Raw genomic sequence first — 56,051 nt, 5'->3', positions numbered from 1 at the left:
ACGGCCAGCATTTCGATGCGTTTCTCGGTGTGGCTGGCTTCAACACCCGCTTCGTGCCGGTCCACTACTACAACCTCCAGGCGCTCAACCTGATGTGGAGCCACCTGAAGAACGGCACGCCGCTGCCGCCGTCGCAGGTGATTCGCACGACACCCCGCGGCGGCACGCCGAGTACTGTGCCGGCGTTGGAGGTGTCGAACCTGCCACCCATCGTGGCGAACCCCGGCAGCAATGCGATCAGCGTGGACCATGGGGTCGTGCTCGTGCCGCATTAACTGGATCGTGCGATTCGGGGTCCGGCGCCGGGTTCAGGTTTCGAGGCGCCGCTCCTTGAAAAGCATCACCGCACAAAAGCTCACCACGCACGCCGGCGCCACATACCACGCTGCGGACAGGGGATCGCCGGTCCGTTTGATCAAACCTGTCACGATGAATTGAGCGGTGGCGCCGAACACGGCGACGTTCAGCGCATGCGAAACGGCCGTGCCGCTGGCGCGTACCCGCGCAGGAAGCGCTCCGGGCACGAGCAGGGTGACCGCGCCAGCACCGAACGCCATCATCATGCCGATGAGCCCGACGCCGCACAGACGCCCGGCGAGCGGGGGAATGCTGACCAGCAGCAGCGCAGACAACGCGGAAGCCAGATATCCGATGACGGCGGGCATGTGCATCACGCGAGCCGCATAACGACCGGCTGCGTATGGCTCGAGCAAGCGGCCCCGAGGACGGCACAGTATCTCTTCCCAACTCGGCTGGGGCGGAGTAGCGTTCCCTTTGTTCTACGCGACCGCCAAAGTTTGCTAACCAGATACCTCGGCTCCGGAGAAACTCATGACAGATATCGCACTTGCACGCAAAGATGCGTGTCTCACAATCGTCCGTGGGGTCTTGTCGGACTTGAATGACGACGTCAACCTGACAAACGCGGCTCTACGTGTTGCGGATCACCTGGTAGATGATATTGAAGGCAAGATCAGCGAGACCGACGCCGTACTGCTGGCTGTCACCGCACTGACCAAAGTCAATCGCGCGATTCGTGAGTGGAACGACGTGGACGGCAATTCGATGGACGCGATGAGAGTCGCAGACTTCATCATCGCGGAACAGATGAACGGGTAAGAGCGCGCAACGCATCTACATCAAGCGGTTTCGTCCGCGGCAAGAATCGAGGCGCCAGCGGACGCAGTGATCCGGCCAATGAGACCACCGCTACAACAAGTGCTGCACTAGAATGGGTTATTGCCGATGTCGTGGAGAGCACCGGGCCAGCACGACGTGCAGGATTCTCGTTGGAGGAATGACATGCCGACTTACCAGTACAGGTGCGAGAAGTGCGGTGAGACGTTCGAACATGCCGAGCATCTTGCTGAACATGCAAGCGCTCATCCGCCTTGTCCGAAGTGCGGAAGCGAGAAAGTTCAGCACATACCCACGCCATTTGTGGCAAAAACTTCCAGAAAGAGCTGAGATCTGTCCGATCAGGCGAAGGCGAAATCCAACCAGGCGCGTGCTCCGCACTGTCCCTGGAAGTCGGCGTTTGTTCGGCTCGGACGCGAGTCTCATTGCGAGCACGAGGCTCTTCGCAAACGACTTCAAATTCCCGGTGCGAAGATTACCCCGCCTTTGAACGGAAGCCGAAAAGTAGGATCGGTGTCCAACTTCGTGGAATCAATTCGCATGTCGGGGCACTTCGTTTTCCACGTGGGCTTCGCTACCAGATCAGCCCCTCAATGCCACCGTTACCGCCTGGGCCAGCGTCGTCGTGCTCCGCCCGAGAAGTCTGGAAAGATCGCGTGAGGTGCTGTTCAGTTCGCCTGCCGATGCCTTCAGGTCGGCATCGACGACGACGTCGGCTATCATCTTCGGCAGACCGAAGCCCAGCAGCGCTGACTCGTAATCGGCGGCGGACAGGTGGTTATACACGATCGTTCGGCCCACCTGCTTCGATACTTCCTCGGCCAGTTCCGCCAGCGAATAGGCGTCGTCTCCCGCCAATTCATAAGTCTGGTTGGCATGACCGGGTTGAGTGAGGACCGTCACGGCCGCATCTGCATAATCGGCGCGAGATGCAGAGGCAAATCGGCCTTGCCCCGCGCTGCCGGTGATTGCCGAATTGGCCAGCGCTCCCGCGAGTCCGCTGGTGTGGTTCTCGAGGTACCAACCATTGCGTAACACCACGAAGTTCACGCCAGCGGTCTTCAAATACGCTTCGGTCCGGTTGTGTTCGTCGGCAAGAATCAGATTGGACGTGCCGGCGCGTAGCAGGCTCGTATAGGCAATCAGCTTGACGCCCGTTTGCCTGGCAGCGTCGATCACGGCCCGATGTTGCCGGAATCTTTCCCCTGGCTGCACCGCCGAGATAAGCAACAGTTTCTCCACGCCCTTGAATGCCTCGATCAGCGTCTCGGGACGATCGTAATCCGCCTCGCGTATCTGGACGCCGAGTGTGCGCAAGTCATCGGCCTTTTCAGGGCTCCGGACTGCCGCGACGGTCTGGCTGGCGGGGATGGATTGCAGAAGACCCTTGATAACCAGTCGGCCAAGATTTCCATTGGCCCCAGTAATGGCGATCATTTTGTATTTCCTCTTTGCTCGAAAGTGACGTTGAACAAATTCGCGATTGCTACTTATTCGATATGAAATGGGAGGCTTGACGTTGCTCGATTCAGGCGGAAATCATCGGCTCCGTACGATCAGTGCGATCGGCAGACCGAGGCAGAACATATGGATGAGCAAGGCGGGCAGGAAGGGCATCGGCGATACCGATGGAGGTGTGATGAACGCGCTGTGCGGCAACACGACGAAGTCCATGAAGCAAAATACGATGATGCCGAGTAGCGGGCCGCGTGCCCCGGATCAGCGCGAGGGAGAAACGGATTTGCGAATTTGCCGGCCGCACCGATTGTAGATCCGGCATGGTGTCTGTCGTTTTCATGATCTGCTTTCCGCATAAAACCAGGTGGGAGGTGAACAACGGAGCGTTGTCCCGTCGTCGAAAGCAGTCTAAAAACCTCGACCCGTCTGAGAAACTCCTGCTTTATCAAAAGATTGTTGACGAATACCCCCCTCAATCGAACCAGAATTACGACGATTTCTGCGATGGATGCCGGGCAAACAGCTCGATGACCCAGTCCGCGAAAACACGCACCCTGTTGCTGATATGCCGATTCGGCGGATAGACGATCGATACAGGCATTGGCGGAAGCTGCCAGAGCGCCAGGCAGCTCTCCAGTTCGCCCGAGGCAATCAGCGGTGCGGTCATGAAGGTTCCGCCACTGATGATGCCCAGTCCGGTTCTGGCAAGGTCGGTGCAGGTCGACACATCGTTGCAGAGGAGGGCTTTCCTGCCCTGAATAGCGACGGTTTCGCCGCCGCGACTGGCTGTGATCGGGAACGGTCTGGCCGTTCTCGCCGAGATCATGTGGATCACCGTATGGTGAAGATCGATCTCGCTCGGGTGCTGCGGCTTGCCGTGCTTCTTCCAGTAATCCGGCGACGCGCAAAGCTCGAAATGGCTGAGAGCAATCCGTCTCGCCACCAGCGATTGATCGGTTACGGTTCCGATGCGGATGGCGCAATCCACGTTGTCCGCGAACAGATCGACGGGCGTGTCGCTGGCACCGATCTCCAGGTCGATATCCGGGTATCTCGCGAGAAAATCGGGCAGGGCAGGCACGACCACCGAATGGGCCAGCGGACGCGGGAGATTGATGCGCAGTCGGCCCTTTGGATTGGATTTGGCGCCGGTCATGGAGTTTTCCAGCTCCTCGAGGTCGGCCAGCAGGCGCACGGCCCGGTCGTAATAGGCCGAACCGTCGGGCGTCACGGTGACGCGCCGGGTCGTGCGATTGAGCAGTTTCGTCGCCAGATCGTCTTCCAGCATCTTAACCAGCCGCGTGACGGTCGCCTTCTGGAGGTTGAGGGTCTCGGAGGCTTTCGTAAACGTTCCCGATTCCACCACGCGCATAAACACGCGCATTGCGTCGAATTTGTCCATTTTTCTTCCAGACGACTGACAGGCACTACGGCGATACGGTTGTTGGGCACGAGGCAGTACTCGATCTGCGCCGGATTATCGCATCGTCGAGATAAGCGAATGCCTGGCTTTTCGTCGCGAGCCTGTCTACGTGCCAGGTGTCCGCAAACGGACCGTCTTGGCGACGTATTCGAGGGCTCGACCGTCGGCCTTTGAAGCAAACAGCCGGCTAGCTCAGATTTCGAGGGCGCGTGCCGAGTGCAGCCACACGATGAGCGACCCCCAAAAAAAGCGCGAACCGCAGGCGCAGGACACTGAGATATGGGCCTCTGTCCGCGACTGCAACGGCTATGCTTGAGACACGGCGACTAACGCGTCTCCGGTCAGCCCCGCGGCTCGTTGGTGGCCGTTCCGCGCTCCAAGCGGAAAGGGGAAATGCATGTCACATCCAGAATCACCTCGACCCGCGCGACGTCCACCGCAATGGCGGCAGTCAAGCGGACGCATCTGGCTCGCCCTCGGCGTCTCTCTTATCGGAACGTCCATTACCGATGCTGCGCTTGCCGCGGGCGTCCTTCCTCGAGGCGGCACATACGCAGCCGGCATGGGCGCGATAACGCGTCAGGGCAATGCGCTGACGGTCATGCAACCAGGCTCGGCGCGCGGTGCGATCGACTGGGACAGCTTCTCGATCGGCCCGAACAACACCGTGACGTTCGACAATGGATCGGGTGCGACCTTGAATCGGGTCACCGGCGGCTCGCCCTCGGCAATCCTCGGCCGGCTCAGCGCAACGGGCAGCCTGTATGTGATCAATCCGCAGGGCATCGTCGTGGGCCCGTCGGGCATTGTGACGACGGGCGGACGGTTCGTCGCCGCGACGCTCGATGTCTGCAACCGCGCTTTCATGGGCGGCGGCACACTAACGCTATCGGGCGGGTCAAATGCGAGCGTGATCAACCTGGGCAAAATCAGTTCGAGCGGCGGCGATGTGTTCCTGATCGCGCGAAACGCCGTCGTCAACACGGGCACCGTCCGGGCGCCTAACGGCACGGCCGAACTGGCCGCAGGCGAGCAGGTGCTGCTCCAGGACTCGACCGGCAGCAGACAGGTTTTCGTGCAGACGGGTAGCGATGGCACGGTCCTCAACCGGGGACGCATCGCAGCCGCGCAGATCAGCCTGCAGGCCGCCGATGGCAACGTGTATGCGCTCGCCGGCGGCGGCGCGCGCATTCGCGCGACGGGCACGGTGAACCGCGACGGACATGTGTGGCTCGTCGCCGATGGCGGCCGGGTCGAGCAACGGGGCATCGTCACGGCCAGCAACGCGGACGGCACCGGCGGGACGGTCGATACCGATGCAGCGCAACTGGCGTTCGGCGCGAAAGCAGCCGTCCATGCGGGCGAGTGGAATCTCTCCACGCCAGCTTTCACGGTCGACGGTTCCGCTGCACGCGCACTGCGCCGCAGCCTGAATTCGGGCACTTCTGTCGATGTCGCCACGACAGGCGCGATGGGTGCGACCGGCGATCTCGTTGTCGCATCGAACCTGCGCTGGCGGGGTTCTGCTTCGCTGACGCTCGCCGCGTACCACGATGTGTCGGTCGCGAGCGGCGCGACGATTGCGAACCATGGTGCGGGCAATCTGAGCTTGCGCGCCGACGCAACCGGCAGCGACAACGGTGGCAGCGTCGCCAATCACGGCGTGCTTGACTGGTCGAAGAGCACGGGCGCAGTCAGCGCTTTTTACGACATGAACGGTACCTACGCTGCCGGTACCCAGCTGGGCAACACGGCGTGGGTGCCCCTTCCATTCAGCGGCCTGGTTACCCAAATCACCGCATATAAGCTCGTGAACTCCCTAGCCGATCTGGCGAACGTCGCCAACGATCTCACCGGCAACTACGCGCTCGGCACGAACATCGATGCGAGCGCGACGAGCAACACCGATTTCGTTCCAATCGGTAACGTCGACTCGCCGTTCACCGGTCAGTTCGACGGACAAGGCAAGACGATCAGCTCGCTCACGCTCGCGCCGTTGGTGGCTTCCCAGTACGCACGAGTGATGGGCCTGTTCGGCATGATCGGTGCCCAGGGCGTGGCGCGCAACCTCGACATTTCGGGCACCGCGAGCGTGCCGACCAACGAAATGGCTGGCATCGACATGGGCTTGCTCGCCGGCGTGAACAACGGCACGGTCCTGCGGGTGAACACTTCCGGCACGGTCGTCAGCGGCGGGCCTTATGCATATCTTTCGCTCGACTCTTCGGTAGCCGGCGGGCTCGTGGGCGCTAACGCCGGCTCGATCCTGCGGTCTTCGAGCAGCGCCGCCGTGACCGCGGGTAATGTGCTCGGCGGTCTGACGGGCGCGAATAGCGGCCTGATCGACCAGTCGTTCGCCACGGGTCCGGTTGTATCGCGCAGCTATATCAACCAGGGCGGCGGCGGGCTTGCCGGCGACAACAGTGGCACGATCAAGCAGTCGTACGCCACCGGCTCGACCCTGCTGCAGGGCTATTGCCGAGGCGCTGCCGATACGCCATGCGGCGGCGCGGCACTCGTTGTCACCAATGAAGGAACGATCACCCAGTCGTTCGCAACGGGCCTCGTGACACAGCCGTTCTACGAACCGATCGGTATTGCGCGGACCAATACAGGCACGATCGCGAACGACGTGTACTGGGATAGCGACACCACGGCCGCCACGATCGGTGTCAGGTACGGCACGCCGATTCCCGCAGCGAACGGGCTGACCACCGCGCAGATGAGCACGCCAGCATCGTTCGTGTCGTATGACTTCGGTCCGACGGGGGTGTGGGCGATGCCTGCCGGCGCGACACATCCGGTGCTGCGCTGGCAACTGGCGCAATGACGGATGTGGAGACAGTCGATGGAACTGTCAGCGAGTTTTCGACGGCACTCGTCGGGTGAGGTCCGGCCGATTCTGGTGGCACCTGGCCCGTCATGCACGCCACGTAACACCGGTTCGGGGTCGAGTGCAAATGCCCTCGAAGCCGGCAGGCGCGTGCAGAAATAGAGAGGCATTTATTTGGCACATTAGCAAATGCCGAAATGCCTTCGTGAGTTCTCCGGCAGGTATTGGATGCAAATCGGCTTCCCGAGCGAGCTACCGGTACCCCAGTCGAATTCTTTCTACGCGTTATGGGCCGCTTGAGACTATGCTTGTTTCACTTCTTTGGCTGCCGATAGCGCCGACGAGGTCTTGCGCACTCTTCAATAATGGCTCGCCCGGCAAGGGCAAACCGAACAGGAGAAAACCAGATGTCACTATCCATCTCGCGACGCGCTTTCATGATGTTCAGTGGTTTGGCCTTGGCGGGCACGTTGACGTTGGCGCAAGCGGCGCCCGTCTCATTCGATGTGCCGTTGACGGGCGCTCAACAGGTTCCGCCCGTGACGACTCCAGGCAGCGGCAACGCAAAGCTCACGTACGACCCCAGCACGCGGGTCGTCACCTGGAACATCACCTTCAGCGGTTTGACGAGTCCGGCCACGATGGCGCATTTCCACGGGCCCGCTCCGACAGGTAAAAACGCCAGCCCGAAGGTCTGGATCTCGCAGAAAGGCGCCATGGAGGTGACAAGCCCGATGACCGGTCAGGCCACGCTATCCCCGGACGAAGCCAAAATGTTCGAAGCCGGCGACATGTACATCAACGTTCACACGAAGAACAATCCGGGCGGCGAGATTCGCGGCCAGGTGATGCCGCCGAAGGGCAGTTGAAGCAACTCCGTTAGCCGCGCAGCCAGATCAGGCTTGCGGCAGGTTCAGAGATAAGCCGCGAGCAGCATCACCACGACAGTGCCGACGCCGAGCGGAAGCAGCGCCAGCAGCGCTGGCGTCTGCCGGGGTGCGTCGATGGACGGGGGCAGAGGTTTATAGCCGGTCAGCATCGGACGCAGCAGGTTGTGTCCCTTCGCTAGCGCGTACAGTGCAATCACCAGCACGTGCAGCGTCACTGCGGCCAGCAGCATGTACCAAACGAGCCCGTGCAGGTCCGAGATTGCGTTGGCGAGCCATACCGGCACCAGCGCGCTCAACGGACCTTCGTCGGCGATGTCATTGTTGACGTATAGCCCGCTCAGCGTCTCGATCAGCAGCAGCGCGAGCAGCAACAGCACCATCCAGCCGCCGGCCGCATTGTGACCTACCTGCACATCCGGCTCGCGATGAAACAGACGCCGCAAATGACGAAGCGCAGCCGCGGGTGATGCCACGAAACTGCGAAAGCGCGCGGTCTCACTGCCAAAGCAGCCCCACAGCAGCCGAAAAATGACCAATGCGAGCAGCGTCTCGCCGACCCGCACGTGCCAGTCGATCCAGTTCAGCTTCAGGGTGACGTAAGCCGCCGTGACCAGCGCGACGACCAGCCAGTGAAATAGTCGTACCGGCGCATCCCAGACGAGCACCGGGCGGGCCACAGGCTGTGTCGGCCGCGTGATGGGTTCGGGGGAATCCATTTGTCGTGGCTACGTCCGCAATCGGCTGGGACGAAATGCGCTTCGTACGCGAGTTGCCCGGAGTACCGACGGAGCCACGCGGGCAAGGGAATTCATCATTTCGAGCCTGACCTGGATTGGCGAGTGGGCAAGCACGCGGCACGGTGATTGCGGGAATCCCCGTAGAGCAGGCGTCAACCGTCTGTGTCTATATTCCGGGCCAATTAAGGAGGGATGGATCATGAGCAAGACAACCATCGCATTAGTCGCGGCCGTCGCCGCGCTCACGCTGTCTGGCGGCGCTGTCGCACAGATGGCCGGAGGCCAGAGCGGTAGCAGCAGCGGCAACGGTAGCGGTACGTCCGGCAGCACCGCTAGCCCGGCGAACCAGATGAACAGTAGGACGGGCGGCTACGGCATGCCGGGCACCGGGAACTCGGACACCGGTATGGCCACCAGACCGCCGAACTCGGGTCTGCCGAGCAGCACGAACAGCAAGTCGACGTCCGACGCACCGAAGAGCAACAACACGCTGGCCACCCCGAGCGTTAGGTCTCCGGCCGCGGGCCAATAAAACAGCCCACGATGACAACCGGCCGCGAATGAGCGCAACGCATGCAGACGTTTCAATCGCGTGGCGCGCACGAGTATTTGCGACCGGTTCCGCAGTTTTGCCGCTCGCGCGGCTGGCGGGATGTTCGGCGACGGCAGACTCAATGGACCGGATCGTCACTCCCGTTCCTTGCGCATTTTCGGTTTTTCGGCCGTCGGGTCACTGCCGCGTTGCGCCGGCTCCCTTGTACATGCGTCCGGCGGCGTGACGAACGTCACGTCGTTGCAGCAGCACGCGTAGACAGGAAATCCGTAGGCGTTCGTACGGACGATGGTCGTTGGCCCGTGCAGCGGGCACACCGCTTTCATGTCGCCCTCCCGAGGATCGACGTCGACACGGTTATATCGTACGCCCGGCTCGTCAGCTTGGCGCGAACGCGAACGAACTGCCTGCGTTTCACGCGTACCGCGCAAGAAACATATCCGCGGCCGCTTCCGCGATCCGCTTTTGCTCCGCGGCGCCGAGCGGCATTTGTCCCATCGCCACTTGCGGCCAGAAAGCAAAACCCTTCACGAGCGCCTGCAACTGCAGTGCCGCGAAGGCAGGATCATCGGTCTTGATGCGGCCGTCCGCGGCGGCCGCCCGGACCCACGCCGCCAGATCTTCCTCGCGCTCCCCCATGCGAGCGACCATATCCCGTGCCCGTTCCGGCGAATGTATGCCAGCCGCGATCGCCACGCGCGCAAGCGACAAAAACGACTCGTCGTGCAGCAGCCGCAGCTTGCGTTCCAACAGTTCGAGCAACTGTGCGCGCAAGGGCTCGCCGGCACGATAAGAGGGAGCATCGCCGTCCTGACAAGCGTCCCACATCTGCTGGAGAATCGCCGCGAAAAGCGCTTCCTTGCTGGGGAAATGGTTATAGACCGTGCGCTTCGAGACGTTCGCGCGGGCGGCGATCCGGTCCATGCTGGTCGCGCCGAAGCCGGCCGCGAGGAATTCCTCTATTGCGGCGCCGACGATCGCGACGCGTTTGCGGTCGGTCAGACGTTGATACGGAGCACTGGTTTCCATACGACAATTTTACACTGGGCAGTTTACTTTTCTGGAGAATTAACTACACTGCCGAGTGTACATTTTCCCCCGAAGGCCAACTTCATGACGTCGCTTCCCGCTCTTGTCCACCGCATGCTCGGCGTAAGCGCCGCGAAACGTAGCCGCGCGAGCTTCCACCAGTCGCCTCAGCACGACGGCGAACGCTTTCGCAACGTCAAGCCGCGTCCGGCGCAAGGCCTGCGCAAAACACTCGGTCTCGCGTGGACGATGCTGTTCAACAAGCCGCGCGGCACCGTGCCGACCGACTCGTTGCCCGTCGAGACGCTGACGCGCGAGCAACTCCACGCGGCGCCCGACCGCAGCCTGTATCGGCTCGGTCATTCGACGATGCTGCTGAAGTTGCGCGACAAGTTCTGGCTGACTGATCCCGTGTTTGCCGAGCGGGCCTCGCCATTCCGCAATCTCGGTCCGAAGCGCTTTCACGCACCGCCTGTCGCGCTCGCCGATTTGCCGCCACTGCACGGCGTGATCCTGTCGCACGATCACTATGACCATCTCGACCGCGAAACCGTCATCGCGCTGGCGCAGCGCACCGAGGTGTTCTTGACGCCGCTGGGCGTCGGCGATCGGCTGATCGAATGGGGCATCGACGCGGCGAAGGTGCGGCAGTTCGACTGGTGGGAGGGTACAGAGGTCGAGGGCATCCAGTTCACCGCGACGCCCGCGCAGCACTTTTCCGGACGCAGCCTGTTCGACGGCAATCGTACGTTGTGGGCGTCGTGGGTGATCGTCGACAACGATCTGCGCGTTTTCTTCAGCGGCGACACCGGCTATTTCGACGGGTTCAGCACGATCGGCGAGCGCCTCGGACCATTCGACGTCACGTTGGTCGAAACCGGCGCGTACGACGCGATGTGGCCGTACGTTCATATGCATCCCGAAGAAACCGTGCAGGCGCATATCGACCTGCGAGGCCGCTGGCTCGTGCCGATTCATAACGGCACGTTCGACCTCGCGATGCACCGCTGGCAGGAACCGTTCGAACGTGTGACGGGGCTGGCGCTTGCGCGCGGTGTCGCGCTGTCGACGCCGCGCATGGGCGAACGGCTCGATCTGAACGCGGTGCATCGCGGTGATCGCTGGTGGCGCAACGTTGCCGAAACAGTGGCTGCGCCGAAAGCCTCGTGGCGCTTGTGCGCGTCGCGCCAAGCCGAGCGAGGGAAACCTTCGTGATGTCGTGAGCGCTCGATCCGCTCCCTGCCTGTACGCCGGATGCATTCGACCGGGCGGTCGCCGCTTTCGCGGCGCAGCCCTGCTGACGCATCGCACGGCTTTCAGTGCTGAGACACGGCCAGCAAGGTATCGATCTTGTCGTCCTGGGCCAATAGCTCGGCCGCCGTGCTCGAATGAATGACCGAGCCGCGCTCGAGCACCACGGCGTCGTGCGTGATGCTCAAGGCCTTGCGGGCGTTCTGCTCGACCAGAATCACAGAGAGGCCTTCGTCGCGGATGATGTCCGAGAGGACGCGCATCAGGTCCTGCACGACGATGGGCGCGAGGCCTTCGAGCGGTTCGTCGAGCAGCAGCACTTTGGGATTGAGCATCAGCGCGCGGCCGATCGCCAGCATCTGCTGCTCGCCGCCCGAGAGCTGGCTGCCCATGTTCGCGCGGCGCTCCTCCAGGCGAGGGAACATCCTGTAGATGCGAGCCAGATCCCAGGGACCGGGCACGGCGATCGCGGTCAGGTTCTCTTCGACGGTCAGCGACTTGAAGATGTTGCGTTCCTGCGGCACCCAGCCAATGCCGGCCAGAGCGCGCTGGTGCGGCTTGCATCCGGTGACGTCCTTGCCATTGAGCCAGAGCCGCCCGCTAAAACGTTTCGTGTGGCCGACGATGGTGTTGATCAGCGTGGTTTTACCGGTGCCGTTGCGGCCCAGCAGCGCCAGCGCCTGGCCTTGACCTAACGCCAGATCGATACCCGTCAGGATCTTCGCCTCGCCGTAACCCGCTACGATTCCTTCCAGCTTCAACAATTCAGACATATTCGCCTCCCGCCAGCTCCTCGCCCAGATACACAGCCTTCACGCGAGGGTCGCGGGCGATTTCGGCGCATGCGCCCTCGGTCAGCAGGCCGCCGCTCACCAGCACCGAAATGCGGTCGGCGAAGCTGAACACCAGGTCCATGTCGTGCTCGATCAGCACAATGGTCACGTCTTCGGGCAAGGCGGCGACCGTGTTGAGAATCTCGCGGCGTTCGCCGTCGGGAACACCGGCCACCGGTTCGTCGAGCAGCAGCACCCGCGGCTTTGCCGCCAGCGCCAGCGCGATTTCAAGCAGGCGCTGTTTGCCGTAGGGCAGCACGTGTGTTTCGCGATGCATGACGTCGATCAGCCTGCACTGTTCGAGCAGCGAAGCGACCTCGTCCATGACTTCGCCGCGATGGCCCAGCGCGCGCCAGAAGCGCGCGCCGAGACCATCACGTTCGGAGATCGCCACGGACAGCGATTCGGCCGGCGTCATCTCCTTGAACAGCTGGTTGATCTGGAACGTGCGGACGAGGCCCGCGCGGGCTCGCTTGTGCACGGACAGCGAGGTGATGTCCTGGCCTTCGAGTTCGATGCGGCCCGAAGTCGGTGTCAACACGCCGGTCAGCTGATTGATCAGTGTGGTCTTGCCGGCGCCGTTGGGGCCGATCAGGGCCTGGCGAGCGCCTTTCTCGACTGTGATCGACACGTCGTTGGTAGCGACGAGGCCGCCGAAGCGCTTGACCAGATTGAATGTCTGCAGTGCGATCGTCATGCGTTGCTCCCGCTGCGACGGAACCACGTCCACGGACGCACGAGCCGCTCGTGACCGACGATCACGATGATCACCAGCAGCAGTCCGATCCAGAACTGCCAGTATTGCGGCGTGATGTCCGCCAGCCGGTCCTGCATGAACCTGAACACGACTGCGCCGATGATGCCGCCATACAGATAACCCGCTCCGCCAATCATCAGCATCAGCAGCACGTCGGCCGAGCGGTGGAAGTCGAGCACGTCGAGCGACGCGAAGCCCGTGGTCTGCGCGAGCAGGGCGCCGGCCACGCCGGCGTAGGCAGCGCTCAGCGTGTATACGGCGGTGCGGCGCAGGTTGACCGGCACGCCCATCGCAGCCGCGCGAAGCGGATTCTGGCGGACCACCTGGAGCGACATGCCGAACGGCGACTTCACCACGGCGCGTGCGAGCACGAACAGCACGAACAGTGTGACGATCGAATAGGTGTAGGCCACCTTGCCGAACAGGTCGAACTCGAAGTGCCCGAAGAGCGGCACCATCGGCACGCCCGTCATGCCGTCGGCCCCGCCGGTGAGCCAGCCCAGCTTGTTGGCCAGTTCATGCAGGATGGAGGCCACGCCAAGCGTCACCATCAGGCGCGTGAGATCCGAGCCGCGCATCACCAGCACGCTGGTGACGAGGCCCGCAAACGCCGCCACGCCGCACGAGATCAGCATGCCCGGCAGCGGATCCAGGTTGAAGTACTTCGCCAGCAACGCAGCCGAATAAGCGCCCAGACCGAAAAAGGCTGCATGGCCCAGCGAGACGATCCCGGCGTAGCCGAGGATCAGGTCCAGCGATACCGCGAACAACGCGAGAATCGCCATCTCATTGAGCAGCAGGTAGTTGTTCAGCGGTAGCAGGCAGGCGCCCAGGGCCGCGATCCAGAAAATGATTTCCGCGGGGCGCCAGCGAGACCACTGTCTGCCCATGCTGCGGACCTTCGGTGCAATCGTCGACGTACCCATTCCGATAGTAGTTGCCGGCTTCATTTGCCCCCCGCCCTGACGAATAGACCTTGTGGCCGCCACATCAGGGTGATGATCATGACGCCGTAAATGATGAACGCCCCGAGATCGGGGATGTAGTACTTGCCCGCCACGTCGGCGATGCCGAGCAGCAGCGAGGCCAACAGCGGACCAGTCAGCGAGGTCGTGCCGCCTACCGCGACCACGACCAGGAAATAGATCATGAACTTGAGCGGGAAGATCGGATCCAGGCCGAGCATGTTCGCGCCCAGCGCGCCCCCGAGTCCGGCGAGGCCGGACCCGAAGGCGAAGGTGGTGAGAAACACGAAGTTGATGTTGATGCCGAGGCCGCTCGCCGCGCGCGGATCATCCACCGATGCACGCAGCCGGCTGCCGAAGCGGGTTTTGGTCAGGATCAGCTGGAGCGCGATGACGAGTACCACGCACACGAGGATCACGAACAACCGGTAGTGACCGATGCCGATGCCGGCGAACACCGTGCGGCCCTGGAGCCATTGCGGCAGGTTCAGGAACTGCTGGGTCGAACCCATGAAGTAGTCGACCGTCGCGATGGCCATGAAAGTCAGGCCGATCGTGAACAGCACCTGATTGAGCTCGGATTGCCCGTAGACCCGCTTGTAGAGCGTACGTTCGAGGATGCCGCCAAGTACGGCGGACACGACGAACGCAAGGGGCAACGCGCAGAGGAAGGGGACGCCCAGACGCGACATGGCGAGCACGGTGGCGTAGCCGCCCACCATGGCGAAGGCACCGTGCGCCAGGTTGACGAAATTCATCAGCCCCAGTGTGATGGCAAGACCGCTCGCCAGCACGAACAGAAGCATGCCGTAGGCAATACCGTCGAAGAGAATGGTCAACATGAATTTTTAACACCGAAACGCCGCGCCCCTGGCAGTGCGAGGGGCGCGGCGGGCAAGCCGGAGTATCGGGACACCGCCTGATCAGCTTTGACGAGATTATTTGATCTTGGCCGGATCCTTGACGGCATCGACTTCGTCGAAAGACACGTTGAACAACTGGCTGTTCACGCGTTCCGTGCGGGTGATGTACACGTTCTGGATCATTTCACGCGTCTGCGCATCGAGCTCGACCGGGCCGCGCGGGCTGTTCCATTTCTGCCCCTTCATGGCCGCCAGCAGCTTGTCGCCGCTGGTGTCGCCCTTGGTGGCTTGCAGCGCCGCGTAGATCAGGTGCATGCCGTCATAGGCGCCGACGCTGTGGAAGTTCGGGCGCATGCCCGGGTTGGCCTTCTCGAAAGCCGCGACGTAGGCGCGGTTCTCGGGATTGTCGAGCGCAGCCGTGTAGTGCATTGATGTCACGGTGCCCAACGCCACGTCACCCATGGCGTTCAGGATGTCGTCGTCCACCACGTCGCCGGTACCGATCAATTTGATGCCCTGTTTGGCGAGGCCCCGCTCGGCGAACTGCTTCATGAACACGGCGCCGGCACCCGACGGCACGAAGATGAACAGCGCGTCAGGCTTGATGTCGGCGACCTTCTGCAGGAACGGCGAAAAGTCCGGGTTGGCGACCGGCACGCGCAGTTGCTCGACGACGTTGCCGCCCTGCGCTTCGAACACCTTCTTGAAGGAGTTCTGCGCGTCGATGCCGGGACCGTAGTCGGCCACCAGCGTAGCCACTTTTTTGATGCCGTTTTTCGGCGCCCAACGGGCGATGCCCAGCGTGTTTTGCGGCAGCGTGAAGCCCGAGCGCACGATGTAAGGCGACTGCTCCGTGACCATCGCGGTGGCCGCGGCCATCACGACCATCGGCACCTTCGCCTGGGTCGCGAGCGGTGCGGCGGCGAGAGCGAGCGGCGTCAACCCGAAGCCGGCCAGTACGGAGACGTGGTCCTTGACGATCAGCTCCTGCGCGAGGCGCTTGGTGGTGTCCGGGACGTTGGTGTCGTCCTTCAGGATGACCTGGATCTTCTTGCCCGCGACCGTGTCGCCGTGTTGGGCCATGTACAGCTTGACCGCCGCATCGATCTGGCGTCCCGTGGAAGCGAACGGGCCGCTCATCGGAACGATGAGCCCGATCTTGACCACATCGTCCGCATGGGCGACCACGCTCGAACCCGCCAGCATGAGTGCGGCCGCGGCTTTCAGCAAAGTGCGCTTTTTGTTTTGCATTCGATTTCCTTGCTAGTAACCCACGTAACAACGATTGAGAATCGGACCGCTCGTTCCTTTCTGTGAGAACACGGTGAGCGGGATCCGGCGTAACGGTTTGCACACCCGAAGCCGGGGTTCGGCTGGTCGGTCAGGGGTAGGGGCGGCCACGGCGTACGCCGCGCTGAGTCCGCCAGTGGCTATTGGCCCTGCTGAATCTTTTCGCGGGGACGGTCGACGGGATGGACGTAGCCGTGACGGGACCGGCGCGCTCGCGCGAGGACCCGTGTTAGAGCAGGTCGGACGGATAAGGCGCTGACGTCGATCATCTTGCATCCGAACATTTTTTGTCCCCTCTACGGAGGTCTCCCGATTGTGGTCCGCTCGCTTCTTTGCCGCAGAAGACGTCACGCGCCGTCTCGCGCGACTTCGATTGCAACGGATGGCGGCATGATGGTTATAGTTCGTCGCCCGCCGTGCGCACCCAGCACGATAAGCACGCGCGCCGCGGGTTGAAAGAGCGGGTTAACCACATACGCATTATTCCGCTTGCATCGCGTATTGCCGGACGAACCTCGCGGGCGGGGCATCGGTGGGGCTTCTGAGGGTCCTTCGCGTCCGTCCCAATAACCAGATTCGATACCCGCGAATGGAAATCGCAACCCTGTTATGGCGTCGCTGATGACGCAGCCGTTGTCATTCACGATCAGGCTGTCGAGCCGAAACAGAAAGTTCGGCGCCTCCTGCTCCCTGACTGCGACGCGAATTTGCCGAGCCGGCAATAGTAAAGAGTTGCACGGCTTCGTCGAGGACATGAGCCGAATCGACCAGCCGCTGCGAGGTGGCCACCGCTTGCTCCACGAGCGCGGCGCTCCATCTGGAGCGCGCCGGGATGTCGATCGATCAGCGCACTAACGGCGATAACCCAGCGACGGCGCTGCGAATGCGCATTGCGATTTGCCCGTCGAGCGGTGTGTACACGAGCATGCTGAGGTCTGGCCGGCCATCGACAGCGAACAGTGAATACTCCATGTCGATGGCCCCGAGTTGGGGATGCAAAAGACGCTTAACGTGCTCGACTTCGCTATGGCTGAATACCTGGTTTTCACGCCACATACGCTCGAAATCCGGGCTCGTGCGGCACAGATCATCCACCATGTCGCCCACTTCGGAAGCGAGCCCGGCGCGTGCAACGTCCGCGCGGAACGTCCCCACGACGAAGCGCGCGACGCTCTCCCAATCGTGCTGTCTGGCCCGGACGGCCGGGTCGCCGAACAGGAAACGGAGGATGTTGCGCTGGCCCGGCGGCAGCGTGCTGTAGTCGGTGAGCACGATAGCTGCGGCACGATTCCACGCCATGACGTCCCAGGTCGCCGTCTTGATGATCGACGGGCTGGCGTCGAGCGAATCGAGCACGCGCTGCAACCGCGGGTCCACTCCATCGGTTGACTGGTAGCGCACCTCCGGCGGTCGCCCGAGGCCCAGCATGAAAAGATGCTCGCGCTCGGTATTCGTCAGCATCAGCGCGGCACAGATGCGCTCGAGCACCGCGGCGGATGGCGCGCCGCCACGCCCCTGCTCGAGCCATGTGTACCACGTCGAGCTGATATTCGCGCGCTGGGCCACTTCTTCCCGGCGCAGTCCGGGCGTACGCCTGCGGCCAGAGAACCCGAAGCTGGCCGGATCGAGCCGCGTGCGGCGGCTGCGCAGAAAGTCCCCGAGAGTCTGGGCAGTGTTCACTGGGATGATTAACCTGTTAGTCGCTTTACCGGGATAAGCTCACTACTTCAATAGCATAGTGAATGATCGCATAGTGCGCGGGTGGCTATCGTGGAGACTTGACCATGCGAATCTTTCTAACGGGCGCAACCGGGTTTATCGGCTCGGCTTTGGTGCCCGAACTTATCGAGGCCGGGCACCAGGTTATTGGCATGACCCGGTCGGACCAGGGCGCGCGGGCGTTGAGCGCAGCGGGCGCTGACGTCCATCGCGGCACGCTCGAAGACACCGACACCCTGCGCGCCGGCGCCGCAACGGCAGATGCGGTTATCCACCTTGCTTTCGATCACGATTTCTCGCACTTCGTGGAGAACTGCGAGAAGGACAAGCGCGCGATCGCAGCACTTGGCTCAGCGCTGGCCGGCTCGGATCGTCCGCTTCTCATCACGTCAGGCACGGGCGTTGGCAGCCGCGATGACGGGCTGCCGGCCACGGAGGATGTGTTCAACACCGATCACCCGAACCCGCGCATCGGATCGGAACTGGCCGGCAATGCGCTGCTGGAGGCCGGCGTCAACGTGTCTGTGATGCGCCTGCCGCAAGTGCACGACCCGTTCAGGCAAGGCCTTATCACGCCGCTTATCCAGATCGTGCGGGAGAAAGGCGTGTGTGCCTATGTGGAGGATGGCAGTAACCGCTGGCCTGCGGGGCATCTGTCGGATGTCGTGCGACTGTACCGGCTTGCGATCGAGAAGGGCGAACGCGGTGCACGCTATCACGCGGTCGGTGAAGAAGGCGTTAGCGCACGCGAGATTGCCGAGGCGCTGGGGCGGGGCCTGAAGGTGCCCGTCGTGTCGATCGCGCGACACGAAGCGCCGGAGTACTTCGGTTGGATGGCGATGTTCGCGGCGCTCGATATGCCGGCATCGAGTGCGCGGACGCAGGCGCGGTTGGGCTGGCAACCGACAGGTCCGACACTTCTCTCCGATCTGAACGAAGCGCGCTTCGTTCAGGCGTCGACGCACACCTGATGATCGCTGTCAGCCGGACGGCCGCAGTTTGGCGTCCGGCCGACGAAAGAATGAGCCTTGAGTTGTGCTACTGGAGTGCAAGCGTAGCTGCGGTAGAACGCCTCGTCGCTGCGCAAACAGATCGACGTCGTCGCGGCCGAAGCGTCCCGGCTTGTATCCGTTACCTCGTCGATTCCTGACCGGCGTTGGTTCGACGGGAGCTTCCGAGTGACTGGGCCGCTAACCGCAGTTCCGTACGAACCTTTCAGGGTCCCAGCCGCGCAGCCATTGTTCTGCGCCTGCGCCAGACCATTCAGCGACAGAAGTACGATCGCAGCCGCCGCCGCTTGTTTCACGGTACCGTTGCTCATTTCATTTCCTCTTCATAAGCAAACAGGGTTTTAAGCAATAAGGTCCCGGTTCTCGCGGCCGGATAATGTTGCTATTCCAACGGATTGCCACGTACCGAAGCCCAAGGAGAGTTCTTTAGTCAATGGATTTGCGCCACCAGGGCCAAGTATCGGGTGGGCGTCATGCCGATATGGGTTCTTCTTTTGAAAGCGATCCTGTCGGAGACAGGCAGCGGTCGCGGCGCCTGAGCGCCTGCCTGATGTGACCTTATAGGTCTGCGTCAGTAATTAGCTTCGTGGACGACTCTGTTATAGGTCTCACCCATGCGAAACACCCCGACAAATACAAGGTGCATTTCGCCACGAATCGATTTTCTTGCTAGGCACGCGCCTCCCGCCCGCGCGCAATCTTTTCGCGCGATTCGAAACAACGCATGGGGGTCGTTAGTGCGCCGCCGCCCCTGTTCTCTTTTCAAACAGAGGGAGCGCGCGCGAAGGCTCTCCTGAGACGTGTCTTGTAGCCGCATCTTCGCCAAACGTTTGCCTCTTCCGACCCGCACCGATCCCGCAGGATGTCCGTTCAAGAACCGGTCGCATGAATCGTAATATCGGAGATCCGCTGTTTTTGCGTCTTTACGGCGTTCCTCGACTCGTACCCGTCGATGTCCGCGAGAATGTCGCCGATGGCAACGCAGCGCCCGTTAGCCATCGGCATAAGCGCGTCGGGAGCATTTGGGTATGTCAATAGAGCCATAGATCAATACGGCACAAGGCTCACAGCGCATCGTTTTAGCGTTTCGCACGCACCTGATAAATCTGAAAAGCGCGCCAATGAAATCCGGCGCGTAAAAAATTGCGCATTTCCTAAAGTTTACGTTAAACCCGCCGATAGACACCGTGTGTAAGCTCGAGTGCAAGTTTAAATCGCGCGCTACACACCAAATAGGACTCGGGGGGCTTCCGCGCATACGCTCGCGCGAGAGAAGCGAGAATCTTGCGACACCGATGGAATAACCACACGCGCGCGGTGACGCACTGCGCCTTCTACGTTCGCGCGGTATCCACATACGCGCGGCTCGGACGCCTCACGCCTTGCGCGAACGCACCGCAGCCGCGCAGTGGCGCGTCTCGCCGCTCCCCATTCTCCTGCCGCTTTCGCTCGTGCGCTCCGCGCGCACGCTAACTGACGTTCTTGTTCCAACACCAAGGAAAATCCATGAAAGTGTCAAAAACCTGTGGCGCCATTATCGCCGCCGCCGCGATTGCAGCACTGGGCGGCTGTGCGACAGAGTCGTCGCATTCACTCCCGGTTGCGCCGGTCGCCAGCGCACAGCGCCCCCCAGTCGGCAAGGCCGTGCAGATCTCGGTCGGGAAGTTCGACAACCGGTCGAGCTATATGCGTGGCATTTTCTCCGACGGCGTCGATCATCTCGGCAGTCAAGCCAAGACCATTCTGGTCACGTCGCTGCAACAGAGCGGCCGTTTCAATGTGCTTGACCGCGACAACCTTGCCGAAATCCGCCAGGAGGCAGGCTTCACCAAAAAGGCGCAGGCGATCAAGGGCGCGAATTTCGTCATCACCGGTGACGTCACCGAATTCGGCCGCAAGGAAGTCGGCGATCACCAACTATTCGGGATTCTTGGCAGCGGCAAGAACCAGATCGCATACGCGAAGGTCAGCATCAACGTCGTCGATACGACGACTTCGGAAGTCGTTGCCTCGGCGCAAGGCGCGGGCGAGTACAGCCTTTCAAATCGCGAAATCATCGGATTCGGCGGCACCGCGAGCTACGACTCGACGCTCAACGGCAAGGTCCTCGACCTCGCGATCCAGGAAGCCGTCAACCATCTAGCCGAACAGGTCGACGCGGGCGCATTGCGCACCTCCCCCTGAGCGCGCGTCGTCAGCGTTCCTCGCTCAAGAACCAACGACCACTACGGAGTTTTCATGAAATACACCGGCATGCTTCGGGGACTTTGCCTGCCCGCCACGGCAGCGATGCTGCTGCTCTCGGGCTGCGCGAACACCACGCCGACGCTCTACCAGTGGACCGGCTACCAACCCGGCGTCTACGATTACCTGAAGGGCGAAAAGGGTCCGCAGGAACAGATCGATGCGCTCGAGAAGGCGCAACAGCAAATCCGTGCGAAGGGCAACACGCCGCCGCCCGGCTTCCATGCGCAACTGGGCATGCTGTACGCGAACGTCGGTAACGACACGCAAGCCATGCAGGAATTCGCCTTCGAGAAGCAGCTTTTCCCGGAGGCGGCGACCTACATGGACTTCCTGATGAAGAAACCGAAACAACAATAAGTGAGCGTACCGATATGTCCAGAATATCTTCTCTCAAGCTCTGGCTGGCGCTGTCCGTGCTCGCGTTGCTCGCTGCTTGCGCGCAGCCCGTGAAGCACCTTGATTACACGGCGTTCAAGCATGCGCTTCCGCGTTCGATCCTCGTGCTGCCGCCTGATAACACGACCACGGATGTGAATGCGTCGAACAGCATGCTCTCGCAGATGACGATGCCCCTCGCCGAAGCGGGCTACTACGTGATCCCGGTCGCCGTGATGGAGGAAACCTTCAAGCAGAATGGCATCACGACGGCGGGTGATATCCAGCAGACGTCGCCGGCGAAGCTGCGCGAGATCTTCGGCGCGGATGCGGTCCTGTACTCGACGATCACGCAATACGGCACGCAGTATCGCGTGCTGGCCAGCGCGACGGTGGTCACGGCGTCGGCGAAACTCGTCGATCTGAAGAGCGGCGAGGTGCTCTGGCACGGCGCCGCCACGGCGAATAGCGAAGAAGGCAGCAACAACGGCGGCGGCGGCCTGATCGGCATGCTCGTGATGGCAGCGGTCAAGCAGATCGCGAATTCGCTCACGGACAAGAGCCACGATATTGCCGGTATCACGAGCTATCGTCTGCTGCACGCGGGTCCGCCGATGGGCCTGCTCTACGGTCCGCGCTCGCCAAAGTACGGCACGGACTAAGCGGCGTTCGCACATGCGACGAGTCTCGCCGAGGCGTTTGCATCGGCGAGCTCGAGCGCCAATTCGCGAATACACGCACACACCGCGCAAACAAAAAGGCTCGTCACCGAGAGGTGACGAGCCTTTTTGTTTGCCGCTTCGAACTGCATCGCGGCTCTGTCCGGCCACAAGTCCCCAGTCGATCGGCCTCGTGAGCGGTGCGTCGTCGCGCATGCGGCGTCGTGTCGTTCAATGCTCCGTGGTGTGGCTCTGGTCTCCATGCCCGGGCCGCTTCAGCGATCGGCGCCAGACCAGCTTGCGTTGTTCGAGGAGCATCTTCCAGTCGAGTTTCATGAGTATGTACACGAGCCCCAGCAAGACCAGTTGCGTGACCACGAAGTAGCCGCTGAGGTAGCCACCTTCGAACTGCACTTCCGGATCGATGCGTGCGGATACCAACCGGCCAAGATGTGCCCAGATCGCGTAGCTCACCGTACGGCCGACGAAGAATGCCGCGCCGATGACTCTGAGCGGAAGCCCCGAAAGTCCGTAGGCAATGAAGAGATAGTTCGAAGGAAAGGGGCTCAGCGCATAGAAGAAAAACGCGCCGACGGTCATCGTCTTGTGCTTCTCGAGCCACACTTTCACCACGTCGATGTTTTGCCGGTCCGATTCGCGCATCAGCCGTCCGCGCACGAGCGATCGCGCAAAGGTGGCCAGAATCAGCCGGCCGAGGGTCGCCGCGCTGGCGGCGACGATGGCAAAGACGAACGGGTTGCCCTCCGGAACATTGAAGCCGATCCATGACATGGCCATCCATGTCGGTGGCGCAAACGCCGGCATGACATTGATCAGCAACACGACGGCGAACAGGATTGCCAGTGTCGTCACGATGGACCTCCCGGCCGTTGGGGCTCAAGCTTTCCATCCGGCTTCGGGGCGTTCTCGCCGCCAGGCTGCATCAAGTGCGCGCGACGCACAACCGTCCATAGGCGGGTTCAATCCGCGCGAGTTGCATCGACTACCAGGCGCGTCTTCGGGATACGACTCGGACACATGGCTGGTCATGCTTGTCACGAGGGGATCGTTGCGGGCCGAATGGTGATGTGAGAACCATATATCTCCGGGTATTGGATAGTCAAATCGTCGGTTCGGTCACGCTGCGGTAGCGAATAGGTTCGGGCCTTCGCGGAGCCGCGTGTTTCGCTACAACGTTGACCCATTCCCCCTTTAATGCGGGCGTATGAGGGAAGAATTCGATTCCGTTCATTCAGGATGAAGAATTCGGTCTTGGTCGCGCCAGAAGAAGTGGGGTGTGAGTGATGCGCGCGGTTCTCTCAGCGACGCTTCCGATCAACCAGCGGGCGAGACCTCGTCGGCCATGGGTGCCGACGACCAACAGGTCAGCATGCCACCGTCGGGCTTCGCGGACAATTGCATGGGGTACGTCATCGTTTGAGACTTTCGTTTTGACAAGCCCGCTTTCGACGTGATTGGGCAGATTGGCGAAGACGCCCGCGGCGGCCGCAAGCGTGTTTTCTCCTTCTTCCTTGAACGAGTCCTCGAGGACATGAATCGGCACAAAGTCAGTCAGCCGAACCGCGCGATCGATGACATAGACTGCTCGAAGGCTCGACTCAGGCGCGGCAAACAGCAGGCCGAACCGCAACGCATCCAGAGAAAACCGGCTTCCATCAAGCGCGAACAGGATCCGGCGCGGAAACGCGTGTATCTCGGCTTCATAGTTTGCAGGCACAACGAGGATCGAGCACGCGGCCCGAGTTGTGACGAATTCCGACACCTTTCCCTCGACCCAGCGCAGCAAGCCATGATGTTGACGCGCCCCCACGACAAGCAAGTCCGCTTGCCATTCGCTTGCGGCATCGATCAAGGCGTTCGCGGTGTCCCCGCCTGTCCTTGAAAGCTCGAGCACCCGAACGTCAACATTGACATTGACCTGCACGAAGATCTCTTTCACGCGTTCGACCGCTGTGCTGGCGTCGCGAAGCAATTCTGCACGCGCGGTCTGGAGTTCGGCGTCTGTACGCGATCCGAGGGGCACGAGGACACGAGGATTCTCCGCCACGCTGACGATACGAACCTCCACGCCCGGTACCGTCATATAGCGTATATAGGCCGCCGCACGGGCTGCCACGGATGACGAATCGACCGCGATCAGTATCCGCTTGATTCCGGAAGGGGCAGTGCTGTTTGCGCTCGCTGAAGTTGTCACGATCTGCTCTCCGCGCAACGCGAAGGTGTCTCGCTGTTGCCTATGGCTGATTTTTTGGGCTTTGCGATCGACGTCATTAACAAATCGAAGTATAGGTTACACGCTTCGATGATCGTTGCAAGAACAAATGGGAATTGACGCAGCGCCAGCCAATCGTCGTGTCATGGATTTCAGCCGAGCACGAGAACCCACTCAATGCATGAATCGGCACTGCGTCAAGGTCATCTGCTCGAACATCCTTCAGTAGACCTGCATAACGTCAAGATGGAATAGGAATGGCATCACCGTTCGTCGTAACTGACGACGACCCTGTCGCTGACCGGATGGCACTGGCACGTCAGCACGAACCCGTCGCGGATCTCGTGCTCTTCGAGCGTGTAGTTCGTGTCCATCTTCACTTCGCCCTCCAGCACCTTGGCGCGACAGGTGCAGCACACGCCGCCCTTGCACGCATAGGGCAGCGCGAGCCCGGCGCGCAGCCCGACGTCGAGCACGCTCACGCCCTGATACGGCAGGCGCAGCCTGCGCCGCTTACCGTCGAGCACGATTTCGAGGTCGGCCGCGGGGGTGTCCGCGGTGATCTCGACGGGCGGCACGCCCGCCTGCGGCAGCGGCGTGCCGAAGCGCTCGACGTGCACCCTCGCGGGCGGCACACCGGCCGCTTTCAGCGCGGCCTCGGCGGCGTCCATCATCGGCGCGGGGCCGCAGATGAACACCTCGTCGATCGCGTCGGGCGGCAGCAACTGCTCGAGGAACGCCGCGCACTTGGGCTCATCGAGCACGCCATTAAAGAGCTCCACGTCCTGCAGGTCGTCCGAGAGCACATGATAGAGCACGAAGCGGCTCATGAAGCGGTTCTTCAGGTCCTCGAGCTCCTCGGCGAACATGATCTGCTCGACGCTGCGGTTGCCGTACACGAGCGTGAAGGTGCTGCGCGGCTCGACTTCGAGCGTCGTCCTGATGATCGCGAGCACCGGCGTGATGCCCGAGCCGCCTGCGAACGCGAGGTACTGCTTGCCCTGGGCGGCGTTCAGGTGCGTGAAGAAGCGGCCGTCCGGTGTCATCACCTCGATCGTGTGGCCGGGCTGCAGCGTGTCGAACGCGAAGTTCGAGAAGCGCCCGCCGCGCACGCGCTTGATGCCGATGCGCAGCTCGCCGTCGCGATCGTAGTCGGTCACGCCCACGCAGATCGAATACGAGCGGCGCGTCTCCTCACCGTCGATATGCGTCCTGAGCGTGACGAACTGGCCCTGCGTGAAGCGGTACTGCTCGCGCAGCGCGGGCGGCACCTCGAAGGCAACCGTGACCGCATCGGCCGTTTCGGGGCGCACTTCGCGGATGCGCAGCGGATGGAATTGCGGGGTGGCCATATCAGTACGGTTTGAAGTAGTCGAAGGGTTCGCGGCAGTCGAGGCAGCGGTACAGGGCCTTGCAGGCCGTCGAGCCGAACTGCGCGAGCCGCTCGGTATGCGCCGAGCCGCAGCGCGGGCAGGCCGGTGCGGGCAGCGCGCGCGGAACGAAGCGCAGCGCCTGCTCGGGTGGCGCGGGGGGCGCGCCGGCGGCCGCGCCGCAGTCGCCTGTCGGCGGGGCGATGCCGTAGGCGCGCAGTTTCTCGCGGGCCGCCGCGGTGATCCAGTCGGTGGTCCAGGCCGGCGCGAGCACCGTGGCGACGCGGTAAGGCGCGAGCTGCGCGGCCTCGAGCGCGTGGCCGATGTCCGCGGCAATCTGCGCCATCGCCGGGCAGCCCGAGTAGGTCGGCGTGATCAGGACTTCGAGCACGCCGTCGGCGGCGCGTCGCACCTCGCGCAGGATGCCGAGCTCGCGGATCGAGACCACCGGGATCTCCGGGTCCGGCACCGCTTCGAGCACGCGCCAGGCGCGCGCGAGCGCGGGATCGGCTGGAGCAGCGGGGTCCGCAGTGGCGTGCAGGGCGGTCGGGGTCGTCATCGCGGGATCACCAGCTCGCGCCCGGATGCTGGCGCGCGAGGCTCTGCATTTCGGCCAGCACGAAGCCGAGGTGCTCGGAATGCTCGCCGTGCTTGCCCGTGCTCACGTGCTTCACCGGCTCGGGCAGCGCCAGCGTGGCGGCGTCGAGTGTGGCGCTCACGTCGGCGCGCCAGGCGGCCTCCAGCTCCGCGGTGCGCGGGCCGATGCCGGCCGCGGCGATGGCGTCTTCCACCGCGTCCGCGCTGAAGAACTCAGCCGTGTACGGCATCAGGTAGTCGAGCGCGGCCTGCGCGCGGCGGTGCGATTCGTCGGTGCCGTCGCCGAAACGGATCAGCCACTCGCGGGCGTGATGCACGTGGTACTGCGTTTCCTTGACCGACTTCGCGGCGATCGCGGCGAGCTGCGCGTCGGCGGAGCCCGTCAGCGCGCGCCACAGATGCAGCATCAGGGTGGCGTACAGGAAGTTGCGCACGATCGTTACGGCGTAGTCCTTTTGCGCCTGCGCGGTGGCGCTGAGCGGCCCGTAGTGCGGCAGCTCGGCGAGCGTGTAGCTGACAAATTCGCGCTCGGCGCGCAGGTACGCGTAGTCGTCCTCGCTGCGCGCGTGGCCGGTGAGCTGCTGCTCGAGCGCGCCCGCGTGCGTGTAGAGCAGCCGCGCCTGGCCGATCAGGTCCAGGCTCATGTTCGACAGCGCGATGTCCTCCTCGAGGATCGGGCCGTGGCCGCACCACTCGGTGTTGCGCTGCGCGAGGATCAGCACGGTGTCAGCCAGGCGCAGCACGTACTGCAGATGTTCGGGCATAGGGGGCGTAGTGGACGTGGTGAACATGGCCGCGCCTACATGTGGTTGACTTCGTCGGGCAGCGTGTAGAACGTCGGGTGGCGATAGATCTTGTCGCCCGCCGGTTCGAACAGCTCCGCCTTCTCCTGCGGCGCGGAGGCCGTGATCGCCGCGGACGGCACCACCCAGATGCTCACGCCTTCCTGGCGGCGCGTGTAGACGTCGCGCGCCATGCGCAGCGCCATCGGCGCGTCGGCCGCGTGCAGACTGCCGCAGTGCTTGTGGTCCAGTCCCTGCCTGCTGCGCACGAACACTTCCCAGAGTGGCCATTCCCTGTTCATTGCTGATCTCCTGATTGCCGGGTTTCGCGGATGTCCCGCAGCGCTGCTCAGGCGGCGTGCTGCTGCGCGCGCTGGCGCTGCTTCTGCGCGTGGGCAAGCGCCGCTTCGCGTACCCACGCACCGTCTTCATGGGCCTTCACGCGGGTGGCGAGGCGCTCGCGGTTGCACGGGCCGTCGCCGTTCACCACGCGCCAGAACTCGTCCCAGTCGATCTCGCCGTAGTCGTAATGGCCGCGCGCCGCGTTCCACTTCAGCGCCGCGTCGGGCAGCGTGACGCCGAGCACGCGCGCCTGCCCGACGGTCGCGTCGACGAACTTCTGGCGCAGATCGTCGTTGCTGATGCGCTTGATGCCCCATTGCGCCGACTGGTTGCTATGCACCGACTCCCGGTCGCTCGGGCCGAACATCATCAGCACCGGCCACCACCAGCGGTTCACCGCCTGCTGGACCAGCTCGCGCTGCGCGGCGGTGCCGGCCATCATCGTGAGCAGCGCATCGAACCCCTGGCGCTGATGGAACGACTCTTCCTTGCAGATGCGGATCATGGCGCGCGCATAAGGCCCGTACGTGCAGCGGCACAGCGGGATCTGGTTCATGATCGCCGCGCCGTCGACCAGCCAGCCGATCACGCCGACGTCGGCCCAAGTGGGCGTCGGATAGTTGAAGATGCTCGAATACCGGGCCTTGCCCGCATGGAGCGCGGCGATCAGTTGCTCGCGCGAGACGCCGAGCGTCTCGGCCGCGCTGTACAGGTACAGCCCGTGGCCGGCTTCGTCCTGTACCTTGGCGAGCAGGATCGCCTTGCGCTTGAGGCTCGGCGCGCGCGTGATCCAGTTGCCCTCGGGCAGCATGCCGACGATCTCCGAGTGCGCATGCTGGGAGATCTGGCGCACCAGCGTATTGCGGTATGCCTCGGGCATCCAGTCCTGCGGCTCGACCTTGCCGTCGGCGGCCATGAGCGCGTCAAAGCGCGCCTGTTCGGGGGAGTCCGCCTGGGCCTCGGGCGGGGTGGGCTGGCCGGGGATATCGAGGGATTGCGTGTACATGAGGGACGCTCTCTGGGCGGGCTAGTTGACGCAGTATAAACCAACCGACCGGTCGGTTAATAAAAAATTTACTGTCGGGGAATACGGTGGATAGCGTTTAACCTTGGAATTTCGTCGCGCGCGAACGTCTGCGCAAGGCTGAGAAGAACTCAACGCACTCGCGTGACAAGGCAAGGCAGCGGGATCCGCCAAGTCAAACCAAAGGTGATCCGATGTCACGCGCTACAGATGTTCAAAGCGCACCGCCTCGGGCCGAGCGGTCGCGATGTCAATGGCTTCCGACACGATGAGTTAAACGACTCATGCATTTGGCCAAGGAGAAGCGAGGGATCGCGTAGCGTGAAGGTAAACCCGCTGAGCGCATGCACCTTGCGGTAGCTATCATACTGATGTCCTATTTCAATGTTGTTGACAACATGGTCGCGTCCGAAATTCGGGTCATACTTGCTGATGACCACCCTGTCATGCTGAGCGGTATCGAACATGAGCTTGCAGAGGTGAGGACCATCCAGCTGGTAGGTACAGCCAGGAATTCGACTGAGCTGATCGCGCTTCTATCGAGCAAACAATGCGATGTCCTCGTATCCGATTACGCGATGCCTGCAGGCGAATACGGCGATGGAATTGCCCTGTTTTCGCTGATCAAGCGCCGGTATCCTGACATCAAGATTGTTGTCCTAACCATGCTGGACAACCCGGCGGTAATACGTGCGCTCGTGACGCAAGGCGTAACGTGCATCGTGAGCAAGTCCGATGCTGCCACCCACCTTATCCCCGCTGTTCATGCCGTCTACCATGGCGCCAAATACTATTCGCCGACGATCAACGAGATCGTTCAGTCGATAGACTGGAACCGCCGTGGCAGGGGCTCTTCGGACGTCCTGAGTCAGCGCGAGTCCGAAGTTGTGCGCCTTTTTGCATCGGGCCTGACAGTGAACGAGATTGCCGAGCGGTTGAGTCGCAGCAAAAAAACCATCAGCACTCAGAAAACGAAGGCAATGGAAAAACTCGGCATTGAACGAGAAATTGATCTGTTCCGATATGCATTGGAAAACGGAATGGTGAGTTCGTCGCAGAAGAAGTCGGACAGTCCTCCCTCCACAGAATGAGCACCGGAAGCGATCTTGCGCTTTTCAAAATGCATGAGCGCTCATGGGATGTCCGCGTTCCCGTGGCCCAGATGGTCACTCTGACGAGATCGCGCTTGCCAGGTGCAGTTCCGAGAACTTGACTTTCACAATCGCGTCAGTGACGGGAGTCGCTCGTATAGCGCCCGCTTGACCGCGCCATCGCCAAGTCCCCCGCGACGATAGTGCGATTTCGGTTCGTTCACTTTCTTGGCATGCGGTGTTGGAACGCCACCGGTTGCATGATGCTCTTTACAGGTGCTACCAGGAGCGCATCATGGCGTTAGGGGAGTCGGCTGGCCACGGATCGGGATGGCATCACGACTTCCGACACCCATTGGACGTAGCATGAAAGTGCGTATTCTCGGCTGTAGCGGCGCCATTTGCGGCGCGGGCGGCGGCACCACGTCGCTGCTGGTGGACAACGACATTCTCATCGACGCGGGCACGGGCGTTGGCGAACTGAGCGTGGCCGAGCTGGCGCATATCGATCATGTGTTCATCACGCATTCGCACCTCGATCACACTGCGTTCCTGCCACTCATGGTGGACGCGGCCGCCGAACACCGTACGCAGCCGTTGACGGTGCACGCGTCGCAAGTCACGCTCGACATCCTTCACGCGCATCTGTTCAACAATCTGATCTGGCCGGACTTCACGGTCATCCCTTCGGCCGCGGCGCCGGGCGTGCGGTTTGCCGCGCTCGAAGTCGGCCACGGCACGAATCTGCGCGGGCGCACGCTAACCGCGCTACCTGCGCAGCATGCCGTGCCTGCGGTGGGATATGCGGTGGATAGCGGGGCGGGCAGCCTTGTTTTCAGCGGAGATACGACAACGAATCCGGGGTTCTGGTCCATTGTCAGCGCGATGCCGCGACTACGTCATGTGATTGTCGAGACGGCATACCCGGACGCGCATCGCGCGACGGCGGTCGCGGCGAGACATTACTGTCCGAGCCTGCTCGCCGCGGATTTACGTGATGTCTCGTTCGATGCCGAACTGCTGATTTCGCATCTCAAGCCAGCGTACGCGGCGCAGATCATGCAGGAACTCGACGCCGCGCTGCACCGTTTCGACCCGCATCCGCTCGACGCTGGAAGAGTGTTCGTGTTGTGAGGTCTGGATCCGCGGCAGGTTGGAACCCGGCTGAACATTTCGCTTTCCGTTGCCGTCGCGAACGAAGTGTTCGCCGGTCGGATTGGTTTGGAACTGTCGGCGCCGCTGGACGAAACGCTCGTCTCGCTCAGGCGTATCCGCGGGATTGGCGAATGGAAAATTCAGTACATCGCCATGCGCTCGCTGCATGCGCGATTGTCCTCTTCGGAACGGCCTTGGCGAGCGGAAACCTCAGGTCGGTGCCAGCCTGCACCGATCCCGGTGCTACCGCCTCGCGACGAATTTCCGATCCACAGCCAAGCCGCCAATCTTTTCGCTGATCGACTCCGCGACGCGGCGTACCACCGGAATCAGAGTTCGCAGTTGCGCTTTGTCTGTGTAGTCCGTCGTCCCCGTGACACTGATTGCCGCCACGATTTGACCGCTGGCATCCCGGATGGGCGCCGAGACGCAGCAAATGCTCGGGGCGTCTTCTTCGAGGTCGAAGGCATAGCCGCCCACAGCATACTTGCGCATGGCGGCGAGCCAGGCATCAAGCGGAACATGCACGTTGCCCCGCTTTTCATCGTATGCGTAGCGGTGTCTCCACTGGTCTTCATTCTCATCGAGAATCAGAGCCTTTCCCACGCCGGTCGAGCAGACCGGCTTGCGGCCGCCGATGCGGGAATTGACGCTGATCGGGCGCTGCCCACCGATCTTGTCGAGGTAAATGATCTCGTCGCCGTCGAGTTGGGCGAGGTGAATGGTGTCCTTGGTCTGCTCGGCCAGCTCTTCCATCCCCGCCCGCGCACTGCGAGTGAGATCGGAATCGCGGTAGGCGGCGAAACCGAGCTCCAGGAGCCGGGCGCCCAGCCGGTACCCTCGCCGGGGCTCGAATTGAAGGTAGCGGGCCTGCACCAGAGCCGACGCGAGCCGGTGCGTCGTGCTGAACGGCAGGCCGGTGTGGTCCGCAATGTCCTGCACGGTCTGGTAGCCGGCCTCGACGGCATCGACCACGTCCAGTCCGCGGAAAAGCGTCTGGCTGGAGAGGGTGGAGGTGGGACGGGAGGTTTTGGTCATGCCGACAAGTGTAACGCCGCCAGAGTCTCCTTGCGGCCGCTGCGGACGCTGGTGCGACTGAACAATACATGCGTGACGCCCAAGCGGTCATAGCGTTCGAGCGCCACGGTTATGCGGCAAGTTATGCTTTGTTCAGCAGGTCCAGCGCGACGTCGACGATCATGTCTTCCTGGCCGCCGACCATGCGGCGCTTGCCAAGCTCCACCAGAATGTCGACCGTCTTGATGCCGTACTTCTTCGCGGCGACTTCGGAATGGCGCAGGAAGCTCGAATACACGCCGGCATAGCCCAGCGCCAAGGTCTCGCGGTCGACACGCACCGGGCGGTCCTGAAGCGGGCGGACGAGTTCGTCGGCGGCGTCCATCAGCGCGTAGAGGTCGGTGCCGTGGTCCCAGCCCATGCGCTCGGCAGCGGCGATGAAGACTTCCAGCGGCGCGTTGCCGGCGCCGGCGCCCATGCCAGCCAGGCTGGCATCGATGCGGTCGCAGCCCTCCTCGACGGCGACGATGGAGTTGGCCACGCCCAGCGACAGGTTGTGGTGCGCGTGCATGCCGGTTTGGGTCGACGGGTCGAGCACGGCCTTCAGAGCGCGGAATCGCGCGCGCACGTCGTCCATGTTCAGCGCGCCGCCGGAGTCGACCACGTAGATGGTGGTCGCGCCGTAGCTTTCCATTTTCTTCGCCTCGACCGCCAGGTTCTCCGGCGTGGTCATGTGGCTCATCATCAGAAAGCCGACCGTGTCCATTCCGAGTTCGCGGGCGCGCTCGATGTGCTGCCGTGAGACGTCGGCCTCGGTGCAGTGCGTGGCCACGCGGACGATGCGCGCGCCAGCCTTGTAAGCGTTGTCCAGGTCGTGGATGGTGCCGATGCCGGGCAGCAGCAGCGTGGCGATCTGGGCGTGCGAGATCTCACCGGCCACGGCTCCGATCCACTCGAGGTCGGTGTGGGCGCCAAAGCCGTAGTTGAAGCTGGAACCCTGCAGGCCGTCGCCGTGGGCCACCTCGATGGAGTCGACGCGGGCCTTGTCGAGCGCGCGGGCGATGTCCTTGACATTCTGGATCGAGTACTGGTGACGGACGGCGTGGCTGCCGTCGCGCAGCGTCACGTCGGAAATGTAGAGCTTCTTGTTGGGTTTGAAGGGCATAGCGGGGTGTCTCCTCAAGCGGTCAGTGCGGCCTGCGCCATGCGCTCGGCGGTGGCAAGGGCGGCGGAAGTCATGATGTCGAGATTGCCGGCGTAGGCGGGCAGGTAATGGGCGGCGCCCTCCACTTCCAGGAACACGGAGGTCTTCAGACCGCTGAACTTGCCGAGACCGGGGATGTTCAGCGGGGCGCTGGCCGGGATCTCGTCGAATTGCACCCTCTGCTTGAGGCGGTAGCCGGGCACGTACTGCTGCACGGCGGCGGCCATTTCCTCGATGGAGGCTTCCACCTCGGCCCGGTTCGCGGCGGCGCTCAGCACATAGACGGTGTCGCGCATGATCAGCGGCGGCTCGGCCGGGTTCAGCACGATGATGGCCTTGCCCTTCGCCGCGCCGCCGATCACCTCGATCGCCTTCGAGGTCGTCTCGGTGAACTCGTCGATGTTGGCGCGCGTGCCCGGGCCAGCCGACTTGCTGGAGATCGACGCCACGATCTCGGCGTAGTGGACCTTCGCCACGCGCGACACCGCCGCAACCATGGGGATCGTCGCCTGGCCGCCGCAGGTGACCATGTTGACGTTCAGGGCGTCGAGGCGGTCATCCAGGTTGACCACCGGGACGCAGTACGGGCCGATTGCCGCCGGAGTCAGGTCGATCATGCGAATGCCCGGCTTGACTTCTCGCAGGCGGGCGTCGTTCTTCACGTGGGCACCAGCGCTGGTGGCGTCGAACACGATGTCGATCTCGGCGAAGTTCGCCAGCTTGATCAGGCCTTCCACGCCTTCATGCGTGGTCGCCACACCCATGCGGGCGGCGCGTGCGAGCCCGTCGGAAGCCGGGTCGATGCCGACCATCGCGCCCATTTCGAGGTGCTTGCCATTGCGCAGGATCTTGATCATCAGATCCGTGCCGATATTGCCCGATCCGATGATCGCGGCCTTGAGTTTTCTTGTCACCAATTGAGCCTCCTTTGGGGGGCGTGTTGCTGCCGGCCCTTGTGTTTTCCGGGGAATGAGTGGTCTTGCGCGGTTCGATGCCGCGTGAGCGTCACCGAAGATTACTCTTAGACATTCAATTTATCAACATATGAGAATAATTCTCGCATGTTGAGAATTGGGCCGGCTCATATCATTCCCAACCGTTGTCGGAAAGCATCAAGCAACAGCCCGGACGAATTCGTCGAGGTCGTAAATGCGCTAGGGGACAGTTGGGCTGACGACGCCATCATCGGCGATGCCGGGATCGGCCGATCCCTCGATTGCAGCCGGGTGCGGCGAATCGACTGGAAGGGACGCTTTTACAGCGTCGCGGGCCCGCTCAATGCGCCGCGCACGCCTCAAGATCGCCCTGTTCTCGTGCAGGCAGGATCGTCGGCGACGGGCAAAGCGTTTGCTGCGCGCCATGCGGAAGCAGTCTTCACCGCGCATCTCACCAAGGCGTCAGAGGCCGATTTCTACGCCGAACTGAAAGACGCCGCGACTGCAGAGGGTAGGCATGCAAATGAACTTGTGATCTCTGCCGAGCCTCGGCGCCGCGATTGGTTCGACCGACGCAGAAGGACAGGCCTTGCTTGAAGAATTCAATGCCGATCACGTCGTTCCAATCCCGTGCAAAAGCGCGGGATTTCCGACGCAATTACGAAGACGGCTCGCAGCGAGGCAATTTCCTCATGCAGTCGTTCCGCTGCAAGGTGTGGGTGTCCAACTCGATGTCTGGTCGAAAGCACTGCCGCGACTCGAATGGGGCGTCTACTATCGGCTCCGACGCATTTGGACCGAGGGCAAGCGTGAGAGGAGTATCAATCCGATGTCTTCGTTTGAGGCGTGAGCATCTGCGCAGCCAGGCCGTGCATTTCGAGCAGGTGGCGGAACCGGGGAATCGTGCTCTCGTCCGGCAAACGCGTCATCCCCTCGCCCAGCCCCGCAAACTCGCGATACAGCGGTACGTCATAAAGCGCCTCTTCCATCGCCGGGTCGGACCGACCAAACCACTGCTGCATAAAACGGATCTGCAGCATCGTCGCAATCGGGAACGGCGGCCGTCCAGTCTTACCCTTCGGATAGTGCGGTTCGATCAACGCAATCAACCGCGGCCATGGCACAACGCGCCTCATCTCATCGAGAAATTCCCATTTGCGTGTACGTTTCGTTGACAAATCCAGACCAGGACCAAGTTGCGTCATCGAAGAACCCCTCGAACTTTCCTATCTCCCAGGATAGTCCACCCGTACGTCGACGCCAGGACTTTTGCAGACCCTCCCTAGATCCGTCGAATGCTGGCTGACCCCCAGCACCTCATCCATCTCAGGTAAAACGTTTGCGCCTATACGCGCACCATTCCGGCGCTCAAGTTAAGGCGCTGGCCGCCGTTATTGTCGCGAATGAGCCGTTGAACTGTGTGAGTCGGAAACGACTGACTAGCTCGATAGCTGCATCAATGGCTATGTCGAATCAGAACAACAAGACAGGAACTACTCATGAATCATGCGTACCGCGTTATCTGGAACACAGCAATCGGGGCCTGGCAGGCTGTGTCGGAACTAACCGCTTGTGCTGGGAAATCATCGAGGAAATGCAGGCGAGGCCACGTCGCGCGCATCCACGTGGCGGGCCTGGCCGCATTGACGCTGACGGGCGTAACGTCGCTCGCGTACGCGGACAGTCAAGGCGGATCAGGGTCCTATAACTATCAGGGTGGCGTCTACTATGGCACTGGCGGAACGGGGGGTAACGGTAATGGCCATGCCGGGACAGCCGGGACAGGCGGCGCGGGCGGGAGCGGAGGCCTAACGGGGCTAAGCATGTCCGGATCGGTAATTATCAGCGCATCAGTTAGCGGCACTGCTGGTGCGGCCGGTACATCGAGCACGAATTCTCAACAGGGCTACTCCGGCGGCGGCGGCGGTGGTGGCGGTGGCGCGGGCGTAGCCCTTACTGCCACCGGTGAAACCGTGACCTTATCGCCGTTCACCTCCGTTACCGGCGGAAACGGCGGCCAAGGCGGCGATCCTTTTAATGGATTGTGGACGGGCGGCGGCGGTGGTGGTGGCGGTGACGGAATAGACGTCATTGGCTCGGCGGGTGCGACAATCAACAACGAGGGCACCATTACTGGCGGATCAGGTGGCTCGGCGGTCCATGGTGGCGGCGTGGGGGCGGGTGGGGCAGGCATCAGCGGGGCGAATCTTTCGATCAACAACTTCGGCACCATCGCAGGTGGCTTGGCAGGTAATAGCGGAACACAAGCCGATGCGATTTATTTCACCGGCGGCGTCAACACGCTTACCCTGCAAACCGGCTCGACCACGAGCGGTGCCATCGAATTGGGCACGGGCGGTGTTAGCGCGACGATTAGTGCGGCAAATACCGGCATCACGTTGGGCAGCAACATCCTGCTCGACGACGCAAATGCGGCGCTGGCAATTAGCAATGACAATAACCTCAACGTCAGTGGAATCATCTCCGGCTCGGGCAGCGTAACGGTGTCAGGCACCGGCACACTGACACTGTCCGGCGTGAACTCCTATTCGGGCGACACGACGATCAGCAGCGGCACGCTGGCGCTGTCAGGGGCCGGCAGCATCGCACGATCGAGCGGCGTGACCGACAACGGCACGTTCGATATCTCCGGCACGACAAACGGCACGTCGATCACGTCGCTCAGCGGCGGCGGCTTCGTCACGCTCGGCGGCAAGACGCTTACGCTGACGAATGCGAGCGGCACGTTCGGCGGCACGATCTCAGGCAGTGGAAGCCTCACGCTGGCGAGCGGAACAGAAACGCTGACGGCCACGAATTCGTACACGGGCGCGACGACAGTCGATACCGGCAGCACGCTCGCGCTGACCGGCACGGGCAGCGTCGCCGCTTCCATCGGCGTGACCGACAACGGCACGTTCGATATCTCCGGCACCAACTCGGGGGCATCGATCCAGAACCTGTCCGGCAGCGGTACGGTTGCGCTCGGCAGCCGGACGCTGACACTCACGAATGCGAGCGGCACGTTCAACGGCGCATTTACGGGCATGGGCAGTCTCATCAAACAGGGTACGGGGACGCTGATCCTCGACGGCAACAGCGCCTCGTTCGCGGGCACCACGGAGATCGCGGCGGGTCTGCTCGAAGTGGGCGACATCGACAATGCACAGGCCGTGCTCGGCGGCAACGTGACGGTCGATAAGGACGGCACGCTGCGCGGCCACGGCACGGTCACCGGCGACGTCAGCAACAGCGGCACGGTGGCTCCGGGCGGCTCCATCGGCACGCTGACCATCGACGGCAACTATACGCAGGCGAGCAACGCGACACTGTCCATTGAAGTCAGTCCCACCGCTGCTTCGAAACTGGTGGTCAACGGCAGCGCGACGCTGAACGGCGTGCTCGCGATCACCTACGATCCGGGCACGTATTCGCCGGGGTCGAAGTACACGCTGGTGTCGGCGTCGAACGGCATCAGCGGCACATTCAGCAGCGTCACGACCTCAGGCACCGCGAGCACGAATGCGGCTTACGTCAGCTCGCTGTCGCCCTCCGTCGACTACAGCGGGAATGCCGTTGAACTCACGCTGTCCGGCGTGATCGACCCGGTCGGCACCAGCATCTACACGGCGCTGGGTACCTCGGCGATCCTCGGGGCACAGTCGCAGAACGCCGCGCTGCTTGATCGGCTCGGCTCGGCATCGGGCGTGACCTCTGCCCCCGCGGGCTGGATCAGCGCCACGGGCAGCCAGACGAAGGTGGGCGGCACGAACGGCGCACCGGATTTCCGGAGCAACCGCTACGGATTCCTTGCCGGACTCGAGCGCAGGTATGGCGACTACACCGGGGGCGTGGCGATCGGCTACGATCACACCGACATCAAGGAAGCGGTGACGGGCGACTCAGGCACCGTCGACACGCTGCGCGCAGCGCTCTATGGCGCACGCAATGCGGGGCCGGTGACGCTTGCGGCTACCGCCGGCGCGGGGCTCGACTTCCTCACGCAAAAGCGTCCGTTTGGCACCGGCGGAACGGCTGAAGGCGACCACATGGGTCAGGAGTTCAACGTAGGCGGCCAGGCCACGCTGCCGATGAGCTTCGGCAGTGTGACGGTGACGCCGCGCGCCGGGTTGCGCTATGCGTACTTCCATGCGAACGGTTTCGGTGAGAGCGGCGCGGCGGGGCAGGATCTGAACGTCGGTACGGATAACGTGCGCAGCCTGCAGCCTTATGTGGGCGTGACGCTCGACAAGGTCTTCGCCGATGCCGTCCGGCCGATCAATGCGCAACTGCGTGTCGGCTACGCCCACGAGCTGCTCGATGCGAACCGCGCGCTCAGCGTCGCGTCGCAGGACGGAACGCAGTTCATCGCGCCGGGCACGAGCCTGCCGCGCGGGTATCTGACGGCAGGCGCAAGCGTGACGCTGCATCCGCTGAAGCATCTCGATGTTTCGCTGAGCTACGACACGCTGATCAACACCACGCATGCCTCCGCGCAGCAGGGCAGCATTCGCATCGGCTATCAGTTTTGACCCGGCCGGCCAGTTCTGCTGGCCCCGAGTTGCCGTGCTCGGCAACGCGACCGGTCGCGCTCGCGACCGGTCGAACGACGGCTTCGGGCTCGAGGGAATGCCGCACTTCTGGAACACTCGCTTCGAGATGTCCGGTCCGTAGGTTGTAGTAGCGGCTTTGATGTGATTGACGCAGGACCGTTCTCCCAAGCTGAACGCCGCGACGACCTAGCGCATCTGGAACAACTCCTGATGAAAGTCGGCCGCATCGAGACCGTGCGCGACGAGATCGTTGCGCACTGCTTCGCCGAATGCCGGCGGCCCGCAAAACCAAACGCTTGCGCTTGCCCAGTCGGGAACCGCCGTGCGAATGCGCGCGCCGTTCAGCCTGCCGTGCTTCGCATCCACCAGCAGATGAAGCTGCACCTTGGCTGCGTTCGCATCGGCGATGAGTTGATCGATCGCCTTCTGCGAGAAGTCCGCGGTCGTATGAAACAGATCGATCTGATGACGCCGGTCCGGATGTTGCGCAAGCTCCTTCATCCGCGCGATGAAAGGCGTGATGCCGATGCCCGCGCCGATCCAGATCTGTTGGGTACGCTGGTCTGCAAAAGTGAAACAGCCATAGGGCCCTTCCACCGTCACGGGCATGTCCTGCTTCAGGCGGTCCTTGAGCATGCTCGTGTGGTCGCCAAGCTCCTTCGTGAAGAACACTACCTGCGGTGTGCGTGGATCCCACGCGGACGCAATCGTATAAGGATGGGCGCCTTCGTTGCGGTCCGACGTGACGAACGCGAACTGCCCGGACGCATGCCCCGGCCAGCCGGGCTGGAGATCGATCGCCGTCTGCAGCACGCGCAGTTCCGGATACCATGTGAGTGATGCGATGCGTCCTTCGACCTTACGCTGCTTACCGACCTGCCCGGCTAGCACACGCACGACCGAGACGATACCGGCCGCGAGCAGCACCACGACCAGGACACCGGCCGGCGCGCGCCAGTATCCGAAGCTCAGCAGCACGACCGTATGGAACGCAAGGGGCAGGTACAACACGGCGAGCCAGTTGTGGGTCTTCGCGAACCATCGATACGGGAACTGCCGGATCAGTGCGAGCGCGATCAGCACGACCGCCGCATAGAACGCATATTCGCCGAGGGTTTCAGCGAGTCCCCGATAGTCGCGCAGGAACTGTTGCGCGGCCGAAGTGACCGGAGGCCGCGGTCCGCGAGCCGGGCGCGCGAGCCAACCCCAGCCGACCGCCCACTGGACGACCTTGATGATCAGCCAGTGCAGCACCGCGAAGGTCAGCCCGGCGATGCCGAGCCACTTGTGCAGACGATACATTTTGTCGAGGCCACCGAGCGGCTTTTCCAGCCAGCGCGGACGGTTCGCCAGCACGAGCGCGACGCTCATTGCCGCGATCGACATCAGCCCGGTGTATTGCGTCCAGACCCGTCGCAGCGACAACACCGTAACCGGACGCGGAAACGGATTGTCCGACGCGAGCCATGCCAGCGTGACAACGGCCAGTGTCAACCACAAAGTCCACCTGATCTTTCGCATTTTCGCTAACCCTTGTTGGGCTTTAACCGCAACACGCTTTCGATTTCCGGGGGGCGATGAGCTGTGGCGCAGAAGGTGTTTCGACCAAAAAGAACGGCAATGAGATCAACGAACACTACACCTCGGTCGGTACGATTCTGTCATTACTATAGTCATTCAACTTCAGGACCGGTGCGCCAAATACACGCCTGCTTCGGGGGCGAGCAGATCAAGGTTGACGAAGTAGCCGAGCCATCGGACACGATCGGCTACGAATTGATGTATACGCTCGCACAGCGCGCGACCGTGAGCATCGATGTTGGAGGGCGTAGAGCGAGACTGAATGCCATTCCACCTGGACGTCGTCGGCGCACTGTGGCTAACGATCATGTGACGGTCCGAACCAGGGCGTGATGGGCGAGTGCATGCATCGAGGCCGTTGGGCTAGTGATGGATCTCGCCTCGATGCGACGATACTGAGTGGACGCTGACCTTGTACACACCTCTCGGCACATTACGCGAATCCCGCTCATTCGTAGCGTGCGAACTGTGCTGCTCTACGATCCGATGCCGGCAACAGCGCAATCATTTTCGCTTGCGAAAAGCGTTCGGCGTAACGCCAGTGAATCTCTTGAAGAACCTTGTGAAATACGCCGGCTCTGTGAACCCCAAAAAATCGGATACCTGATTGATATTGAGCGCGGTGTAAGTGAGACTGCGCTTCGCCTCGAGCAACAGTCTCTGATGTACAAGCGCGAGGGCGCTCTTGCCTGCGATTCGCTGGCAAACCATATTCAAGTACACCGGTGTCACGCGCAAATGTTCGGCGTAGCGGCTGATCGGAAGATGCTCCCGGTAATGTCTTTCGATCAAGTCGGAAAACGCCTTCAGATGCGCGTGACCACGATCCTGAGAATCGCCCCTTTCCTGGCCTTGTTGACCCTGACGACTGACCCATACGACGAGCGCACTCACGAGCGAGCGAAGCATCAGGTCCCTCGAAGGTGCGGGCAGCCCATACTCCTCGTTTAATTTGCCGCACAGGGTGTTCAGGTACGGCAAGTCCTCACCGACCGGATAACAGGCCGGGTACTCGAGGACGCTACGGGGCGCATCGATTTGCTGCTGGAGCCAGCTCACCAGGGGCATGGCGATCGTGATCACGTATCCGTCGACTTCCGGCGAGAACTGGAAGCCATGCACGCACATAGGCGGCACGACCTGGACCGATGGCGTGTCTATGCGGGTCTTCTCTCCCTCGATTTCGATTTCTGCGACGCCCTTCTGGACGTACAGAAGTTGCGCGAGATCCGCGTGTGTGTGCCGCCGGATCTCCCAGTCGTGCGCTCTGCTTCGCTCGGGTATCGACTCGCAATGCAGCAAGTCAAGTGTGCTCCAGTCAGGCCCTTCCCCGTATAACATGAAGACGGGGATGCCGTGCTGCGTCGGGTGCTTCATGGGTCCGTCGCCGCTATATCGGTCCGTGTGAACTTTCGAAAAGTCCAATTTTAATAGAAAAAATTCCCTTAACAGGGCTGTGTGTTTCTAGAAAAATGCAATTCACCGTGGCGCCAGTATTGGGGCTCGACGAGCAAAGCGGAAGGTCACGGTCCAGGGGAACACAGGAGACATCGGTCATGAAGACCAAGGTAGCGATCATCGGCGCCGGTCCGTCCGGCCTGCTTTTGGGACAGTTGCTGCACAAGGCGGGCATCGAAAACGTCATACTTGAACGCCAGAGCGGCGAATACGTGCTCGGCCGAATCCGCGCGGGCGTACTCGAGCAGGGCATGGTCGACCTGATGCGCGAAGCGGGCGTGAGCGAGCGTATGGATGCGGAAGGGCTGGTTCACGACGGTATCGAACTCGTGTTCGGCGGGCGGCGTGACCGGATCGATCTGAAGAAGCTCACAGGCGGCTCGACGGTGCTGGTGTACGGCCAGACCGAAGTGACGCGCGATCTGATGGCGGCGCGTGAAGCCAGCGGCGCAACCACGGTATACGAAGCGGCCAACGTTCAGTTGCACGACGTGAAAGGCGAAGCCCCCTACGTTACATTCGAAAAGAACGGCGAAACGTTCCGTCTGGATTGCGATTACATCGCGGGCTGCGACGGTTTTCATGGCGTTTCGCGCAAGACGATCCCCTCGGAAGTGCTCACGCACTTCGAGCGCGTCTATCCGTTTGGCTGGCTCGGCTTGCTGTCCGACACTCCGCCCGTCAATCACGAACTGATCTATGCGCATCACGAACGGGGTTTCGTGCTCTGCAGCCAACGTTCGACGACTCGCAGCCGATACTACCTGCAAGTGCCGCTGACCGAGAAGGCCGAGGACTGGTCTGACGAGCGCTTCTGGGAAGAGTTGAAGGTGCGCCTGCCGCAGGACGTGGCGCAGAAGGTCGTCACCGGTCCCTCGCTCGAGAAGAGCATCGCGCCACTGCGCAGTTACGTCGTTGAGCCGATGCAGTACGGCAAGCTGTTTCTCGTCGGCGACGCGGCGCATATCGTGCCGCCGACCGGCGCGAAGGGCCTGAATCTCGCCGCGAGCGACGTGAGCACGCTGTATCGAATCCTGACTCGCGTCTACCGCGAGGGCCGTACCGACTTGCTGGAAAAGTACTCGCCGATCGCTTTGCGCCGGGTATGGAAGGCAGAGCGCTTCTCATGGTTCATGACGAATCTCCTGCACGAGTTCTCGGACCGCGACGCCTTCGACAAGCGCATGCAGCGTACCGACTACGATTACTACACGACTTCGGAAGCCGGGCTCAAGACGATCGCGGAAAACTACGTTGGCTTGCCCTACGAACCGATCGAGTGAAGCAGCAGTGATGCTCGCTTGACCCGCTCTCACCTTCCATGAGGATCCATCTCGGGGTGCGCCGCCTGGCACCCCGAGATCTCGCATCCATCTTTTGCTCCGATCAGTCTGTTGCGACCTTCCGCCGGGAAGAGGTGGTTTCGCAACGGCGACCTGCTCGGCAGACCCTCCGCGCCTCCCGGAACCGCTGTTCGGGATGACGCTCTACAAGCCGCTATCAAACAGGGAAGTGCGCTCGCGCCGTGCGCTGCGAAGCGCTCCTGATTCAACGTGGACCCTCAGAATAGATCCAAATAGTGCGACAAAACCCCTCATGGCCCGTGGATCATGCGAATGTTACAGTTTCCTTACTGCACTGGCGTCGGAGGGCAACATGTCTTGTGAGCATCTTGTCGCTACGCTGGACGAGCGGCTTATGGATCCGATGGCCAACGGCGAAGAGTGGGCAGCCGACGAAGATGTGTGGTGCTGAGGTGGCTCACGTGAAGTCAACATCCGGATCGACCCGCTCGATTTCAATGCCGTCCCGAAGACTTCGCGCAAGTGAGAAGTCATTGCAAGTGGGGCAATGGACGTTCCCCTTCGCAGAGTCGATCTATTACAACCCTGGAGGAATCACGATGTTTCCAGAATACCGCGACCGTATTTCCAAGTTAAAGATCACGGACGCCCATTTCGCGCGTCTGTTCCATAAGCATAACGATCTGGACCAGCAGATCAAGAACCTGGAATGCGCCACTACCAAAGGCAAAGAAACGCTTATTACAGGTTTGAAGAAGGAGAAGCTCCTGCTCAAGGACCAGCTTTATTCGATTCTGCGCGGGTCCACGGCCCACTGATGGTGTTTGCGGCTTTGAGGGGTACTTTCCCAGCAGTCTGTGTCCTGGCGCCGCACGGCGCCGGGACTGTCATGCATCGCGAAGAGGCGCGCCGGGTGCAAACTCTGCTTGCGACGACGCGAGGGCGTCGTCCGTACCCGCCAGTTCCGCTTCGATCTCGCGAAGGCGATGCGGCGCGAACAGACGCAGCGTGACGAACCATCCGAGTCCCGCCAGCAGCAGCGCAGCGAACACATAAGGCAATATCGCGTAGGCACCGGGCGCCGCCGGATAGACGCTGCCGACGAACGGAATGCCGATCAGCACCACGGCAATCGCCGTGATTGCCACATGCAGCGGCTTCAATTCACCGCGTTTGCGCAGGAACAGCGGCGCCGCTATCGCCACGACCACGTAAGTCAGCAGAAAACCGAACGTGGCGATCGTGCTGAGATAGCCGTATGAATCAAAGAGCGACGTGCCCGCGAGTTGAAACACAAGACCGGTAATCAGCGAGAACAGCGCGACCAGCGTAACGGCAACATGAGGCGTCGCGTTGCCAGCGTGCGCACGTCCTGTGGCCGCATGCAACAGCCCTTGGCGTGCGAAGGTATAGAGCAGGCGCGCCGCGGCATTGATCGACGAAAAGAAGGCCGCGAAAAAGCTCAATGCAACGCCCACGTCGATAAGAATTCCAACTGCACCGAAGCCGATGCCGTGTGCGACCGACGACAACGGCGCACTGACCTGATCGAGCGGTGTCGCGTCGCCGTGAAAGAGCGCGACGAGGCCGTATGACGTCACGAGAAACAGCGCAGCCGGCCCGAGAATACTGACGATGACGGCCCGCGGGATCAGCCGGAATGGTTCTTTCGCTTCGAGACCGAGCGCCGTCACGCTTTCGAAACCCGTGAAGCTGAAAAACGCGAGCACCATGCCCAGGCGTAACTGATCGGGCTTCACACCATCGAGCGTCAACTGGCTGCTGTCAGACCAGCGATGCTCCGCAAACAGCGCCGCGACGATCACGAGCAGAATCAACGCGACCGTGGTCAGTTCGATCCACAGCGTCGTGCGGGTGGACAGGCGGATGTCGCGATACGCAATGAGCCACGCCGCCAGCGCGATGATCGCGGTGAGCGCCACCGAAACAGGCAGCCATGCGCCCCCGGCCCCCAGCACACCGACATCTTTCAGCAGGACGACCGTCTCGTTGACGGTGCCTTGCAAAATGCCAGCCGCGCCGATCGAGTAGGCGATCAGCAGCGACCAGCCCGCCACGACGCCCCAGATCGGTCCGATGCCGCGCGCCGCATAGGTGTACAGCGCACCGGGCGAGGCGGTGCGCCGGGCGAATTGCGTAATGCTCCATGACGCGAACAGCAAACCTACCGTCGCGAACAGATACGCCAGCCATGTGCCGTTGCCGGCCGTTGCGAAGACGGCAGGCACGAGCAGGCCGGCGCCGCCTGCCGCGCCGACCAGACCGATCGATTGCGCGATCAGTTCCGACAAGGACAGATAGCCGCGGCGCAGCGTGCCGCCGCCGTGCTTATCGACGGTAATGTGACTCATCTGTAGACGTGCTCCGGGAAATGAACGGCGCGATGAAGGTAATGCCGGAACGCGCTTACCTCACGGTTTCGATTCCGGCATCGATCGTGGTGGCCGTAATGGGCTGCGGCTGGAGCGACTCGCGCTTGACGCGCTCGATATCGCGAAAGCGGGTGGCAGGATGAGTCTCGGGCAAGCGCGCGCCGCCGCCGAACAGCTTTTCGCGCAGCGTGCCGGGCGCGTACCCAGTCGGATAGACGCCGCGGCGTTGTAGCTCGGGCACGAGGTAATGCACGATGTCTTCGAACGTCTCGTGCGCGATGGCATAGGCAAGATTGAATCCGTCGACGCCCGTTACCTCGACCCATTGCTGCAGGATGTCCGCGACCGTCGAAGGCGAGCCGACGAACACAGGGCCCATGCCGCCAACTCCGCCCCAGATCGCGAGTTCCTCGATCGTCCATGCCTTGTCGCCGCCCGCCAGATGTTCGACGGCCGAGACGATGGCGTTGGTTTCCACACGTCTCACGAGATCGGTGGGCGCGTACTGCCCGAAGTCGATACCGGTCCATCCAGACATGAACACGAGCGATCCGTCATACGACACGTAGCGCTTGTATTCTTCGAACTTCGCATGCGCCTTCGCATCGGTTTCGTCGACGATCACGGTGACGAGGTTGTAGATCAGCAGTTTGTCCGGGTCGCGTCCCGCTTGCGCCGCCTGGCGGCGCACATCGCTCACGTAGTTCTTCAGCACGGCCGGAGTCGGCGCGGCGACGAATACGCATTCAGCGTGCTGCGCGGCGAATGCCTTGCCAGGGCCTGACGCACCCGCCTGGAAAAGCACCGGCGTGCGCTGTGGTGAAGGCTCGCAAAGGTGATAGCCGGGCACTTCGAAATACTTGCCCTTGTGGCCGATTTCGTGGACCTTTTCCGGATGCGTGAACACCCGGTTCTCACGGTCGCGCACGACCGCGCCGTCTTCCCAGCTTCCTTCCAGCAACTTGTACAAGACTTCGACGTATTCCGTCGCGACTTCATAGCGGTTGCCGTGATCGCGCAATCCGCCTTCGCTGATGTTCTTCGCGCCGCTTTCCAGATACGACGTGACGATATTCCACGCGAGCCGTCCCTTGGTGTGGTGATCGGCCGTCGAAAGCCGGCGCGCGAAGGTGTACGGATGCTCGAAACTCGTCGACGCCGTGATGCCGATGCCGAGGTGTTCGGTCACCATCGCAATCGGCGCGGCAAGCTGCAATGGATCGTTGACGGGAATCTGCGCGGCCTGATGCAGCGCGTGATAATTGTTGCCCTTGTAGACGTCGTAATAGCCGATCACATCGGCAATGAAGATGCCGTCGAAAATGCCTTTCTCCAACACCTTCGCCAGATCGGTCCAGTACTCGAGATCCTTGTATTGCCACGAGCGGTCGCGCGGATGCGCCCATAAGCCAGGCGACTGGTGACCGACGCAATTCATCTCGAACGCATTGAAGCGAATGGGTTTTGTCATGACGCTCACTTGCTCCCTCGGCCTGGGCCGTTGCCGATGCTCCAGAGAAACGGCGGCTCCTTGCCGTTGATCACCCAGTCGCCGACGATGCGCGCCTTGTACACGAGCGGATTGTGCGACGACACGGTGCGCGCATTGCGCCAGTGACGGTCGAGCGCCTGAGCGGTGCTGGTCGCCGACGCACCGAGCGCATCGAACAGATGCGTCGCGGCGCGCAAGACGAGCTCCGACACGACAAGCTGGCTCTGCGCAGATTCGATCTCCGCTTCGACGTTGACGCGGTGTTCCGCGTCGGCATCGTCGGAAAAACGCGCTTCGTACGCGCGCTGCAACGGCTGCGCCGCGTGCACCGTCAGCGCTTGTGCCGCGTAGTCCCACGATGCGATTTCGCCAGCCACCTGCTGGATCTGCGCGTCTTCGCTTACGTGCGGCGCGTTGCCGTGGCTATAGATACGCTTGCGCTGCCGCACGAGCGTCCCGACGTCGCGCGTGATGGCCGCGCCGATGCCCGCGAGTGTCGCTACGTGCACGAGCTGGTAGAACGCGGTCTGATACTTGAAGCGCCGCTCGAACGCGATGATGTTGTGCACATCGACCGAGGCATTGTCGAATACCGTGGTGCCGCTGCCCGTGGTCGTCTGGCCGAAGCCGTCCCAGTCGTCCTTGCGCTTCACACCGGGCTGATTCGTACTGACAGCGGCGATTACGTCAGCGCCGTCCTCCTCGCGTTTGGCGAGCACATCGATCCATTCCGCGAAGATGCTGCCCGTGCTGTAGTACTTCGATCCGTTCAACACGAAATGGCCATCGCGCCTGGATACCTTCGTGGCCAGCGTGCCGACGGCAGCGTCGCCCACCTCGGACCAGGCGCTGCCCACCAGTTGCCCGCTTACGAACCGATCGAACCAGGCATCGCGTTCCGTGCCGGGCGGCACATTCAACCAGTCTTCGACGAAAGCGAAATGGGCGCGCAACGCCTGCGGCAGATTCGAATCCGCGGCCGCGAGTTCGATCAGAAGGCGAAACAGCTGCGGCAGCGACGCGCCAGCGCCGCCATGCGCGACAGGTATGCGCACGGCGCCGAAGCCAGCGTTCTTCAGCCAGCCGATTGCTTCATGCGGCAATTCGCGCGAACGGTCGCGCTGTGCCGCACCCTCGGCAATACGCGCGAAGATGGGGCGAAAGCGCTCGGCGAGTGACTCGTAGTCGGTTCCGACCGATAAATCGGCGGCGTGCGATGTGGTCATGCAGATCCTTTGAAATAACGATAACGAGCCTGCGACGCGCGACGCGCGTTGGAATCAAGCGAGTATAAAAGTCAGCGCTTGCCGGTCGTAAATAACGGATTGGCAGATCGTTATCCCCCTGAGGAAATTTGGCGAAGGTAACGGCGTTATGTCTGTGAAGACAGAAACCGATTGCAATCGAATCAAAATACTAAGCATATGAAGAGCGATTCGTTTGCGGCATGGACGAGTTTGTCTAGCATGAAGCGCCATGCATCGAAAGGCGTTTCTCTTCTCCATGAATCAGCCTGTTCTGAAGGTCGTCTCGATCACGAAGCGATTCGGCGCGACTGTCGCGCTGTCCCACCTCGACCTCGACATACATGCGGGAGAAGTAGTGGCGTTGATGGGCGCAAACGGCGCGGGTAAATCGACGCTCGTCAAGATAGTCAGCGGCGTCTACGGGCCGGATAGCGGGTCGCTGTCGTTGCGCGGAGAGCCGTTCGCGCCATCGTCGCCACAGCATGCGAAACGGCTTGGCGTTGCCACCGTGCATCAGAGCATCGCCGATGCGGTGGTGCCGACCTTATCGATTGCGGACAATCTGTTGCTCGACCGGCTTTGCGATGGTGCATCTGCCTGGCGGGCGACACCCGCGGCGCGCGTCGATGCCGCGCGGCCGCTCGCGCAGCGCGTAGGACTCGACATGGACCTGTCCGCGCCGCTGCATACGCTGTCACTGGCAGGGCAGCAACTTGTCACGCTGGCGCGCGCATTAGCGGGTAATCCATCGCTGCTGATTCTCGATGAGCCTACGGCGAGTCTCTCCGCACCGGAAGCGGAGCGGCTTTTCGCGTTGATCGAGCGGCTGCGTGCCGACGGCGCGGCGATATTGCTGGTGTCTCACAGGCTAGGCGATTTGCGCCGCATCGCGGACCGTGTGAGCGTCATGCGCGATGGCCGCATCGTGGCGGATCTGCGTGCGCCCATCAACTTCGACGCCGCGATAGAAACGATGATCGGCCATGCGCTTCCCGCCGATCGGACCGCGTTGCGCCCAGGCAGCGCATCGGGCAACGCGTTATTCAGCGTGCGAGGCCTCAAGTCGACGCCCACCTCGATACCATTCGATTTCGATCTGGAAGAAGGCGAGATCGTGGCGATGGCGGGCCCGGTCGGCGGCGGAAAGTCGCGTCTCGCGCGGGTCATATTCGGCGAAGCGCGTGCCGTGGAAGGCGACATGCAATTGATCGGCAAGCCATGGCGCCCGCGCTCTCCCGCCGACGCCATTCGCGCGGGCGTTTACCTCGCCGGGGAAGACCGCTGGCGCTCGTCGCTGTTTCCCGACAGCGTGCCATTCGCCTCGATAGCGGGCACGCTCAGTTTTCCGTTTCTCTCCCGTTGGTATAGGCGCGGTTTCGTGCGCCGCGAGACAGAATGCTCTGCGGCTCGCGATGCCATTGCCGCGTTCGGCGTGCGCTGCACAGGACCGGACGACCGGCTGTCGCGTCTGTCGGGCGGTAATCAGCAAAAGGTCGTGCTCGCGCGCTGGCACACGGAACCGGCAAAGCTGTTGCTGCTCGACGAACCTTTTCAGGGCGTCGATGCGGGCGCGCGCGCCGATATCGTGGCGCTACTGCGCAAGCACGCGGCGGGACGCGCGACGCTCGTGTTCGTCAGCGATCTCGAGGAAGCATTCGAAATCGCCGATCGCGTCGTGCATTTCGATCGTGGCACGACACTCGATCGCCCGGCGCCCGCTGATTCCATCTCCTCCGTTGCTCTCCCTCCTTCATGAAATCGACCACCCCGCCAGCGACGACGAACGTTTCCACGCAATCGATGGAGCGCCCGCGAGCGAGCAGTCTGCGCGAGCATCTGGAACGAACAGGCATCCTGCTGGTGCTTGCGTTGCTGATCGTCGTATTTGCCGTGCGCGAACCGGCGTTTCTGAACGTCGACAACCTCTTGAGCATTCTGCAGGCGGTCTCGATCGTTGCGCTGCTGGGCATAGGCGTCACGATCACGCTGGCCGCGGGCGGCTTCGATCTTTCAGTGGGCAGCGTCGCGGCAACGGCGCAGATGGCCGCGAGCTATGTGCTGATCGTGTGGCACGGCGGGGCTTGGAGTGCCGTGCTGGGCTGTCTCGCGCTCGGCGTGATTGCGGGCCTGTTCAACGGCTTGCTGATCACACGTTTGCGCGTGCCCGATCAACTCGCGACGCTCGGCACGCTGTTCTTGCTCGCGGGCCTGCAACTGATTCCGACGGGCGGACGCTCGCTTGCGACGGGGACGGTGCTGCCCGACGGCTCGGAGGCGACGGGCAGCTTTCCAGATTTGTTTCTGGCGCTGGGACGCTCGCGCCTGTTCGACCTCGTGCCGCTGCCCGTTCTGCTGCTTGCGGCATTGACGGCAATTGCATGCTTCGTGATGGAGGCAACGCGCTGGGGACGTGTGATCTATGCGATCGGCGGAAACGAAATGGCCGCGCGCCTTGCCGGTGCGCCGACGGCACGCTACCGCGTGGCAGCCTATGTCGCGTCGTCGACGATCGCGGCGTTGGGCGGTGTGCTGATTGCGGCGCGCGTGGGCCGAGGCGATGTAAGCGCAGGGCATTCGTTGCTGCTCGACGCGGTCGCGGCGGCGCTCGTCGGCTATGCGGTGTGGGGCGCGAAGCGGCCCAACGTGCTCGGCACGGTGGTGGGCGCGGTGTTCGTGGGCGTGCTGCTCAACGGCCTGACCATGCTAAACGCACCGTACTACATGCAGGACTTCATCAAGGGCGTGCTGCTCGTGTTTGCGTTGGCTTTCACATTCAGCGCAGGTTCTCGGTCCCGTGCGCACGGATGAGACGAGGAATCCATCTGACGCTCGACGTCATATCCATTTTCAAATCGCTCAGTTTGTGTTTGTGACGAGCGTTGATAGATTGTGCCGATCGTCATCAAAGGGAGAGATTCATGGCCGAAACGGACGTAGCGGATCAACAGCAGGCCGAAGCGGACGCAAATGTTCGCGCGGTGCGCGTGCTCGCCGACGATGCCCAAGCCATTGCCGTCGCGCATGAACTGGCGCGGCGTGTGGCCGTAGGCGCGTCCGAACGCGATCGCGAGCGCCGTCTGCCGCGCGAGGAAATCGAGTGGTTCTCGCAGTCGGGCCTTTGGGGCATCACGGTGCCGAAGGCGTACGGCGGGGCGGGCGTGTCGTTCGTCACGCTGACGGAGGTCATCAAGATCATCGCTGCTGCCGATCCTTCGCTTGGCCAGTTGCCGCAAAATCACTTCGGTCTCGTCGATGTGATCGCGTTGACGGGTACCGAGGAGCAAAAGCGCTATTTCTTTGCGCAGGTACTGGCGGGCAAGCGCTTCGGCAATGGCTTCTCGGAGAAAGGCACGAAGAACGTGCTCGATCTCCGGACCACGGTGCGGCGCGATGGCGGCGACTATGTGATCGACGGTACGAAGTTCTATTCGACAGGCGCATTGTTCGCGCACTTCGTGCCCGTGCTAGGCCTCGATGAAGAGCGCAAGGCGTGGCTCGCGTATATCCCGAAGGGCACAGCGGGTCTTCAGGTCGTCGACGACTGGTCGGGCTTCGGCCAGCGCACCACGGCAAGCGGTACGGTCACGCTGAAAGATGTGCGCGTGCCGGCTTTCCATGTGTTGCCCGCGCAGCGCGTATCGGATGAGCCGACGCTCAACGGCCCCGTCTCGCAGATCATTCAGGCCGCCATCGATGCAGGTATCGCAAAGGCCGCCATTGCCGACACGCTGGAGTTCGTGCGCACACGCACGCGCCCTTGGGTAGACAGTGGCGTCGACAAGGCCAGCGACGATCCTCTCACCCTGCGCGAAATCGGGCGCCTGCATATCCAGTTGCATGCCGCCGAAGCGCTGCTCGAACGCGCCGCACGCGTGATCGACGAACTCGCGGCAAAAGGCGAAACGACGGAAGACGATGTCGCGCTTGCGTCGGTGGCCGTCGGCGAGGCGAAAGTGCTGACCACCGAGATCGCGCTGCGGGCGGGTGAAAAGCTCTTCGAACTCGCCGGCACCCAGTCCACGTTGAGCGAACACAACTTCGACCGTCACTGGCGCAACGCGCGCACGCATACGCTGCATGATCCCGTCCGATGGAAGTATCACCTCGTCGGCAACTACTATCTGAACGGCGTGAGACCGGCACGCCACGCATGGAACTGACGCTGTCGGCTATCCAGCATCACCAGGAGAATTTCGATGAAATCGCTGTTTGAAAACCGTTCGACATGGGTGCGTGCGCTCGGCGCGTTGACGTTGTGCTCGGCTGCCGTATTGTCAGCGCTATCCGCCCACGCCGAGCCGCTCAAAGGCGCACCGGCTCCGTTCGACAAGGGCGGGGTGCGGATCGCCCTTGTCAACTATCTGTCGACGGGTGACTTCTTCCAGGCATATGAAGCGGGCGCGCAGAAGCAGGCCAAGGCATTGGGCGTCGACTTGCGCATCTACGAGGGCCGCCAGGATGCCTCGGAACAGCGCGAGCAGATCCAGCAGGCGATCAGCCTTGGCGTGTCGGCCATCATCGTCAATCATGGCTTGCCGGAGTCGCTGAAAGACGTCGTGCAGCGTGCGCTGGACAAAGGCATCAAGGTCGTCGCGTTCGACGTCGATCTCGCCAATCCCAAGGTGCCGCAGATCGAACAGAGCGACCACGACCTTGCATCGCTGCTGCTCGATCAGGCCGTGAAGGACAACGGCGACGCGTTTGCGGCAGGTTACGTGTACGTCGCGGGATTTGCGCCGCTCGACAGACGTGACGCCGTGTGGCGCGACTTCAAGAGCGCGCATCCGAACGTGGAGGAGAAGGCGCGCTGGGGCACGGTCGATAATCCGATCGCGCAGTCCGTCGCGAATCAGGCGTCGGCAGCGTATCGCGCGCATCCGGAGATTCGCGTCGTGTTCGCGCCGTACGACGAATTCGCGCGCGGCGCAAAACTGGCCGCCGACGAAGCGAAGCTGTCGTCTAAATTGCGCATCTACAGCGCGGACATCTCGACTGCCGATATCGAAGCGATCCGCGCGCCCGGCAGCGCATGGGTAGCGACTGCGGCGACCAATCCTGCGGTCGTCGGTGCCGTCTCGGTGCGCGCGGCGGCGTTGCTGGTCGCAGGGCAGGACCCCGGGCATCACATCGTGGTGAAGCCGGCGCTGATCACGCGCGACGATCTCGTGAAGAACGACATCCGGACGATCGCGGACCTCGGCGCGAAATTCCCTGCGTTCCGTTCGAGCGATGCAGCTACGGCTGCGTGGATTCCTGCTGCGCAATAAGCCGTGACGGGCGCGACGCGGGCGGGCATTGTCCAAGCGTCACTCCTGTCCGCCCGTAAAGATACAGTGCCGCTCATCATCGAGCTCGTGCTCGAATAAGCTGACCAATCGACCCGCCGGCAGCTCGCGGTTGATCAGCGGTGCCCGCAACCGGGGCAGCACTGGGATCGGCGAGCGCTGAGCAATTGAAGCGCATGGAACGGGGCGCAGGCATCACCGTGCGCCGTTCGCGAAACCATCGCCCACCATCAGCCGCACGATCTCGTCACCGTTCGTCTGCTCGATGCGGCGCTCGCCTGCCACCTCGCCACGGCGCAACACGATGACCCGGTCGGATACCGCGAAAATATCGTGCAGGTTATGGGAGATGAGAATCACGGCCACGCCCTGCGCCTTCAACGAGCCGATCAGCGCCATCACCTTGCGCTGCTCCGGCACGCCGAGCGCGGCCGTCGGTTCGTCCATGATGAGCACGCGTGCATTCCAGTAGATGGCGCGGCCAATGGCGATAGCCTGGCGCTGGCCGCCCGAAAGCATCTTCACCGGGCCGGTCAGCTTGCGCTGCGCAATCACGATATCGAGCCGTTCCAGCACCTCGCGTGCGACTTGGGCCATGCGCGCCCGGTCGATTACCCGAAAGCCCAATTTCCGGCGCGTGGGTTCGCGGCCCAGAAAGATGTTGCTGCCTACGTCGAGATTGTCGGCGAGTGCGAGATCCTGATAGATCGTCTCAATGCCTTGTTCCCGGGCGTCCTGCGGGTCGCGCAATTGCATGGGGCGGCCGTCGAAGCGCAATTCGCCCGCATCGGCATGATAGACACCAGAAAGTATCTTGATGAGCGTGGACTTGCCCGCACCGTTATCGCCGGCGAGCGCGAGCACTTCACCCTGCGTCAACTGGAGCGAGACGCGCTTGAGGGCCTCGACGCCGCCGAAACGGATCGAGATGTCGCGCGCTTCGAGTATCGGCGTCGCAGCCGCGTGGCTCATTGCGCGCCTCCCAGCCGCTCCTTGTATTGATCGATCAGCACCGAGACGATGATCACGATCCCCACGACGATAAATTGCCAGAACGCATTGACGTCGATAAATACGAGCCCGAATTCAATGACTGCGATGATGAGCGAACCGATCAGCGTGCCGATCACGGTGCCAGTACCGCCAAAGAGGCTCGCACCGCCGATCACGACGGCGGCGATCGAGTCGAGCAGCATCGGCTCGCCGGCGTTGGCCGCGCCTGCGGCAAAGCGCGCGGTGTAGACGATTCCGCCGACCGCCGCGAAGGCTGCGGCGATCAGATAGATTGCAAACAGATGGCGGCGCACATTGATGCCCGCGCGCACGGCCGATTGCGGATTTCCTCCGATGGCGTACGTGTACTGGCCGAATCGCGTTTGCGACAAGATGAAGTGCATGAACGCGAGCAGCAGGGCAGTGAGCACGACGGGCGTCCAGCCGCGCCCAAGCCAAGCGAGGCCGGGGTTGTCGACTGCCACTGTCATCCCGCTGCCTGCGGCGAGAAAGCCCGCGCCGCGCGCGACGCCGTACATGCCAAGGGTGCCGATGAAAGCGGGTACGCCGAGTCGTGCGATCAGCACGCCATTAACGAAGCCCGGAATCAGGCACACGGCGATTGTGAGTGGAATAGAGAGCAACAGAATCCACGGCGAGCCGCCGCCGAAAAGCGTGAACTGCGCGACGCACACGGCGGCCAGGCCCATGACGAATCCGACCGACAGGTCGATGCCTGCCGTGACGATCACGAAAGTCTGCCCAATGGCGAGCAACAGCGGTGCACTCGCGGCGAGCGCGATGGACTGCAGGTTATATGCGTTGAAGACGAACGAGCGGTGCGCGGCAATGCGCGCCCACGCTTCGAAGAACACGAGCAGCGCCCCGAAGAACAGCCACGGCCATACCTTGCTGACCAGTCCGAGGCGATCCAGACGCTCGTCATTCATGTTATGCGCGCGCAGGCCCTTTCGCTTTGGTCAGTTCGAGTAGATGTACTGCTTCGTCTCGGGCTTGTCGATGTTCGAGCGGTCGAGCACGACGAAGCCGGTGCTCTTGATGGTGGGGACCGGCTTGCCGCGGATTGCGTCCGCGGCAAATTTCACGCCGTAGTAGCCGATTTCGTCTGGACGTTGCGCGATGGCGATATCGACGAGTCCGCTCCGGATCTGTTCGTCGATGCCGGGCACTGCGTCGAACACGACGACCTTCACCTGGCCTTGCCTACCCGCCGCCTTTACGCCTTGCGCGGCACCGCTGCCCGAAAACGTGTTTGCGCCGAACACGCCCGCAAGGTCGGGATTGCGCGCGAGCACGGCCGCCACATGCGCGGCGGCGCGGTTGGCATCATCCTCGTTGTACTGCGTTTCGAGCACCTTGATGTTCGGGTGCTTCTTCATCTCCTCCATGAAGCCTTGCGCGCGAGCGTCGGTGCTCGAGATGCCCGGCTTGTTGTTCTCGCAATAGACCGTGCCCTTGTCGCCGACTGCCTTTGCCAGCGCGCGGGCCGCCACGCGGCCGCCTTCCAGGTTATCCGAAGCAATATAGGAGAGCGGGAAATCGGCGTCGCCTTTGCCGGTCTGGTAGTGACCATCGCCGATATAGGTGTCTACGGTGACGACTTTGATGCCGGCGTCGGCGGCCTCCTTGAGCGGGCCGATCATCTGTTGCTTGTCGACGGGCGAGACGAGCAGCACGTCGGGATGCTTGGCGATGAACGCCTTGAGGATCGGCACCTGCTCGGTCGTGTTCCAGGCTTTCGGAACCTGGAAGAGCAACTGCACGTTCTCTTCTTTCGCTGCACGCTGGGCGCCGCGATACATGGTGAAGTAGAACGGATCGGTCACCCCGGGCAGCAACGCGACTACGGGGTGCGCGGCATCCGCATACGCTGCCGCCGGCAGAATACTGGCAACGATCGCGGAAAGAGCCATCAGACAGCGAAGAACGATGCGCAGCATGTTTG

53 protein-coding genes and 3 pseudogenes (1 of these 56 cut by a window edge) are annotated in these 56,051 nt (G+C 62.4%); 22 read left to right on the top strand and 34 right to left on the bottom strand.

The features are described from left to right. Nucleotides 1-275 carry the 3' end of a D-(-)-3-hydroxybutyrate oligomer hydrolase gene (locus LJ655_RS10945; RefSeq protein WP_230561259.1) on the top strand. 1,888 nt of this gene lie to the left of the window's left edge, so 275 of the gene's 2,163 nt are visible here — the last part of the coding sequence; its start codon lies beyond the left edge, outside the window; its stop codon occupies nt 273-275. Between the two features lie 33 nt (nt 276-308). On the opposite strand, the gene LJ655_RS10940 is transcribed toward LJ655_RS10945, so the two are convergent. Further along, entirely contained in the window at nt 309-665 is a 357-nt protein-coding gene (locus tag LJ655_RS10940; protein ID WP_230561258.1) for an MFS transporter, read from the bottom strand. Between the two features lie 166 nt (nt 666-831). Between LJ655_RS10940 and LJ655_RS10935 the strand changes: the two genes are divergently transcribed. Both LJ655_RS10935 and LJ655_RS10930 read left to right on the top strand, forming a co-directional pair. After that, complete coding sequence (locus LJ655_RS10935) at nt 832-1,119, top strand: hypothetical protein (protein ID WP_230561257.1); 288 nt, start codon at nt 832-834, stop codon at nt 1,117-1,119. Between the two features lie 183 nt (nt 1,120-1,302). Continuing rightward, nucleotides 1,303-1,467, top strand: coding sequence for an FmdB family zinc ribbon protein (locus LJ655_RS10930; protein ID WP_230561256.1), 165 nt, complete (start codon nt 1,303-1,305; stop codon nt 1,465-1,467). Nucleotides 1,468-1,719: 252 nt separating this feature from the next. Here LJ655_RS10930 and LJ655_RS10925 read toward each other — a convergent pair whose 3' ends face one another. The 3 genes from LJ655_RS10925 to LJ655_RS10915 all read right to left on the bottom strand — a co-directional run bounded on the left by LJ655_RS10925 (nt 1,720) and on the right by LJ655_RS10915 (nt 3,997). After that, nucleotides 1,720-2,574, bottom strand: a complete 855-nt coding sequence (locus LJ655_RS10925; protein ID WP_230561255.1) for an SDR family oxidoreductase — start codon at nt 2,572-2,574, stop codon at nt 1,720-1,722. Nucleotides 2,575-2,665: 91 nt separating this feature from the next. After that, the gene (locus LJ655_RS10920; RefSeq protein ID WP_230561254.1) at nt 2,666-2,935 is read right to left on the bottom strand and encodes a hypothetical protein; all 270 of its coding nucleotides are present in this window, start codon (nt 2,933-2,935) and stop codon (nt 2,666-2,668) included. Nucleotides 2,936-3,082: 147 nt separating this feature from the next. Then, the gene (locus LJ655_RS10915; RefSeq protein ID WP_230561253.1) at nt 3,083-3,997 is read right to left on the bottom strand and encodes a LysR family transcriptional regulator; all 915 of its coding nucleotides are present in this window, start codon (nt 3,995-3,997) and stop codon (nt 3,083-3,085) included. A gap of 418 nt (nt 3,998-4,415) precedes the next feature. Between LJ655_RS10915 and LJ655_RS10910 the strand changes: the two genes are divergently transcribed. Together LJ655_RS10910 and LJ655_RS10905 are read left to right on the top strand one after the other, a co-directional pair. Then, complete coding sequence (locus LJ655_RS10910) at nt 4,416-6,848, top strand: two-partner secretion domain-containing protein (RefSeq protein ID WP_230561252.1); 2,433 nt, start codon at nt 4,416-4,418, stop codon at nt 6,846-6,848. Between the two features lie 410 nt (nt 6,849-7,258). After that, a complete protein-coding gene (locus LJ655_RS10905) occupies nt 7,259-7,720 on the top strand; it encodes a CHRD domain-containing protein (protein ID WP_230561251.1) in 462 nt (153 codons plus the stop codon). A gap of 44 nt (nt 7,721-7,764) precedes the next feature. On the opposite strand, the gene LJ655_RS10900 is transcribed toward LJ655_RS10905, so the two are convergent. Then, nucleotides 7,765-8,457 carry a cytochrome b/b6 domain-containing protein gene (locus tag LJ655_RS10900; RefSeq protein ID WP_230561250.1) on the bottom strand — a complete coding sequence of 231 codons (693 nt, stop codon included), beginning with the start codon at nt 8,455-8,457 and terminating at the stop codon, nt 7,765-7,767. 220 nt (nt 8,458-8,677) lie between these two features. Between LJ655_RS10900 and LJ655_RS10895 the strand changes: the two genes are divergently transcribed. Further along, the gene (locus LJ655_RS10895) at nt 8,678-9,010 is read left to right on the top strand and encodes a hypothetical protein (RefSeq protein ID WP_230561249.1); all 333 of its coding nucleotides are present in this window, start codon (nt 8,678-8,680) and stop codon (nt 9,008-9,010) included. 435 nt (nt 9,011-9,445) lie between these two features. Here the strand turns inward: LJ655_RS10895 and LJ655_RS10890 are convergent, their stop codons facing one another. Then, nucleotides 9,446-10,060 carry a TetR/AcrR family transcriptional regulator gene (locus LJ655_RS10890; protein ID WP_230561248.1) on the bottom strand — a complete coding sequence of 205 codons (615 nt, stop codon included), beginning with the start codon at nt 10,058-10,060 and terminating at the stop codon, nt 9,446-9,448. A gap of 84 nt (nt 10,061-10,144) precedes the next feature. Between LJ655_RS10890 and LJ655_RS10885 the strand changes: the two genes are divergently transcribed. After that, the gene (locus LJ655_RS10885; RefSeq protein WP_230561247.1) at nt 10,145-11,275 is read left to right on the top strand and encodes an MBL fold metallo-hydrolase; all 1,131 of its coding nucleotides are present in this window, start codon (nt 10,145-10,147) and stop codon (nt 11,273-11,275) included. A gap of 101 nt (nt 11,276-11,376) precedes the next feature. Here LJ655_RS10885 and LJ655_RS10880 read toward each other — a convergent pair whose 3' ends face one another. The 7 genes from LJ655_RS10880 to LJ655_RS10850 form a co-directional block, all read right to left on the bottom strand. Continuing rightward, nucleotides 11,377-12,084 carry an ABC transporter ATP-binding protein gene (locus tag LJ655_RS10880; RefSeq protein WP_230561246.1) on the bottom strand — a complete coding sequence of 236 codons (708 nt, stop codon included), beginning with the start codon at nt 12,082-12,084 and terminating at the stop codon, nt 11,377-11,379. Next, the gene (locus LJ655_RS10875; RefSeq protein WP_230561245.1) at nt 12,077-12,841 is read right to left on the bottom strand and encodes an ABC transporter ATP-binding protein; all 765 of its coding nucleotides are present in this window, start codon (nt 12,839-12,841) and stop codon (nt 12,077-12,079) included. Before LJ655_RS10875 ends, LJ655_RS10880 begins: the two co-directional genes overlap by 8 nt. Beyond that, the gene (locus LJ655_RS10870) at nt 12,838-13,827 is read right to left on the bottom strand and encodes a branched-chain amino acid ABC transporter permease (protein ID WP_230561525.1); all 990 of its coding nucleotides are present in this window, start codon (nt 13,825-13,827) and stop codon (nt 12,838-12,840) included. The genes LJ655_RS10875 and LJ655_RS10870 overlap by 4 nt, the downstream gene beginning before the upstream one ends. 20 nt (nt 13,828-13,847) lie before the next feature. Then, entirely contained in the window at nt 13,848-14,708 is an 861-nt protein-coding gene (locus LJ655_RS10865; protein ID WP_230561244.1) for a branched-chain amino acid ABC transporter permease, read from the bottom strand. A 96-nt stretch (nt 14,709-14,804) separates the two neighbouring features. Continuing rightward, complete coding sequence (locus LJ655_RS10860) at nt 14,805-15,980, bottom strand: ABC transporter substrate-binding protein (protein ID WP_230561243.1); 1,176 nt, start codon at nt 15,978-15,980, stop codon at nt 14,805-14,807. A gap of 386 nt (nt 15,981-16,366) precedes the next feature. Continuing rightward, nucleotides 16,367-16,774: a hypothetical protein gene (locus tag LJ655_RS10855; RefSeq protein ID WP_230561242.1), complete on the bottom strand. Its 408-nt coding sequence runs from the start codon at nt 16,772-16,774 to the stop codon at nt 16,367-16,369. 88 nt (nt 16,775-16,862) lie between these two features. Next, complete coding sequence (locus tag LJ655_RS10850) at nt 16,863-17,699, bottom strand: helix-turn-helix transcriptional regulator (RefSeq protein ID WP_230561241.1); 837 nt, start codon at nt 17,697-17,699, stop codon at nt 16,863-16,865. 104 nt (nt 17,700-17,803) lie between these two features. On the opposite strand from LJ655_RS10850, the gene LJ655_RS10845 reads away from it, so the two are divergent. After that, a complete protein-coding gene (locus LJ655_RS10845; RefSeq protein WP_230561524.1) occupies nt 17,804-18,709 on the top strand; it encodes an SDR family oxidoreductase in 906 nt (301 codons plus the stop codon). Here the strand turns inward: LJ655_RS10845 and LJ655_RS10840 are convergent. Next, a complete protein-coding gene (locus LJ655_RS10840) occupies nt 18,688-19,059 on the bottom strand; it encodes a hypothetical protein (RefSeq protein ID WP_230561240.1) in 372 nt (123 codons plus the stop codon). The two genes, LJ655_RS10845 and LJ655_RS10840, sit on opposite strands and share 22 nt — an antisense overlap. Nucleotides 19,060-20,254: 1,195 nt before the next feature. On the opposite strand from LJ655_RS10840, the gene LJ655_RS10835 reads away from it, so the two are divergent. The 3 genes from LJ655_RS10835 (at nt 20,255) to LJ655_RS10825 (ending at nt 22,032) form a co-directional block, all read left to right on the top strand. Beyond that, nucleotides 20,255-20,932 carry a CsgG/HfaB family protein gene (locus LJ655_RS10835; protein ID WP_230561239.1) on the top strand — a complete coding sequence of 226 codons (678 nt, stop codon included), beginning with the start codon at nt 20,255-20,257 and terminating at the stop codon, nt 20,930-20,932. Between the two features lie 69 nt (nt 20,933-21,001). Next, entirely contained in the window at nt 21,002-21,352 is a 351-nt protein-coding gene (locus tag LJ655_RS10830) for a DUF4810 domain-containing protein (RefSeq protein WP_425605799.1), read from the top strand. 14 nt (nt 21,353-21,366) lie between these two features. Beyond that, nucleotides 21,367-22,032: a DUF799 domain-containing protein gene (locus tag LJ655_RS10825; RefSeq protein WP_230561237.1), complete on the top strand. Its 666-nt coding sequence runs from the start codon at nt 21,367-21,369 to the stop codon at nt 22,030-22,032. Between the two features lie 228 nt (nt 22,033-22,260). On the opposite strand, the gene LJ655_RS10820 is transcribed toward LJ655_RS10825, so the two are convergent. From LJ655_RS10820 to paaA, 7 genes are all read right to left on the bottom strand, one after another. Continuing rightward, nucleotides 22,261-22,902 (bottom strand): TVP38/TMEM64 family protein, encoded by a 642-nt coding sequence (locus tag LJ655_RS10820; protein ID WP_230561236.1) that lies wholly within the window; start codon nt 22,900-22,902, stop codon nt 22,261-22,263. Between the two features lie 379 nt (nt 22,903-23,281). Next, nucleotides 23,282-24,247: a universal stress protein gene (locus LJ655_RS10815; protein ID WP_230561523.1), complete on the bottom strand. Its 966-nt coding sequence runs from the start codon at nt 24,245-24,247 to the stop codon at nt 23,282-23,284. A 278-nt stretch (nt 24,248-24,525) separates the two neighbouring features. Continuing rightward, nucleotides 24,526-25,614, bottom strand: coding sequence for a 1,2-phenylacetyl-CoA epoxidase subunit PaaE (gene paaE / locus LJ655_RS10810; protein WP_230561235.1), 1,089 nt, complete (start codon nt 25,612-25,614; stop codon nt 24,526-24,528). A gap of 1 nt (nt 25,615) precedes the next feature. Beyond that, entirely contained in the window at nt 25,616-26,191 is a 576-nt protein-coding gene (gene paaD / locus LJ655_RS10805) for a 1,2-phenylacetyl-CoA epoxidase subunit PaaD (RefSeq protein ID WP_230561234.1), read from the bottom strand. Nucleotides 26,192-26,198: 7 nt separating this feature from the next. Then, nucleotides 26,199-27,020: a 1,2-phenylacetyl-CoA epoxidase subunit PaaC gene (paaC, locus tag LJ655_RS10800; protein WP_230561233.1), complete on the bottom strand. Its 822-nt coding sequence runs from the start codon at nt 27,018-27,020 to the stop codon at nt 26,199-26,201. Between the two features lie 8 nt (nt 27,021-27,028). After that, complete coding sequence (gene paaB, locus LJ655_RS10795) at nt 27,029-27,313, bottom strand: 1,2-phenylacetyl-CoA epoxidase subunit PaaB (RefSeq protein WP_230561232.1); 285 nt, start codon at nt 27,311-27,313, stop codon at nt 27,029-27,031. A gap of 47 nt (nt 27,314-27,360) precedes the next feature. After that, the gene (gene paaA, locus LJ655_RS10790; RefSeq protein WP_230561231.1) at nt 27,361-28,359 is read right to left on the bottom strand and encodes a 1,2-phenylacetyl-CoA epoxidase subunit PaaA; all 999 of its coding nucleotides are present in this window, start codon (nt 28,357-28,359) and stop codon (nt 27,361-27,363) included. A 389-nt stretch (nt 28,360-28,748) separates the two neighbouring features. On the opposite strand from paaA, the gene LJ655_RS10785 reads away from it, so the two are divergent. Beyond that, nucleotides 28,749-29,468, top strand: a complete 720-nt coding sequence (locus LJ655_RS10785; RefSeq protein ID WP_230561230.1) for a response regulator — start codon at nt 28,749-28,751, stop codon at nt 29,466-29,468. A 137-nt stretch (nt 29,469-29,605) separates the two neighbouring features. Here the strand turns inward: LJ655_RS10785 and LJ655_RS30350 are convergent. Further along, nucleotides 29,606-29,707: pseudogene (locus LJ655_RS30350) on the bottom strand (tryptophan--tRNA ligase); the annotation flags it as partial. Between the two features lie 127 nt (nt 29,708-29,834). Here LJ655_RS30350 and LJ655_RS10780 point away from each other — a divergent pair. Continuing rightward, nucleotides 29,835-30,602, top strand: a complete 768-nt coding sequence (locus LJ655_RS10780; RefSeq protein ID WP_230561229.1) for a 3',5'-cyclic-nucleotide phosphodiesterase — start codon at nt 29,835-29,837, stop codon at nt 30,600-30,602. Nucleotides 30,603-30,866: 264 nt separating this feature from the next. Here the strand turns inward: LJ655_RS10780 and LJ655_RS10775 are convergent, their stop codons facing one another. The 3 genes from LJ655_RS10775 to LJ655_RS10765 all read right to left on the bottom strand — a co-directional run bounded on the left by LJ655_RS10775 (nt 30,867) and on the right by LJ655_RS10765 (nt 33,761). Next, nucleotides 30,867-31,661: an IclR family transcriptional regulator gene (locus tag LJ655_RS10775; RefSeq protein ID WP_230561228.1), complete on the bottom strand. Its 795-nt coding sequence runs from the start codon at nt 31,659-31,661 to the stop codon at nt 30,867-30,869. Between the two features lie 121 nt (nt 31,662-31,782). After that, nucleotides 31,783-32,805 (bottom strand): 4-hydroxy-2-oxovalerate aldolase, encoded by a 1,023-nt coding sequence (dmpG, locus tag LJ655_RS10770; RefSeq protein ID WP_230561227.1) that lies wholly within the window; start codon nt 32,803-32,805, stop codon nt 31,783-31,785. 14 nt (nt 32,806-32,819) lie between these two features. Continuing rightward, nucleotides 32,820-33,761 (bottom strand): acetaldehyde dehydrogenase (acetylating), encoded by a 942-nt coding sequence (locus LJ655_RS10765; RefSeq protein WP_268991401.1) that lies wholly within the window; start codon nt 33,759-33,761, stop codon nt 32,820-32,822. 144 nt (nt 33,762-33,905) lie between these two features. Here LJ655_RS10765 and LJ655_RS10760 point away from each other — a divergent pair, with 144 nt between their 5' ends. Next, nucleotides 33,906-34,376 (top strand): LLM class flavin-dependent oxidoreductase, encoded by a 471-nt coding sequence (locus LJ655_RS10760; RefSeq protein ID WP_230561226.1) that lies wholly within the window; start codon nt 33,906-33,908, stop codon nt 34,374-34,376. 251 nt (nt 34,377-34,627) lie between these two features. Here LJ655_RS10760 and LJ655_RS10755 read toward each other — a convergent pair. Next, a pseudogene (locus LJ655_RS10755) lies at nt 34,628-34,984 on the bottom strand (transposase); the annotation flags it as partial. Between the two features lie 294 nt (nt 34,985-35,278). On the opposite strand from LJ655_RS10755, the pseudogene LJ655_RS30345 reads away from it, so the two are divergent. Beyond that, nucleotides 35,279-35,410: pseudogene (locus LJ655_RS30345) on the top strand (ESPR domain-containing protein); the annotation flags it as partial. A gap of 192 nt (nt 35,411-35,602) precedes the next feature. Next, a complete protein-coding gene (locus LJ655_RS10750; RefSeq protein ID WP_425605798.1) occupies nt 35,603-38,311 on the top strand; it encodes an autotransporter outer membrane beta-barrel domain-containing protein in 2,709 nt (902 codons plus the stop codon). A 207-nt stretch (nt 38,312-38,518) separates the two neighbouring features. Here the strand turns inward: LJ655_RS10750 and LJ655_RS10745 are convergent, their stop codons facing one another. Together LJ655_RS10745 and LJ655_RS10740 are read right to left on the bottom strand one after the other, a co-directional pair. Continuing rightward, complete coding sequence (locus LJ655_RS10745; protein ID WP_425605793.1) at nt 38,519-39,826, bottom strand: ferredoxin reductase family protein; 1,308 nt, start codon at nt 39,824-39,826, stop codon at nt 38,519-38,521. Between the two features lie 591 nt (nt 39,827-40,417). Next, nucleotides 40,418-41,290, bottom strand: a complete 873-nt coding sequence (locus LJ655_RS10740) for a helix-turn-helix domain-containing protein (protein ID WP_230561223.1) — start codon at nt 41,288-41,290, stop codon at nt 40,418-40,420. A gap of 179 nt (nt 41,291-41,469) precedes the next feature. Here LJ655_RS10740 and pobA point away from each other — a divergent pair, with 179 nt between their 5' ends. After that, nucleotides 41,470-42,654, top strand: a complete 1,185-nt coding sequence (gene pobA, locus LJ655_RS10735; protein WP_230561222.1) for a 4-hydroxybenzoate 3-monooxygenase — start codon at nt 41,470-41,472, stop codon at nt 42,652-42,654. Nucleotides 42,655-43,274: 620 nt separating this feature from the next. Further along, nucleotides 43,275-43,493 carry an HP1242/YdcH family protein gene (locus LJ655_RS10730; RefSeq protein ID WP_230561521.1) on the top strand — a complete coding sequence of 73 codons (219 nt, stop codon included), beginning with the start codon at nt 43,275-43,277 and terminating at the stop codon, nt 43,491-43,493. A 69-nt stretch (nt 43,494-43,562) separates the two neighbouring features. On the opposite strand, the gene LJ655_RS10725 is transcribed toward LJ655_RS10730, so the two are convergent. From LJ655_RS10725 to LJ655_RS10715, 3 genes are read right to left on the bottom strand one after another with little or no spacing between them, the layout of a single operon-like run. Next, nucleotides 43,563-45,047, bottom strand: a complete 1,485-nt coding sequence (locus LJ655_RS10725; RefSeq protein WP_230561221.1) for an APC family permease — start codon at nt 45,045-45,047, stop codon at nt 43,563-43,565. Nucleotides 45,048-45,102: 55 nt separating this feature from the next. Further along, entirely contained in the window at nt 45,103-46,539 is a 1,437-nt protein-coding gene (locus LJ655_RS10720) for an LLM class flavin-dependent oxidoreductase (protein WP_230561220.1), read from the bottom strand. A gap of 5 nt (nt 46,540-46,544) precedes the next feature. Beyond that, entirely contained in the window at nt 46,545-47,786 is a 1,242-nt protein-coding gene (locus tag LJ655_RS10715) for an acyl-CoA dehydrogenase family protein (RefSeq protein WP_230561219.1), read from the bottom strand. 277 nt (nt 47,787-48,063) lie between these two features. Here LJ655_RS10715 and LJ655_RS10710 point away from each other — a divergent pair, with 277 nt between their 5' ends. From LJ655_RS10710 to LJ655_RS10695, 4 genes are all read left to right on the top strand, one after another. Further along, nucleotides 48,064-49,563, top strand: a complete 1,500-nt coding sequence (locus LJ655_RS10710; protein WP_230561218.1) for a sugar ABC transporter ATP-binding protein — start codon at nt 48,064-48,066, stop codon at nt 49,561-49,563. Nucleotides 49,564-49,607: 44 nt separating this feature from the next. Then, nucleotides 49,608-50,615 (top strand): ABC transporter permease, encoded by a 1,008-nt coding sequence (locus tag LJ655_RS10705; RefSeq protein ID WP_230561520.1) that lies wholly within the window; start codon nt 49,608-49,610, stop codon nt 50,613-50,615. Nucleotides 50,616-50,725: 110 nt separating this feature from the next. After that, a complete protein-coding gene (locus LJ655_RS10700) occupies nt 50,726-51,967 on the top strand; it encodes an SfnB family sulfur acquisition oxidoreductase (RefSeq protein WP_230561217.1) in 1,242 nt (413 codons plus the stop codon). Nucleotides 51,968-52,003: 36 nt separating this feature from the next. Further along, the gene (locus tag LJ655_RS10695; RefSeq protein WP_230561216.1) at nt 52,004-53,074 is read left to right on the top strand and encodes a substrate-binding domain-containing protein; all 1,071 of its coding nucleotides are present in this window, start codon (nt 52,004-52,006) and stop codon (nt 53,072-53,074) included. A gap of 213 nt (nt 53,075-53,287) precedes the next feature. On the opposite strand, the gene LJ655_RS10690 is transcribed toward LJ655_RS10695, so the two are convergent. From LJ655_RS10690 to LJ655_RS10680, 3 genes are read right to left on the bottom strand one after another with little or no spacing between them, the layout of a single operon-like run. Next, nucleotides 53,288-54,064 (bottom strand): ATP-binding cassette domain-containing protein, encoded by a 777-nt coding sequence (locus LJ655_RS10690; protein WP_268991400.1) that lies wholly within the window; start codon nt 54,062-54,064, stop codon nt 53,288-53,290. After that, nucleotides 54,061-55,035: an ABC transporter permease subunit gene (locus LJ655_RS10685; RefSeq protein WP_230561214.1), complete on the bottom strand. Its 975-nt coding sequence runs from the start codon at nt 55,033-55,035 to the stop codon at nt 54,061-54,063. Before LJ655_RS10685 ends, LJ655_RS10690 begins: the two co-directional genes overlap by 4 nt. A gap of 30 nt (nt 55,036-55,065) precedes the next feature. Next, the gene (locus tag LJ655_RS10680) at nt 55,066-56,046 is read right to left on the bottom strand and encodes an ABC transporter substrate-binding protein (protein ID WP_230561213.1); all 981 of its coding nucleotides are present in this window, start codon (nt 56,044-56,046) and stop codon (nt 55,066-55,068) included. Nucleotides 56,047-56,051 lie beyond the last annotated feature (5 nt).

This window comes from Paraburkholderia translucens (genome assembly GCF_020881035.1).
In the GTDB taxonomy this organism is placed as follows: Bacteria; Pseudomonadota; Gammaproteobacteria; order Burkholderiales; family Burkholderiaceae; genus Paraburkholderia; species Paraburkholderia translucens.
This window is presented reverse-complemented; position numbering and strand designations above follow the sequence as displayed.

Excerpts from the sequence above, each read along its gene's own strand:
- LJ655_RS10760 (WP_230561226.1), top strand. The coding sequence starts at position 33,906 with ATGTTGAGAATTGGGCCGGCTCATATCATTCCCAACCGTTGTCGGAAA.
- LJ655_RS10925 (WP_230561255.1), bottom strand. The coding sequence starts at position 2,574 with ATGATCGCCATTACTGGGGCCAATGGAAATCTTGGCCGACTGGTTATC.
- LJ655_RS10825 (WP_230561237.1), top strand. The coding sequence starts at position 21,367 with ATGTCCAGAATATCTTCTCTCAAGCTCTGGCTGGCGCTGTCCGTGCTC.
- LJ655_RS10895 (WP_230561249.1), top strand. The coding sequence starts at position 8,678 with ATGAGCAAGACAACCATCGCATTAGTCGCGGCCGTCGCCGCGCTCACG.
- LJ655_RS10740 (WP_230561223.1), bottom strand. The coding sequence starts at position 41,290 with ATGAAGCACCCGACGCAGCACGGCATCCCCGTCTTCATGTTATACGGG.
- paaC (WP_230561233.1), bottom strand. The coding sequence starts at position 27,020 with ATGTTCACCACGTCCACTACGCCCCCTATGCCCGAACATCTGCAGTAC.
- paaE (WP_230561235.1), bottom strand. The coding sequence starts at position 25,614 with ATGGCCACCCCGCAATTCCATCCGCTGCGCATCCGCGAAGTGCGCCCC.
- paaA (WP_230561231.1), bottom strand. The coding sequence starts at position 28,359 with ATGTACACGCAATCCCTCGATATCCCCGGCCAGCCCACCCCGCCCGAG.
- LJ655_RS10860 (WP_230561243.1), bottom strand. The coding sequence starts at position 15,980 with ATGCAAAACAAAAAGCGCACTTTGCTGAAAGCCGCGGCCGCACTCATG.
- LJ655_RS10730 (WP_230561521.1), top strand. The coding sequence starts at position 43,275 with ATGTTTCCAGAATACCGCGACCGTATTTCCAAGTTAAAGATCACGGAC.
- LJ655_RS10720 (WP_230561220.1), bottom strand. The coding sequence starts at position 46,539 with ATGACAAAACCCATTCGCTTCAATGCGTTCGAGATGAATTGCGTCGGT.
- LJ655_RS10935 (WP_230561257.1), top strand. The coding sequence starts at position 832 with ATGACAGATATCGCACTTGCACGCAAAGATGCGTGTCTCACAATCGTC.
- LJ655_RS10890 (WP_230561248.1), bottom strand. The coding sequence starts at position 10,060 with ATGGAAACCAGTGCTCCGTATCAACGTCTGACCGACCGCAAACGCGTC.
- LJ655_RS10710 (WP_230561218.1), top strand. The coding sequence starts at position 48,064 with ATGAATCAGCCTGTTCTGAAGGTCGTCTCGATCACGAAGCGATTCGGC.
- LJ655_RS10830 (WP_425605799.1), top strand. The coding sequence starts at position 21,002 with ATGCTTCGGGGACTTTGCCTGCCCGCCACGGCAGCGATGCTGCTGCTC.
- LJ655_RS10680 (WP_230561213.1), bottom strand. The coding sequence starts at position 56,046 with ATGCTGCGCATCGTTCTTCGCTGTCTGATGGCTCTTTCCGCGATCGTT.
- LJ655_RS10840 (WP_230561240.1), bottom strand. The coding sequence starts at position 19,059 with ATGAGCAACGGTACCGTGAAACAAGCGGCGGCGGCTGCGATCGTACTT.
- paaD (WP_230561234.1), bottom strand. The coding sequence starts at position 26,191 with ATGACGACCCCGACCGCCCTGCACGCCACTGCGGACCCCGCTGCTCCA.
- LJ655_RS10690 (WP_268991400.1), bottom strand. The coding sequence starts at position 54,064 with ATGAGCCACGCGGCTGCGACGCCGATACTCGAAGCGCGCGACATCTCG.
- LJ655_RS10865 (WP_230561244.1), bottom strand. The coding sequence starts at position 14,708 with ATGTTGACCATTCTCTTCGACGGTATTGCCTACGGCATGCTTCTGTTC.
- LJ655_RS10930 (WP_230561256.1), top strand. The coding sequence starts at position 1,303 with ATGCCGACTTACCAGTACAGGTGCGAGAAGTGCGGTGAGACGTTCGAA.
- LJ655_RS10880 (WP_230561246.1), bottom strand. The coding sequence starts at position 12,084 with ATGTCTGAATTGTTGAAGCTGGAAGGAATCGTAGCGGGTTACGGCGAG.
- LJ655_RS10845 (WP_230561524.1), top strand. The coding sequence starts at position 17,804 with ATGCGAATCTTTCTAACGGGCGCAACCGGGTTTATCGGCTCGGCTTTG.
- LJ655_RS10905 (WP_230561251.1), top strand. The coding sequence starts at position 7,259 with ATGTCACTATCCATCTCGCGACGCGCTTTCATGATGTTCAGTGGTTTG.
- LJ655_RS10940 (WP_230561258.1), bottom strand. The coding sequence starts at position 665 with ATGCCCGCCGTCATCGGATATCTGGCTTCCGCGTTGTCTGCGCTGCTG.
- LJ655_RS10750 (WP_425605798.1), top strand. The coding sequence starts at position 35,603 with ATGTCCGGATCGGTAATTATCAGCGCATCAGTTAGCGGCACTGCTGGT.
- LJ655_RS10715 (WP_230561219.1), bottom strand. The coding sequence starts at position 47,786 with ATGACCACATCGCACGCCGCCGATTTATCGGTCGGAACCGACTACGAG.
- LJ655_RS10875 (WP_230561245.1), bottom strand. The coding sequence starts at position 12,841 with ATGACGATCGCACTGCAGACATTCAATCTGGTCAAGCGCTTCGGCGGC.
- LJ655_RS10915 (WP_230561253.1), bottom strand. The coding sequence starts at position 3,997 with ATGGACAAATTCGACGCAATGCGCGTGTTTATGCGCGTGGTGGAATCG.
- LJ655_RS10870 (WP_230561525.1), bottom strand. The coding sequence starts at position 13,827 with ATGGGTACGTCGACGATTGCACCGAAGGTCCGCAGCATGGGCAGACAG.
- LJ655_RS10775 (WP_230561228.1), bottom strand. The coding sequence starts at position 31,661 with ATGACCAAAACCTCCCGTCCCACCTCCACCCTCTCCAGCCAGACGCTT.
- dmpG (WP_230561227.1), bottom strand. The coding sequence starts at position 32,805 with ATGCCCTTCAAACCCAACAAGAAGCTCTACATTTCCGACGTGACGCTG.
- LJ655_RS10695 (WP_230561216.1), top strand. The coding sequence starts at position 52,004 with ATGAAATCGCTGTTTGAAAACCGTTCGACATGGGTGCGTGCGCTCGGC.
- LJ655_RS10705 (WP_230561520.1), top strand. The coding sequence starts at position 49,608 with ATGGAGCGCCCGCGAGCGAGCAGTCTGCGCGAGCATCTGGAACGAACA.
- paaB (WP_230561232.1), bottom strand. The coding sequence starts at position 27,313 with ATGAACAGGGAATGGCCACTCTGGGAAGTGTTCGTGCGCAGCAGGCAG.
- LJ655_RS10910 (WP_230561252.1), top strand. The coding sequence starts at position 4,416 with ATGTCACATCCAGAATCACCTCGACCCGCGCGACGTCCACCGCAATGG.
- pobA (WP_230561222.1), top strand. The coding sequence starts at position 41,470 with ATGAAGACCAAGGTAGCGATCATCGGCGCCGGTCCGTCCGGCCTGCTT.
- LJ655_RS10725 (WP_230561221.1), bottom strand. The coding sequence starts at position 45,047 with ATGAGTCACATTACCGTCGATAAGCACGGCGGCGGCACGCTGCGCCGC.
- LJ655_RS10835 (WP_230561239.1), top strand. The coding sequence starts at position 20,255 with ATGAAAGTGTCAAAAACCTGTGGCGCCATTATCGCCGCCGCCGCGATT.
- LJ655_RS10685 (WP_230561214.1), bottom strand. The coding sequence starts at position 55,035 with ATGAATGACGAGCGTCTGGATCGCCTCGGACTGGTCAGCAAGGTATGG.
- LJ655_RS10885 (WP_230561247.1), top strand. The coding sequence starts at position 10,145 with ATGACGTCGCTTCCCGCTCTTGTCCACCGCATGCTCGGCGTAAGCGCC.
- LJ655_RS10855 (WP_230561242.1), bottom strand. The coding sequence starts at position 16,774 with ATGTCCTCGACGAAGCCGTGCAACTCTTTACTATTGCCGGCTCGGCAA.
- LJ655_RS10780 (WP_230561229.1), top strand. The coding sequence starts at position 29,835 with ATGAAAGTGCGTATTCTCGGCTGTAGCGGCGCCATTTGCGGCGCGGGC.
- LJ655_RS10900 (WP_230561250.1), bottom strand. The coding sequence starts at position 8,457 with ATGGATTCCCCCGAACCCATCACGCGGCCGACACAGCCTGTGGCCCGC.
- LJ655_RS10785 (WP_230561230.1), top strand. The coding sequence starts at position 28,749 with ATGTCCTATTTCAATGTTGTTGACAACATGGTCGCGTCCGAAATTCGG.
- LJ655_RS10700 (WP_230561217.1), top strand. The coding sequence starts at position 50,726 with ATGGCCGAAACGGACGTAGCGGATCAACAGCAGGCCGAAGCGGACGCA.
- LJ655_RS10920 (WP_230561254.1), bottom strand. The coding sequence starts at position 2,935 with ATGAAAACGACAGACACCATGCCGGATCTACAATCGGTGCGGCCGGCA.